The organism is Paracoccus sp. J55, assembly GCF_000513975.1.
Classification (GTDB): Bacteria; Pseudomonadota; Alphaproteobacteria; order Rhodobacterales; family Rhodobacteraceae; genus Paracoccus.
In genome coordinates, this window is record NZ_AZVA01000029.1 from 1 (window position 1) to 54,458 (window position 54,458).

The following is a 54,458-nucleotide window of genomic DNA, read 5'->3' on the forward strand; positions in this document are numbered from 1 at the left end:
CGAAGCCCAGGACCCAGGGCGCGATCACCGCCCAGAGGCCAAGGGCGACATTGGCCCATTCCTCAAGCCTGTGGAACGCGAAGAGCGCGGCCAGCGCGATCAGCGTCATCGCGGCCCCGACGAGCCAGGCGTTCCACGCCGCGGCGGTCTCGGCCGCGAAGCCGAGATACCAGGGCGACAGCAGAAGACCGAGACCGGCAACGACATTGGCGATGTCGAATGCCGTCCGGCGATCAAGAGACAGGGATTTCAGCATCGTTCACTCCTCCTTGTCGGTTGCTTGGTGATCCCGTCAATGGACCTTCCCCTGCGGGGGAAGGCTGGATGCGGCGGCGGCGGTTGTCGCCGCCGCGATGGCTCAGCCCTTGATGGCGATGCGCTTGACCTGCGACTGCGCCTTTTCCGTCTTGGGCAGGGTCACGGTCAGCACGCCGTTCCTGAAATGCGCATCGACCTCGTCCTCGCGGATCTCGGCGCCCAGCGGGATACGGCGCTCGAAACGGCCGTAAAAGCGTTCCGAGAATTGCCGGTCCTTATCCTCGACCTCCGAGCGTTTCTCGCCCTTCAGCGTCAGCACGCCGTCATCCAGCAGGACTTCGATGTCCTTCTCCTCAAGGCCCGGCACCTCGGCCGTCACCCTGATCTCCTTCTCGTTGTCGGAGATCTCGACGCTCGGCCAGCCGCCGCCAAAGGCAGGGACCGTGCCGACCGCGGGCAGGCTGAAGCCGCGGAAGACGTCGTCGAACAGCCGGTTCACCTCGCGATGCAGCGACAGGAAGGGATCGCGGTCGCCGTCGCGGAAGGCGGTGGGAAGCTGGTTGCCGCCATTGCGGTTCCAGGGGATCAGATCTCGGACATTCATGATTTTCCTCCTTCATGGCAACAGGTTGCCGGAGACGCCGGGCGCTGCCCGGCGGCCGGCAGGGATCGTGCGGTGACAGGGCCTCAGGCGGCCTGCTTGCCGGTCTCGACCTGCTGCGGCTGGGATTTGGGCAGGGCCTTGGCCGGGGCGATCTCGATCCGGCGCGGCTTCATCTCTTCGGGGATCTCGTGCCGCAGCTCGATCGTCAGCAGCCCGTTCAGCAGCTCGGCGCCGGTCACCTTCACATGATCGGCGAGTTGGAAGCGCCGGCGGAAGCTCCGCTCGGCAATGCCGCGATGCAGATACTCGCCCTTGTCCTCGCCAGCCTTGCGGCCGGTCACCGTCAGAACGGTCCGTTCCTGCGTGATGGCCAGCTCGTCGGGCGAGAAGCCCGCCACCGCCATGGTGATGCGATAATCGTCCTCGCCGGTCCTGGCGATGTCATAGGGCGGCCAGTTGTCGACCGTCCCGACCCGGCTTGCCGCTTCCAGCGCGTTCAGCATCCGGTCGAAACCGATGCTCGACCGGTAGAGAGGGGAAAAGTCGAAAGTGGTTCTCATAGCCACATCCTCCGTTGAGCAACATGGATACAAGTCTTTCACCGTGCGGTGCCATCGCATCCGCCCCGGCATGCCGGACCCGTCAGAGGCTTCCGGCGATCCACGATTTAGGGCGCGGAAATGGCGGTTCAAGGGGGTGAAAGCACCGCGAATGCGGCCTCTTTCGTGCGCCCGGAAAGCCCCTGTCTGGCTGATAAAAGGCACAGGAAAAGCGCGGGAGACTGTCCGCCGTCAAGCCGGCTAGCGCTGGCCTAAAAAAAGATGAATATCCCCTGCATCCCGTCCAATCGGAATCATGGGAAATGGATCGAGACATCTTCGCGCAGCGTTTCGGCGGTAGTGAGAGTCGGCGTTACAGCGAAGAAAGCAGGTGCCCCCGCGCATCCGCTATTTCTTGCGTTTTTTCGCAGGCACGCCGGTGGCGGCGTCTGCCGCCTCTTTCGCCAACCGTGCAGCCTTGAGGGATGCCGTCAGCTCGCTCCTCTTGCGGGCCTGTTCATCGACGATGAGCTTCGCCTCGGAAGTGGTGCGATCCATCGCCGTCAGGGGCGCAGGGTCGCGGAAAAGGTTTCTCGCCTTGGCCAACATACGGGTCTCCCGAAGGGGTTCAGCCCGGCCAGATGGCCAGGCTGTTCGACAGGATCAGGCGAGCGCCAGCCTGCTGGCCGATTCGCGACCATCGCGGCCCGACTCGATTTCGAAGGTCACGGCCTGACCATCCGCAACGCTGTTAAGCCCGGCCCGCTCGAGGGCCGAGATGTGCAGAAACACGTCCTTGCCGCCATGCTCGGGCGCGATGAAGCCGAAGCCCTTGGCGGCGTTGAACCATTTCACGGTGCCATTGGCCATCGTGATATCTCCTTGTGGATTTGTCGCTCGCGGAATGCAGCAACCCGGCCCGGTCAGTTCAGTTCAAAAGCAGACCGAAGCCGAAAGGAGACAGGATGCAGAGAGAATCAACGTAGCGCCCCCTGTATGCGCCTTCGCGCCGGATAAAGCAAAACATTCTTGCATCGCATTTGTCCGATGCCTGAATCAATGGAGCCAAACCTGGCTATTTTCCACTTGGCCAGACAAAAATTCCCGGAATCGCTCGAAAACCGATTGATCTGAGAATTTTCGACTGGAACCCGACCATGAGAATGGTGGGACATTATCTTCTGCCCCCATCTTCGGACGCACCTATAGCGTATACCTACTAAGCGCAGGGTTGCGCTTGTACGCCAAGGGCATCGGAATATCCGAGGCACTCGAAAGTCCCGGTAGCTTATCTTTCTTGCGATAGCTCTTGGCCGAGGCCCCACAGCCTGTTCAGGATCGACCAGCTGGCTTTCGGCTGGTCACTCTGCGGAGCATTTCCATTCCCGCACAGGCACCGCCATAGCAGGACCAACCCCGGTCTCAGATCGTCGCCATGCAAGCGGACAAGGGACGTGCGGATTGTGCGATCGAGGTTTCGGGCACGAAACCGGCAGCTTTTGCAGCAGCGATGAAAGCCCGTCGCGCCGATCCCACCGATACAAGGCAGTGCAGGGCGGCATCCAGCTGCTCCAGCGCATGGTGCTGGGCCGTATTGGAAACCGGCCACCTCCTGCGGAGCCAGTATCTCGCCTGCTCGATCGTGCTGAACTTCTGCACTTCGCCGGCAGACGAAATGACGAATGAAAGGGGCGTACCCCAGTGAATTTCCATAATGAAACTTTTCTGTCGGAACGGTCGGAATGGCGGGCAACGCATGCCCACCCTCCTCAAGGAAAAGCGGAGACGGCATGAAGCCGACCCCGCCTGTATTACCCTTCGGCGCTGCTCTCAGGAGAGAACGAGATTCGTTGCCGATTCCCGGCCATTGCGGTCACGCTCGATATCATAGGCGATCGCCTGGCCATCGTTCAGATGATGGATACCGGCGCGCTCGAGCGCGGAAATATGGATGAAGACATCCTTCGAGCCCGCTTCCGGGGCAATGAAGCCGAAGCCTTTATTGGAGTTGAACCATTTCACGGTGCCATTGGCCATCGTGCTGTTCCTTTCAAAAATACCGCTCACACAGCGCAGCGGCTCGGCAAAGCTGAAGATCGAAGCTGAGCCGCAAGGAACAGGGTCCGAAAACAAGAGATGCAGATCCTATATAGGTCATGCCGGCTGAGTTTACGAGGAAATTCCGGGGATCATGCGATCTCGGCCCATTACCCGTTGTTCGGCAAGGAAAGAATTTGCGACCCGCATCGGCGGAAAATTCCGAAAAGGCCGTTTTTACCGCAGACTCCAAACCTCAGCTTTCGCCCTGTTCCTTGCCGTCCAGTTCCCGGGCGTTCGTTTCCGCTATCGTCTCATGTAGCCGCGAATGGGCGGATTGCCATGCATCGAGCGCGCCCACGGCCTGGTCGAGCGCCTTTCTGTCCGGCCCATCGAATTGGGGAGCCGCCTCCTTGATCGCCCAGTAGAGCCGGCGCACCACCGGGGTCATCCGCTCCAGCCAGGCCAGGACATCCCTCAGGCTCTGCTCCTTGCCGCCGGGGTTGGAATAGACCCCGCCCTGGAGGCCCTGCAGTTCCAGCTCGCTCAAGCGGAGCTCGATATCGCTCAGCCGTTCCTTGATATCTCTGTCGCTGTTCTCGACCAATGAGACCATTTTCGCCCCCTCCCTTTATGCGGTCGCTCCTCTTGGGCCTGCCGGCCCATCGATCACGCCTGATCGGTCGTCGGATCGTCCATGCCGCTCGCAGCACGAACCGGCATGCCGCGCTCGTTCCCGTCCCTTTTCCGACGCCGGCGCACTCCTGCATCATGCTGCGGCTCGGGTCGTTTCTCGGGGGTGCTGGCGATGTCTGCGGAATCCACGGTCTGGGTCTCCCTGTTGCCGGACGAAAAAATTCGAACAGGCACGGCTGATATGGGGTGTCAGGGGGCTGCAGGCCATAGGAGACATGCGCCTATCGACCAACCTCCGGAAAGCCCGAGAAAGAAATCACGGTGACGACGAGGCGGTTCTGCAACGGCAGGATGAGGTCAGCGCAGTCGATGGCCGTTACGACGAGTTTTGCGTCGGTCGGCTTTTGCGATTCCTATTCAGGCGCGGGATCGGTTCTTTCCGCTGCCGCGTCGATCCGGTCGGCCCATTCGATCAGCAATCGCGCTGCGCCGAAATCTCCGTGCCTGTCGCGCTTCTGGGCGGCGAGAGCGAGGTGTTCCCGCAGATCCGTCGTCATGAGCAGGCCGGGCCGCTCGGTGGCCAGAAAGAGCATTTGCAGCAGGTGCTCTATGGCGGCTTCGTATTGATCCGGGCTTTCGATTGCCACCTTCCTGCCTTCCATCGGTTGCTGCCTGGCGACTCGTGTCAGGCGATTGCTGGTTGCCCCAAAGGACGAAGACCGGATACCCGTTTTGCAGCGGTATCGGCCGGCTTGACCGTCAGCATGGCTGGCGCGTGTCGCGTCACCAGTCCCGGAACCGCTCGAACAGCCCGGACGTGCAGGATCTGATCGGAATGAGCCGGGTTGTTCCGTCGTCATGGACGAGCTTCACCAGATCCCCATTCTGGAAATGGCGGATCCCCTCAAGATGCCACGGCGGCTGAGCAAAGATTTCGGTAGCTCCGGTGAGCGCGTCGGTCAGGGCAACACGTTTGGTCATGGAAACCTCGCTATCTGGACGAGCGAAAACGGCGGACCTGGATCCGCCGCTTCACCTTCCAGCTTTTGAATGCCGCATACCAGCGCAGATTTGGACCACGCCTTGGTGCGGCAATTTACCGGAAGATCGGGGGTCCGCAGGTTTCCGCCCGCTTCGCCTTTCGAATGGCAGCCGGCCGTCATCTGTGGTCAGCAGGCTTCCGCATGGGGTCGTCTTTCGGATCGTTGTCGCCCTGCTGCGGGGCTTCCGGCAGCTCGCCCTGCTGGCCCTGACGGGTGTCCCTCGGGTCCAGAGTGTCGTTCTTTGGGCCGGTGCCCACAATGGGGTCCTCCATGGCACCGCCCGGAGATCCCGCTCGGATGAACAAGACATGGGGTCGAAGGGGTGGAATTGCGCCCTCCGGATCGAAACTATCGTGCAAGCTGGTCATATGGCTGGAAAGAATGTTGCGCCGGTCTGGTGGCACCTAAAGCGCCGCCAGCGTCGTTACCGACCGTCGGGGTCCGCGCCCTCGAGATACGATGATGTCACGTCAGCTATTTCCTCCGCGCGTCCAGGACATGGGTAACGAGACTTTACAGATGCTGAACTGCGTCCGCTTCAAGGTTGACCTTCCGCGGATTCCCCGAGCAGCCGTCGTCGAGACGCACCTGCTGGCTTGACAACATCAGGTCTCACCTTCATTGTCTCAACATATCTTGAGGGGTTGATTCGATGGAAGAGCACCATGCCCTTGCCGTCTTCGCGGCGCTGTCGCAGGAAACCCGGCTGCGCATCGTCCGGCTGCTGGTCAAGGCCGGGCCGGAGGGCATGGCGGCCGGGGCCATCGGCGAGGCCCTGGGGGGTGCCAGCACCTCGCGGCTGTCGTTTCACCTGACCCATCTCGAACATGCCGGGCTGATCCGGTCCCGGCGCGAGGGGCGCTTCATCATCTACAGCGCCGTCTTTGCGACATTGGCCGGACTGATCGCATTCCTGATGCGCGATTGCTGCGACGGCCACCCCGAGATCTGCGCGCCGGTCGCGGCCGCGCTGTCCTGTTCCTGTGAACCCAGCAAGGATGCCCTGCATGGCTGACGCCTCGCCTCGTGTCTTCAACGTGCTGTTTCTCTGCACCGGCAACTCCGCCCGCTCGCTCATCGCCGAAAGCGTGCTGCGCAAGGAGGGCGGCGCGCGGTTCCGCGCCTTCTCGGCCGGCAGCCAGCCGAAGGGAGAGGTGCATCCGCGGACCCTGAAGATCCTGCAGAACTACCATTACCCGACCGAAGGGCTGCGCTCGAAAAGCTGGGACGAATTCGCCGCGCCCGATGCGCCGGTAATGGATTTCGTCTTCACCGTTTGCGACGACGCGGCGGGCGAGGCCTGTCCCTATTGGCCGGGCCAGCCGATGACAGCGCATTGGGGCCTTCCAGACCCGGCAGCCGCGACCGGCAGCGAGCTGCAGCGCGACATGGCCTTCATCGAGACGCTGCGCTACATGAAGGCGCGCATCCAAACCTTTGCCGCCCTGCCGATCGGCACCCTCGATCGCGCCAGCCTCGTCTCCAGGCTGCACGAGATCGGACGCTCCGAAGGCGCGGCCGGGGCGGGGGCCGACATGGATGTCGTGATCTATCACAACCCCGACTGCGGCACTTCGCGCAACGTGCTGGCGCTGATCCGCAATGCCGGGATCGAGCCGCATGTGGTGGAATACCTCAAGACGCCGCCCTCGCGCGCGATGCTGGAGCGGCTGATCGCCCGCATGGGCATCGCGCCGCGCGAGCTGCTGCGCCAGAAAGGCACGCCCTATGCCGAGCTTGGCCTGGACGACCCGGCGCTGACCGACGCCGCGCTGATCGAGGCGATGCTGGCGCATCCGGTGCTGATCAACCGCCCCATCGTGGTCAGCCCCAGGGGCGTGCGGCTTTGCCGGCCCTCGGAACAGGTGCTGGACCTGCTGCCGCCGCAGCGCGCCGCCTTCAGCAAGGAAGATGGCGAGCAAGTCGTGGATGCCCAGGGCAACCGCATCCGCCCGGCCTGAAAGGAGCAGGTGATGACCCCCGACAGCCCGGCCCGCCGGCTTTCCTTTCTCGACCGCTACCTGACCTTGTGGATCTTCGCGGCCATGGCGCTCGGCATCCTGCTGGGCACGCTGTTCTCCGGCCTGCCGGATGCGCTGAACGCCATGGCGGTGGGCTCGACCAACATCCCCATCGCCATCGGGCTGATCCTGATGATGTATCCGCCGCTGGCCAAGGTCCGCTACGAGGACCTGCCCAAGGTCTTTGCCGACAGGCGGGTGCTGGTGCTGTCGCTGGTGCAGAACTGGCTGATCGGGCCGGTGCTGATGTTCGCCTTAGCGGTGATCTTCCTGCGCGACCAGCCGGAATACATGACCGGGCTGATCCTGATCGGCCTGGCGCGCTGCATCGCCATGGTGCTGGTCTGGAACCAGCTGGCGCGCGGCGACGGGCAATATGTCGCCGGGCTGGTGGCCTTCAACTCGATCTTCCAGATCCTGTTCTTCTCGACCTATGCCTGGCTGTTCCTGACCGTGCTGCCGCCCTTGTTCGGGCTGGAGGGCAGCGTGATCGAGGTGGGTTTCCGGACGGTGACCGAGGCGGTTCTGATCTATCTCGGCATCCCCTTCGCCGCCGGCTTCCTGACCCGGCATGTGCTGATCCGGCGCAGGGGCGAGGAGTGGTATCGGGACGTCTTCCTGCCGAAGATCAGCCCGATCACGCTGGCCGCGCTGCTCTTCACCATCGTCGCGATGTTCAGCCTGAAGGGCGGCGATGTCGTGCGCCTACCGCTCGACACCGTCAGGATCGCCGTGCCGCTGGTGCTGTATTTCGCCATCCAGTTCCTGGTCAGCTTTGCCATGGGCCGGCTGATCGCCAGGGATTATCCGCGCAGCACCGCCATCGCCTTCACCGCCGCCGGCAATAACTTCGAGCTGGCCATTGCCGTCGCCATCGCCGCCTACGGCCTCGCCTCGCCCGTGGCCTTCGCCACCGTGATCGGCCCGCTGGTCGAGGTGCCGGTGCTGATCCTTCTGGTCAACGCCGCCCTGTGGCTGGGCCGCCGTTGGTTTCCCGAAGCAACCCCGCAAGAGGCCCGCGCATGATCCCCGACCTGCCGAACCTGTCGCCCGACTGCCTGCGCGCGCCCGCGATCCCGGACATCCCCCGCGCGACGCATCCGCCGCGCATCCTGCTGCTCTACGGCTCGCTGCGCGAACGCTCCTGCAGCCGCTTCGCCACGCTGGAGGCCGAGCGCCTGCTGCGGCATTTCGGCTGCGAGACGCGGGTGTTCCACGCCAACGGCCTGCCGCTGCCCGAGGATGCCGAACCGTCGCATCCCAAGGTGCAGGTGCTGCGCGACCTGTGCCTGTGGTCCGAGGGCCAGGTCTGGACCAGCCCGGAACGCCACGGCGCGATGACCGGGGTGATGAAGGCGCAGATCGACTGGATTCCGCTGTCGATGGGGGCGATCCGGCCGACGCAGGGCCGCACGCTGGCGGTGATGCAGGTCTCGGGCGGCTCGCAGAGCTTCAACGCGGTGAATCAGATGCGGGTGCTGGGCCGCTGGATGCGGATGCTGACGATCCCGAACCAGTCCTCGGTCGCCAGGGCATGGCAGGAGTTCGACGAGGCCGGGCGCATGCGGCCGTCGAGCTATTACGACCGCATCGTCGACGTGATGGAGGAGCTGGTGAAGTTCACCCTGCTGACCCGCGACCTCTCGGCCTTCCTGACCGACCGCTACAGCGAGCGCAAGGAAGCGGCCGCAAAGCTCGAGGAACGGGTAAACCTCAAGGCTGCGACATGAGGCCGGAGAGGCCCGATATCGGGTGGGAGCGATCGCGAGACGCACCCGGATCGCGCCGTGAAGGGCGACCGAACCGGGTCTGAACCGGGTCTGAACCGGGTAACCGTCTTGACATTCCATCGTCGTCGTCGGAATTTTCCGGCATGGGGTCTTGCGACGCCCCACGAGGCGCCAGCCGAAGTTCGCGTTCCATTCCGACGACTCACTCAATGGAGGGAACGCAGATGCCTGCTCCTGACACCATAACCTGCGACAAACTCGCCAAGCTGATCGGCACCGCACGATGCCCCGTCGTCCTCGACCTGCGCCGGGCGGATGCGAGAGACACCGAACCTCGTCTCATCCCCTCTGCCCGATGGCTGGCTGAGAATGAAATCGCCCCTGCAGCGCTTTCGGAGCTGGCCCGCAGCCTGGACGGTCCGGTGGTGGTCCTTTGCGCCGAGGGATACGGGCGCAGTCAGGGCGTCGCCGCCTGGCTGCGCCATGAAGGGGTCGCAGCCGAGTATCTGGAGGGAGGCATGGCGGCATGGCTCGCCGCCGGCCTGCCACTCGTCACGACCACGAAGATCACCGGCCATGATCCGCAGGGCCGCAGCCTGTGGGTGACACGGGCGCGGCCCAAGATCGATCGCATCGCCTGCCCCTGGCTGATCCGGCGCTTCATCGATCCACGGGCGGTGTTTCTGTTCGTCGCCCCGGCCGAGGTGCCCGCAGTGGCCGAGCGGTTCGGCGCCATGCCCTTCGATGTCGAAGGCGTGTTCTGGAGCCATCGCGGCGAGGATTGCACCTTCGACGCGCTGCTGAAGGAAACCCGGTTGAGCATCCCGGCGCTCGACCGGCTGGCGTTGATCGTGCGCGGCGCGGATACCGCCCGCCTGGACCTCGCCCCCGAAGCGGCGGGCCTGCTTGCGGCGTCCCTGGGCCTGTCGCGGATGTATTCCGACGATCTGGAGCAACTCGATGCCGGATTGCAGCTCTATGACGCCTTCTACCGTTGGGCGCGCGATGCCACGGACGAGATCCACAACTGGCCCGCCAACGCCAGGGGTCCGGGCCGGGGCGCGACATGAAACGGGGTGATGGATTTCCAACGCTGGGTCAGGCCACCGGGGTCTGGGCCAGGATCGCCGCGCTGAGTTTCGGCGGGCCGGCCGGCCAGATCGCGGTGATGCACCGGATACTGGTCGAGGAGCGGAAGTGGCTCGGAGATGCGCGATTCCTCCATACCCTGAACTTCTGCATGTTGCTGCCTGGACCCGAGGCGCAGCAGATGGCGACCTATATCGGCTGGCTGATGCACGGCGTGCGCGGCGCGCTGATCGCGGGGATGCTGTTCGTCCTGCCGGGCTTCATCGCCATGATGGTGCTGAGCTGGGTCTACGCGGTCTATGGCGACGTGCCGGTTGTGACCGCGCTGTTCTTCGGGCTGAAGGCCGCCGTGCTGGCGATCGTTCTGCAAGCGGTGTTCCGCATCGGCAAACGTGCCCTGAAGAACAAGGTCATGCTCGGCCTGGCCGCCGCGTCCTTCCTGGCCATCTTCCTGTTCGATGCACCCTTTCCGGTGATCGTGGCGCTGGCGGCAACCATCGGCTGGATGGGGACAAAGGCCGGGATTGCTGCCTTCCGGGGCGGCGGCGGACATGGCTCGACAGGTGGCGCACATGTCAGCGACGCCGACACGATCCTTGGCGAAGAGCTTGATCTTCCGCCCTCGGCGCGCAGAAACGCCTTTCGCGCGGGATGGGCGGCGGTCGCGCTCTGGCTGTTGCCGGTGCTGCTGCTGGTCGCCCTGGTACCGGGCAGCGTCTTTACCGACATCGCGCTCTATTTCTCGAAACTCGCGGTGCTGTCCTTCGGCGGGGCCTATGCCGTGCTGGCCTGGGTCGCGCAGGAGGCGGTCGGCAGCTATGGCTGGCTGCAGCCGGGCGAGATGCTCGACGGTCTCGGCATGGCCGAAACCATGCCGGGACCGCTGATCAAGGTGCTGCAATTCATCGGCTTCATGGGGGCAATGCGCGAGGCCGGATGGGCCATGCCGCTGCTGGCGGCAACGCTTGGGGGCATCCTGACGACATGGGTGACCTTCGCGCCCTGCTTCGCCTGGATTCTGCTCGGGGCACCGTTCATGGAAGGGCTGCGGGAAAACCGGGCGCTCGCGGCGGCGCTGGCTTCGGTCACGGCGGCGGTCGTGGGGGTAATCCTCAATCTCGCGATATGGTTCGCGATCCATGTGGTCTGGCGCGAGGTCGAGCCTTTCGACTGGGGGCCGGTCTCGACCAGCGTTCCGGTGCTGGAAACACTGGATGGCTGGGCGATGGCCCTTTCGGCGCTGGCGATCCTCGCGGTGTTCCGTCTGAAGCTCGGCATCGGCCGCGTGCTTGGTGGTGCGGCGCTGGTTGGCCTCGGCCTGCACCTGGCCGGGGCGATCTGACGGCGGATGGCGAGGCCGTTGCCCGAACCCTGAAGAAACCCGGCCATCCGCGATGCCAGGGTGGATGCAGGTCGCCCGCGGTCAGTTGATGGTGGTGCCTGCCCTGGTTCGCATCACCTGGGGAGGGTCGGGCGGCATGGTAACGGGCAACGTGACGCCGACTTGTAGCTCGGTAGCGAGTACAGCGGGTTGACCACACCTGGGAACAGTGGACGGAACTCCAGGGCCGATCACATGCGCCGGATCAGTTCCAACGGCAGCAATGGACTCTCGAGCAACATGCTGCGGGACAGCAAGTGGCAGGTTCGGCTGAGCCGGGCGATCTGCCCCCGGACAGGCAAGGTCGGCCCATTGCCGCCCGTCGGGTTCGCCCCATGCTGCGTGGCGGCATTCCTCTAAGTTGCCGTTCGTCTAGCACCGTAGGAGGAAACCGGTTATGATGGACGTGATGCGGGGCTTTCCTTCCGTTTGTAGCGATAGGCATTCAGTGCCAGGTTTGGCACGCGACGTCAGTCGATTTCGCGCCTGCCGAATAGTACATATCAAGGCGTTGCCAACTAGGTCATTGTCTAACATCGAAATAACAGCAAAGTCTTTTACGGGAAAATGAAGAAATGTCCGAGCGCGTCAGCGCAATGAGTGTCCCGCCGCTAGCAACCTGCGTCGCCTGTGGTAAGCGATACAGAGTATTGGTCCAGTTGACGGCTCGGACTGCAAGTTACAAATGTGCCTCGTGCTATGATGTCACCTGCGGGGAGATGCCAGAACTTAACAAGAAGATCATCTATCTTGATCAGCTAGCCATCAGCCAGATTTTCAAGATTAGGACGAACACCTACGAAATGAGTACCCCGCACTATGCCTTTTGGAAAGAGGCGGCAGACCTTCTTGAACAGTGTGTTCTGCTGCAGCAGCTACTGTGCCCGCAATCTGACATCCATCGAGACGAGTCGATGGTATTTCAAAGAGGGAATGAATTGTCTCTCGCCCACGAAATGCTCGGTGGTGACACGAGATTCCAGTCCACGTCGGATATTGAAAGGGAGCAAGTCTGGGCATATTTGGAGGCGTTTTTGTCCGGAAGCGAACCGGTGTTGGACCTCGCCGTGGATGAAATCCTTGATGGTCAAAGAAATAAGTGGCTTTCACGTTTCCATGTAACCGCCACGGTGGACTGGTCCAGCTTTGCCAAAGGAGTGCGAGACCATCGAGAGCTAGCCGCAGACAATCTGGCGCCTCTCTATGAACGCTGGCGCGCTGATCCCAACGCTTCATTCAAGAGCGTTCTGAAGACTGAACTAGAGGCTTTCGGAATCTCACGTATCAGCGCTTATTCGCATTTCACAGATCTAGCTCGGCGGGGTCTGGAGAACCGTGACATGGAATCTTTCATGAGCGGTGCACTCTCCGGGCCGGTTCGGGAATTTCGTGAAATCCGCGATTTCTTCCTGAATCTCGGTGTGAAGGTCGATCAGGCTGGGCGTCAAGTTGTAGATTTCTGGAATTGGCCAAAAAACAGTACTATCCCGCACCACAGGATACAAGCTTACCTGTTCGCCGCAATGGCCCGGAAAATATTGGCTGGGCAGAAGAAAAATCCAACGCGTGGTGCTACAAATGACATTCGGGCGATAGCCACCTATGCTCCTTACGTGGACGCCATGTTCGTGGATAGCGAGTTCGCCACGTTCCTATCAGAAAAGCCCCTTATGGATGACCTCACCTACCGCGCGAGAATATTTTCAATCCGTACGCAAAATGCGTTCTTGGACTACCTGCGCGAGCTGGTCAGGTCCGCAACCATGGAAATTGAGATGATCGCTGTGGCCCTCTATGGAGATGGTGCGCGAAGAGCCCCCGAAATGCGAACGGACGCAGGGTAACTTGACCGCTTTAAGTATATCAAACACGGGAAGGAGAAATTGATTGTTCGAAATTGATAGGATTAGATTTTATGCGTCAGTCACAAAGCACTCGTTCGTAAAACCCGGTGATTATAACTATATCCATGCCAGGTTCTGCAGGGCAACCGGACTGCATACCGAATTTTTCTGGCAGTCGGCCCAAGCCGTTGAGAAGTACCTGAAGGCAGCCATCGTTGCCAATGGAGCGACTTCACATGGATACTCTCATAAACTTGGAAAACTGCTAACAAATCTGAACGCCATCCTCGGTGATCTTGGCGTACATTCCCTTGAAAAGCCTGAGGAGCTGAACCCGGATCTGTGGACCGATCAACCGCTTCCCAAAATGATGGAAAAACTTGAGACCTTCGGTGATCCCGCTAATCGCTACGGTCTAACATCATATCAGAATGATGGATGGGACATTTTCGTTCTGGATAAGCTTGTTTGGGAACTGCGGCGTAGATCGGTGGGAATGAGTTGGGTAATCGGCACCGACTGGATGGATGAATCAATACCGGATCTGAATGGGAAGACGATTGGGTATGTGATTTCTAACAGGAAAGACTACCAACCACGGCCCATCACGATCCCTAAAGTCGACTTCAGCGTCATGGGGGTGAACTTCGAGGATGCTCTCTATTCTTGGAATCTTAACTTCAAGAGAAATTCGGAAGACATTTCCAAAAATCCACCACGATCAATTTCGGTGCGCCATGGTGGATTTGGCAACTCCATCTTGCCAATGTATCTGGATAGAGCCGAACTGCACGCCAAGTCCAGCAAAGAAGATGCAGCAGAAGTTGCATACCGGATTCAATGGATTCTTCAGAATATTCAATTCTCCAACGACATGCAAAACTGGATCAAAGGCATCTTGGAGAAGGTTGTACTGCACACATGAAACGACGCCCCGCTATGCCATGCTTGAACGGCCGCTTTGCCGTCGTCGTCGCCACCGCTATGCCGCACCGCCGCGTGTCGGCTCCCCGCCCAGTGCGGCGATCCTGACCTGCCCCTGAACTTTCATCCAGCCGCGACCGGAGCCCGGTTAGTGTTTACGCCAATTGGCGCAGGTTGAGCAATCGCCCGACGCGCGGAGCTTTCATCTCGCGCAGCGGGGCGGGCGATTGCGGCGGTCAGGGTCCGCGCGTAGTCAGCCGGGGTCTGGTAGTCCAAGGCCGAGTGCGGGCGTTCGGTGTTGTAGTCGGCAGCCCAGGCGGCGATCACGATACGGGCATGGGCCAAGTTGCGGAACATGGTCTCGTTGAGCAGCTCGTCCCGCATCCGCCCGTTGAAACTTTCCACAAATCCGTTTTGCATCGGCTTGCCCGGGGCGATGTAATGCCACTCAATGTCGCGATCGGCGGCAAAGGTTAAGATCGCGTTACTGGTCAGTTCGGTGCCGTTGTCAGAGACGATCATCCCGGGCTTTCCGCGGCGTTCGATCAGGGCGGCCAGTTCTCGTGCCACGCGCCGCCCCGAGATTGAGGTGTCCGGGATCGCCGCCAAACATTCCCGGGTCACGTCATCGACGATGTTCAGCACCCGGAATCTTCGCCCGCAATCGAACTGGTCATGGACGAAATCCAGCGACCAGCGTGCATTGGGCCGCGCCTCGACCAGGATAGGGGCCCGTGTTCCGACCGCCTTGCGCCGCGCCTTCCGCTTGCGCACCGTCAGCCCTTCTTCGCGGTAGAGCCGATAGATCCGATTGATCCCCGAGGGCTCGCCCTCGCGGCGCAGCAATACGAACAAGCGCCGGTAACCGAACCGCCGGCGCTCGTTGGCCAAGTCCCGCAACCGACCGCGTAACGCCGTATCCGGCGCGCGTCGGGATCGATAGCGGATCATCGTTCGATCCGCGCCGACGATGTGACAGGCCCGCCGTTCCGAGAGGCCATGCTCGGCCCGAAGATACGCAACGGCTTCACGCTTCACGGCGGGCCCTACCACTTTTTTGCAACCAGGTCCTTCATCGCCGCCAGATCCAGCATCTGCTCGGCCAGCAGCTTCTTCAGCTTGGCGTTCTCATCCTCGAGCCCCTTCAGCCGCTTCGCCTCCGACACCGTCATGCCGCCGAACTTGGCCTTCCAGTTGTAGAAGGTGCCTTCCGACATGCCGTGCTTNCGGCACAGGTCAGCGCACTTCGCGCCTGCCTCNTGCTCTGCCAGGATGCCGATGATCTGTTCGTCCGTGAATCTCGTTCGCTTCATTGTCCGTCCTCAAGTTGGGCCGGACTCTAATCGCATCTGGAGGAAAAATCCCGGGGCAGGTCACCCCGCCCCCGTAGACCAAAGCCTACGGCAAGGTCGCGACTGACGCCCATGCCCGATCAAATGAGGCACCGAGGCCGCGCTTGCCCCATTCGGACTGCTGAGGTCACGCAAAGGCGGCAAGGGTCCGTTTCAGCAGATCCGCGGCAGCTGTTCGCCCACAAGGCGGTCGACGATGCGGCGCCCGCCGAAGGAGGTCACCATCTGCACACGGGCCGTATGGGCGCCTCCCTCGGATGCGGCCACAGCGCGGCCGATGATTGCGGCGCCCTGCCCTTCGGGGCGGGAACGCATCGCGGTTAGCGCGGCCTCAGCCTCGGCCTCGGGCACGAACAGGACCATGGTTCCCTCATTGGCCAGATAGAGCGGATCAAGGCCAAGAATCTCGCAGACCCCGCGCACCTCGGGGCGCAGGGGCAGCGCATCTTCCCTGATCTCGATGCCGCATCCTGCCGCCAGCGCCATTTCATTCAGCGCCGCGGCAAGCCCTCCGCGGGTCGCATCGCGGGCGGCGCGGGTGCCGGGGGCGGCGGCCAGCACCGCCTCCATCAGATGCCCAAGCCCCTGACAGTCCGAGACCAGATCCGTCGACAGCGCCAGATCGCCGCGCGCCGCCAGAATGGCCGCGCCGTGATCGCCCAGCACGCCATTGACCAGCACGACATCGCCCGGCCTGATCCGCGCCGCAGCCAGATCGCGACCTGCCGGGATCACGCCGACGCCCGAGGTCGTGACGAACAGCCCATCCGCGGATCCGCGCCCGACGACCTTGGTGTCGCCGGTCACGATCTGCACCCTCGCCAGCGCCGCCTCGCGCGCCATCGAGGTGACCACGCGTTGCAACAGCGCGATCTCGCAGCCTTCCTCGATAATGAAAGCCGCCGACAGCCACAGCGGCCGCGCCCCGCCAACAGCCAGATCGTTCACCGTGCCGCAGACCGCCAGCTTGCCGATATCGCCGCCGGGAAATTCCAGCGGCGTGACCACGAAACTGTCGGTGGTGAAGGCCAGCCGCGCGCCGGGTTCACGCAGCGCATCCGCCGTCAGCCGCGCCTGATCCTCACCCGATCCGGCACCGAAGGCGGGGAAAAAGACGGCATCGATCAGATCACTCATCGCCTTGCCGCCACCGCCATGCGACAGGGTCACATGGCTGTCGCGCAGGGTTCCAAAAGCCATTGCGTTCATGTTCTGCCCGCCCTATTCCGCTGCAACCCGCGCACCGCCATATTGCCAATAGGCCGCACAGGCCCCTTCCGAGCTGACCATCAGCGCCCCCAGCGGCATCTCTGGCGTGCAGCCCTTGCCGAAATGCGGGCAGGCCGTAGGTTTGACCCGCCCCGTCATGACGGCGCCACAGGCGCAGCCCTCGGGTTCCGGCGCCGGGTTGCGCGCCACCGCATAGCCGATGCCGAATTTTTCCTCGGCGTCGAAGGCTGCGTATTTCGGGCGGATGCGCAATCCGCTGGCGTCGATCTCGCCGAGGCCACGCCATTCAAAGCTGGGGCGCCGTTCATAGACATCGGCAATGGCGGCCAGACTGACCGGATTGCCCTCATCGGGGACCACGCGGGCATATTGGTTTTCGACCTCGGCGCGCCCTTCGGCAATCTGGTCCAGCACCATCAGCACCGATTGCAGAAGATCGGTCGGCTCGAACCCTGCGACGACAAGCGGTTTCTGGAAATCCCGGGCAATGAAATCATAGGGATGCACCCCGATGACCATCGAGACATGACCCGGCCCGATGAACCCGTCCAGCACCATATGCGGATCCTTCAGCAGGGCGTGGATGGGTTCGGGCACGGTGATATGGTTGCAGAAGACGCTGAAATTGCCCAACCCTTCCCGCGCGGCCTGCTGGATGGCCAGCGCAGTCGAAGGAGTCGTCGTCTCGAAGCCCAGACCAAAGAACACCACGTCGCGTTCGGGGTATTTCCGGGCCAGAGCCAGGGCATCCAGCGGCGAATAGACCATGCGGATATCCGCCCCCGCCGCCCGCGCCTGCAACAGCGATTGCGACCGGCCCGGCACCCGCATCGCATCGCCAAAGGTGGTGAAGATGACGGCCGGACGCCTGGCGATCTGGATGGATTCGTCGATCCGCGCACGCGGCAGAACGCAGACCGGACAACCGGGGCCGTGGATGAATTCCACGCCCTCATGCACCAGCTTGTCCAGACCATAGCGAAAGATCGAATGGGTGTGGCCGCCGCAGATCTCCATGATATGCACCGGCTTTTCGCGGCTGGCGCCGATCTGGTCGGCGCGGCATGCAATCGCGGCCAGCAACGCGCGCGCTGCCTTGGGATCGCGGAATTCCGAGGCAAATTTCATCGTGCCATCTCCCGGTCGGCTTCGGCCATCTGTTCAAGCGCCTCTTGCGCCTCGCCCAGTTCATGCAACGCGGCCAGCGTGCGCGCCGCCTCGTCCTCGTCGATCAGGCTCATGGCGAAACCGACATGGATCAGCACCCATCGGCCGATCAACCCCTCAGGCAGCCCTTCGGCCACGCAGGCGATATTGACCTCGCGGCGCACACCCGAGATCTCGGCCACGGCCATCATCCGCGCAGGATCGGTCATGGCTGTGATGCGGCCCGGGATTCCCAGACACATGGCTATTCCTCCTCTTCCGGGGTGGCATGACGCTCGGCCGGATCCTTGACGCCATAGCGGTCCAGCTTGGCGCGCAGGCCCACCCGCGACACACCCAGTTCGGCCGCCGCGCGGCTTTTGTTCCAGCGGTGGCGGGTCAGCGTCTCGCGCAGGATGCGCATTTCGATCAGTTCGACCCGCTCTTTCAGGCTGCCGTCTCCGACAAGCACCGCTTGGGTCAGGCGGCCGGCGCCGTCTTCACCCGGCGGCCCCTGAAGGATCCGGCGAGAGATCAAATCGGCACCCAGAACGCTGTCTTGCGCAAGGATCAGCATCCGGGTGATCTCATTCGACAACTCGCGCAAATTGCCAAGCCAGTCATAGTTCTCCAGAAACTCCAGCGCGCGTCCGTCAAAACCATGCACCGGCTTGCCGTGGCGGGCAGCCAGTTCGGCCAGAATGTGCTGGGCCAGCATGGCGATATCGCTGCGTCGCGCGCGCAGGGGCGGCACCGCAATCTCGGCCACCGCCAAAGCGTAATAGAGGTCGGGACGGAATCGCCCTTCGGCCACCAGCGCCGCCAAATCCGTGCCGGCCCCGGCGATCAGGCGCAGGTTGCTGGTCAGCGTCTCTTGCCCGCCGACCGGCGTGAAGCCGCGCCCCGACAGGATCCGCAAAAGCACAAGCTGCAATTCGGGCGTGATGGTCTCGATCCCCGACAGATAAAGCGTCCCGCGATCCGCCTTTTGAATCAGGCCGATCCGGCTGGTTCCTCCAGCCACCGCCCCGCGCCGCGCGCCCAGCAGTTCGATCATGACCAGTTCATCGGGCATTCCGGTCAGATCCAGCGCGTAAAAGGGCCGGTCAGCCCTGAGTGAGGCCAGATGCATCGCCTGCGCAAGCTGTTCCTTGCCCGTGCCCTGCTCGCCCGTCAGCAGCACCGGGACATCGAAGGCCGCACATTGCCGAGCCGCGTCAACGGTGCCGTTCATCGGCGAGTTGGGCGCACGCAGCACGCTGTCGAAGCCCTGCTCCTGACGCAGCGCCCGCCGCCGCTTTTCCAGCCGGCTCTCGGAGGTCGAGGCAAGACGGCGCATTTCCAGCGCCAGACGTTCATTCTCGCGCGCGAGATGGAAAAGTTGCGCCGCATTGCGCACCGCCATCAGCAACTGGTCGGGATGCCATGGCTTGGCGATAAACTGATGGATGCCGGCGAGATTGATCGCATCGACGATGGCCGACGGATCGGTATAGCCAGTTATCAGAAGCCGCACCGTTTCCGGCCAGCGCTCGCGCAGCCCGGTCAGGAACTCCACCCCGGTCTGGCCGGGCATCCGCTGGTCGCAGACCACCACCTGCACCCATTCCTCTTCCATCAGCCGGGCGGCGGCGGCGGCGTCCGGGGCGGTCAGGATTTCGAACTCATCCTCAAGCGCCATGCGCATCGCCGAAAGCGAATGCGGCTCGTCATCCACCAGCAGGACAAAGGGGCGCGGCGTGGGCATGGCTCAGGCCTTTGTCGCCAGACCGGCGCGCAGCCAGTCGATCCAGGCCTGCATCCCCTCGCCGGTGCGGGCCGAAAGGCGCAGGATGTCTATGCCGGGGTTCACCCGCCGCAGATTGGCCTCATAGACCTCGGGATCGGCATCGCAATGGGGGGCAAGGTCGATCTTGTTCAGGATGGCAAGCCTTGCGGCCGTAAACATATCCGGGTATTTCAAGGGCTTGTCTTCACCCTCGGTCACCGACAGGATCGCGACCTTGGCATCCTCGCCCAGATCAAAAGCCGCGGGGCAGACCAGATTGCCGACATTTTCGATGAACAGCAGCGAGGCCGGTTCCAGCCGCAGCGCATCCATCGCACCGCCCACCATCTGCGCATCCAGATGGCAGCCCTTGCCGGTATTGACCTGCACCGCCCGCGCGCCGGTGGCGCGGATCCGGTCGGCATCGTTCTCGGTCTGCTGGTCGCCCTCGATCACCGCCAGCGGTTGGCCTTCCAGCATCGAGATGGTCCGGCACAGCAACGTGGTCTTGCCCGAACCGGGCGATGAGACAAGGTTGACCGCAAAGGCTCGCAGCGCCGAAAGCACCCGCCGGTTGCCCGCAGCCAACCCGTCATTGCGGGCCAGAAGCGAGGTCTCGACCTCGATCAGCCGCTGCTGGGTCAGGCCCGGCACCGACAGACCCGCCGCGCCCGCGCCGTAGTCGTGATGGTGACCATGGCCCGGCGCATGGTCGTGATGATGATGGTGGTGGTGATCGCCGGAACCATGGTCATGCGCGTGACCATTCGCGGCATGGCTGTGCCCGTGGCCATGGCTGTGATCCTGCGCGTGCTCATGGGCCAGGCCCAGCCGGTGTGCCTCGTCATGGCTGATCTCGCGCCCGTCCACCGTCACCGTGCTGCCGCAACCGCAAATCCCACACATCAGATCACCTCCATATCCCTGATCCGCATTTCGTCCCCCGTCTCGGGCATCAGCCTGCCACCGCCACAGAGGGGGCAGGGCGACAGGCGGTCGTCCAATTCCACCTGTTCGGCACAGTCGAAACACATTGCCCGGCCCGGCAGGTCGATCATTTCCAGGGCCGCGCCCTCGGCCGGGCTGCCGCGCATGACCACGTCAAAGGCAAAGCTCAGCGCGGCCTTTTCCACCCCGGCAAAGCGCCCGACTTCCAGCCGCATCCGGGTCACGCGGGAAAAACCGTGGCTGCGGGCCTGATCCTCGACAATGCCGCGGATCCCTTCGCAAAGCGACATCTCATGCATGGGGTCCGGCCTCCAGATGCAGAGGGATACAGGGATCAAGGATCATGGCAAGCAAAGGCGCCCGATCCGCCTTGTGCGGCGGAAGTGTCGCAAGGCTGGCCGCCAGCAGCCCGCCCGGCATCAGCAGGTGATCGGTGGGTGTGCGGCGCGAAAAGCGGGTCACGATGCCGCCGGCCGCGCGCAGTTCAAGCGCGCAGAGACCACGCGAACAGGGCACCAGCGCCGCCCCTTGTGCCATCCGGCGGGGCGGCGGGAAAGCCCCGCGCGACAGGGCGTCGAGATCGACCAGCCGGGCCAGCAGATGCACCAGAGGCCCGTGACCATATGCGCCCCGCACCGCCATCAGCAGCGGATGTCCGGCATGGCGTGTGGCAAGGCTGTTCTCGACAGGGCCGTGGCCGAACGGATCCGTCATCGCCGGCAGATCGCTGACCGCCTCGCCCGGCGCGAAATGCCCCTGAACCGCCGCGACAAGGCGCGCAAACGGCGCGGGGCCCGCGCTCCATGCGGCCAGATCACCGGGTCCGGGCAGGCCATCCTGCCCGAAAAGCGCCACCCGCAGCGCGCGCCCCCCCGCCTGCCAGCCCTGCGGCAACGCCAGGGGCGCAAGCCCAAGCTGCGGCGGCAGATGCAGGCACAGCCTGGCCAGATGGTCGCGGATCATGTCGCGGCGCAGATCGTCCAGGGGCGGCAGCGGCAGCCCAAGCGCCAGCGCCATAGCCCATTCCTGCACGGACCGGCACAGGCCGAACAGGGCAGGTAGCATCTGCCTGACCTCATCCACCCTGCGCCCCGTCATCAGCGCATCCACCGCCAGCCCCGCCTGCGTCCCCTGCGCAAGGGCAAGCCCTCCGTCGCGGGGCAAAAGGCGAAAGCTGACGGCGGCAGAGATCATTCCACGCCCCCGGATATCTCCGGATCGTCGCCCTCTGCCGGAGCAGCGGCCAGCCCGCCGGTCAGCAGCGCCCGGCGCGTGGGGCGCGGATCGGGGATCGGTGCATCCGATGCCGGTCCGGCCTCGGATGCGGCCTCGGGCGGCGGCGCAAGCTCGGCCTCGCGGGCGGCGCGAATCTCGGCGGCGCGGTCGGTCCCGTCGCGGTTTTCGGGTTTGAACAGCTCGACCATCACCGCGCGCGCGACATCGACGGCCTGCAACTGGCTGGTGAAATCTGCCATCGGCGAGAACAGCGAACAGGCCTTGTAAGGGCCGGTCATCTCACGGCTGTTATGGATGAATTCATATTCGCCCGAGGGAAAGGCGACCACCTCTTTCTCGCCCGCCTTCAGGGCCGACCAGTCCTGATCCTCGCCCGGCAGCCAGATCAGGTTCATGAACCAGGGCGCGATCAGCACCCCCAGAAAGCCGCCCTGCCAGGGACGAAAGGCCAGCGCCTCGACATGCAGCGCCTGATTGATGATCGGCACGTCGCGCATCTTTGCGTTGAAGACCTCGCGGAAGTCGGCGACCAGCCGGGCGCAGCGCCGCTCGATCTCGGCCGCGATCCGCATCTCGTCAGAGCCGGGATCCTCGCGCACGATGAACTGTTCCTTCGGCGCGTCGCAGCCGGGACATTTCCAGTCGGCGGGCAAGGCCGCGAACGGCGTGCCGGGCAGAACCTGCCGGTATTCATCCCCCTCGGCCGGGTCATAGCTGGTCCAGCAGATCTTGCATTCCATGATCGCCTGCGGGCTGATCCGGTCATTGGCGCCCAGATAAGACCCCTCGAACCCGCCCCGTGCGGTCTCGACGCTCATCGGATCGCCCCCAGCACTTCACGAATGCGGCCCGCGCTGTCCGCCAGATCCTCGGCCGCGGCCAGCACCACCTCGGGCATGGCGGTCACCTCGAAGGTATCGAGGATCAGCACATCCATCGAGTTGAAGAACTGCACCCGCCACAGACGATCCTGCGCGGTCGCGGTGATGCGGCAATTGCCATAGCCGCGCGACAGGATGGTCACCGACCCCTCGCCCAGAGCCTGATCGAGCCAGAGCAGATCCTCTTCGGTATGCGGAAGCAGGGTCAGGTTCACCACATGCAGATCACCGGGGCTGCGCCATGACAGGGATTTGTCCATCAGTTCAGCCAGCAAGGCAGGGGCGTTCACCACCCCCGGCGCGCGCGGGGCCAGGGCCCCGATCGCCGGGCGCTGCGCATGGAACGCCCGCGTCAGGGCAAGCTGCGGCACAGGCGCGACCTCGACCCGGTCGATCCCCTCGGCCTTCAGCACCCAGACCCCGGCAAAGACGCTTTCCTGCACGGCCACCGCCGGCACGCCGCGCACGCGCAGCGACACCTCGCCCTGACCCAGCGTTTCCGCCATCAGCGCCCGGTTGGCCGCATCCAGCGCGGACAGATCGAACGACACCGGCGCCGCCCCCTGGGCCACACGATCGCAGGCCGCGGCGATTTCGGCCAGCATCGCCAGCGCGGGCGCCAGAGGCGCGACATTCCCGACCTCGGGCAGATGCATGTCATAGGTGCGCATCCCGGAAGGCAGCGGCAGCCATTCCAAGCCCTCGCCATCGTCAGGCTGCGATCCGGGGCCGAAACCAACAGGGGGCAGGTGAAAATTCTGGGCCATTGTCTTTGCCTTTCAACCCGGGAGGGAGAGGATGTGGCGGGTGCGGGCGATGTAATCGTTCCAGTCGCGGATCTTCTCGATCGAGCCAAGATAAGAGGCATCGCGGAAGAACAGAAAACCCGGCGTTTTCAGCGCCCTGTGGGTTTCGCGGACCGTTGCTTCGATGGCGTCATCCACCACGGCGCAATCAAAGGCGTTCTGAAAGGCCATGCGCAGTTCCGGCAGGATCACCGCCGCGTCCACCGTCTCCAGATTGCGGGCGGGGTCGCCCGGAACGAACAGGCAATGCAGACCGGGGCGGGCTGTAAACTCTGCGACGTCATGCAGCGAATGCAGGCGTGGCCAGCCGAATTCGGCCTCCAGCCGCGCCAGCAGCGGGTGCAGGGCGCCCCCGCCGGGGCTGTGCAGAATGTCGTGGGAATGGTCATGCATGGGTCAACCCGTTTTGCGGCCTGCGGCCAGCGCCGCCTGAAGATGGGACGGAAGCGCCGGGGTGCGACCCTCGAGATCGGCAAAGGCGCCCGAAGCGTCGCCCCCCGCCATGACCGCCCGCAACCCCTGCAATGCCGCCGCGATCCGTGCGGCGCGGTCAGCGTCGATCACCTCATGCGCCGTGCCGAGGAAGGTCAGCACCCAGTCGCCGGCTTGCGCATCGGCGGTCAGGCTGAGGTCGATCAGATCGCCGCCCTCGCTTTGCCCGGCGATGCCGTCGACCTGCGCCAGCCGCATCGGGATGCCCATGCACATCAGCCGGCCCCCGGGAAAAAGCGCGCATCGCCCTCGCGGCAGGCATCAGAGGCGGCGGGGCGGCCCGTCTCATAGGCCTCGCGCCGGATCGCCGGATCCGCAAGCTGGCCCGAGGTCGCACCCTCGCCGGCCTGAACGCCCCATTCGGCCAGCTTCGCCAGCGCAATCCCGATGGCAGGGTCGATCTGCGCGGCCACTTCGGGGCGGAGCCCTCCTCCGTAATCCTCCAGTTCGACCGGCTGGCAGCCGATCAGCATCAGCTGCGCCGGGCAACGCCCCAGCAGCTGGGCGGTGGCGATCACCTCTTGAAAGCCGGTCTGGTGCAGGCTCATTTTTTTGGCGCCCAGAAAGGCCGGAACCTCTGCCCCTTCGACCAGTTTCAGTGTGCCGGGAGGCAGGCCGTAATCCACCGCGTCAAAGACGATCAGCGCGTCAGCCTCTTCAAGGAAGGGCAGCAGATAAAGCCCCTGCGTGCCGCCATCAAGCAGCCTCACCCGTTCGGGCAAGGCATGGCGCGCGGCCATCTCTTCGACGCAGCGCACCCCGAAGCCCTCATCGGCCCAAAGCACATTGCCGATCCCCAGAACAAGGATATTTGCAGGCGCTTCCGCTGGCATCTGCCCCCTCCCCGAAGCATTGCTGGCAGGCGGTGCGGTCATGTGCCCCACCCCTATGAGCCGAAAGTATAGCCACCAGTTCCGAAAGCAGAGACAAAAAGTCGCAACCCTCGAAATTCCTTGCAAGATGATGATATAAAAATGAAATCCCACCAATGCGGGCGGGATTTCTGGATATGGTGCGGCAAGTGACCTGCCGACTTGTCCTGAAACCGGAAACGATCCTTCCAGTTGCCGCCAGCCGCGTTCAGTCGGGGCGATCATCCTTGAAGGTGCGGTGCCCCGAGATCATCGTCGAGACCATCGACTGGCGCGACATGATGTCTTCGCGGATCGCCACATAGATATGGATGATCATGAAGATCACGATCCACCACATGCCGATATGGTGCAGCGTGTGCAGGCGCTGGGTGTTCTGAACAAGGTCCTGAACCCAGCCGAAGACGGCATGGAACATGCTGTCCTTGCCCGCCCCTTCGGCATAAAGCGCAAATCCGGTGACGATCATGAAAGTCAGACCGACCGTCATGAACAGAAACATCGCAAGCTGCGCCAACGGGTTGTGGCCGACATATTTCTCTGGCTCTTTTTCCAGAAAGAAATACCAGCGCAGCTCGAACAGCAGCTCTGCCCAGAACCGGCGCGAGAAGATCGGCACATAGAAAAGCTGCTTTGCATGGTGATTGCCGATCAGCGCCCAGTAGAGACGGCCGAAAAAGCCGACCGTCAGGATCATCGCGGCCGCGAAATGGGCAAAGCGGATATAGCCGAAGACGAACTGGTCATAGGCTTCGGCGATCTGCATCGAAGGCGGCGGGCTGCCGATAAGCCAGCCGGTCACGCACAAGACCATGATGCAGGCCGCGTTGATCCAGTGCCAGATGCGAACCGGCGCCTCATAGACATAGACCGAGGTTTGCCGGGTAACCTGATGGGGGGCGCCCAGAGGGCGGCCCTCGAAGATATGGTCATCGCCGGGATGGATGTCGCTCATGGCATCACCCGGCGGCCATCAGGGCAAGGCCCGCCACAGCGATCCCGGTGCCGGTTGCCGCCTGCACCATTCTGGCCGCCGTGGCGTTCGAGATCGTGCGGGCGATGAAAATGCCGACGATATGCAGCGCCGCCGTCGAGATCAGGAAGCCGATCATATAAGCTGCGGCATTGCCGTGGGCCTCGGTCGCGTGGGCATGACCGTGGCATATGGCGAAAAGGGCGATCGCTGCCAGCGAGGCGAAGGTGATCTGGTCAGATTGCCCGCGGCGCGAGAACGCCGTCAGAAGACCGAAGGCCACGACCGACAGCACGATCCAGCTTTCCACCATCGGAATCGGAATCCCTGCCCACGAAATCAACGCCCCCACGGCCATCGCGCCCATGAAGGTCGCCGCCCCCAGCCAGAAGCGATGCGGCAGCACGAAGCCCGACCAAAGCCCCACAGCCAGCATCGCCAGCAGGTGGTCCGGCCCAAAGATTGGATGCGAGAGTCCGGCCATGAAGCCCGAGGTCTCTCCCACCCCGGTATGGGCCAGAACGGGTGAGCCCATGAGTGCGGCCAGCGCGGCCAGCATCAGTTTTTTCATTGGATCGTCCCTTTCTCAGCGAATTTTGACGGCGGCAAGCTCGTCACCATCCGGTGACATGACATGGGTAGAGCAGGCCAGGCAGGGGTCGAAACTGTGCAGCGTCCGCAGGATTTCGACCGGCTCATCCGGGCGCTCCATGGGCGTGTTCATCAGGCTGGCCTCGAAGGCACCGATATTGCCCTGGCTGTCGCGGGGCGAGCCATTCCAGGTGGTCGGCACCACGCATTGGTAATTCTCGATCCGGCCGTCCTTGATGCGGATCCAGTGGCCAAGCGCGCCGCGCGGTGCCTCGGTCATGCCGACGCCCTTGGCCTCTTTCGGCCAGGTCGAAGGATCCCATTTCTCGACATTGGCGGTGCTTTGATCGCCATTCTTGATGTTCCGCACCATCTTGTCGAAGAAATGCCGTTGCAGGCGCCCGCAATATTCCGATTCAAGCGCCCGCGCCGCCGTGCGGCCCAGAGTCGAGAACAGCGCCTCGAAGGGCAAATCCATGGTTCTCAACAGGCCATCGACCTGATTTTTGATGTCCTCATGCCCCTTGGCGTAGCCGATGATATAGCGCGCAAGCGGGCCGACCTCCATCGCGTGACCTCGCCAGCGCGGCGCCTTGATCCAGGAATATTTCGCGGATTCATCCAGCTGTTCGATGCGGGTTTTCGTGCCCTTGTGGTTCGGCCCCAGCTCGAATTTCGGATTGGTTTCACCATCCCAGGGATGCAGGCCGCGGCCCGGCTCGCCATAGGAATACCAGGAATGGTCGACGAATTCCTGCACCTGCTCGGGGTCGCGCGGATCGACGTCATGCACCACGTTGAGATTGCCGTTGATGATCGCGCCGCGCGGCAAATGCAGTTGCTCGGGCGAAAAGTCATTCGGGTTCTCGGGAATGTCGCCATAGGCCATGACCGCCTGCGACGACAGCCCGCCCCCGTAAAGCCAGCTTTTGTAAAAGCCGCCGATGGCGATCACATCGGGAATATAGACGTTCTTGTTGAACTCGTCGCACAGATCGATGATCGAGGAGACGAGGTTCAGCCGCTCCATATTGATCGCGCCGACAGATCCGGTGCCGTCGATATTGATCGGGCATGGCACCCCGCCCACCAGCCAGTTCGGATGCGGGTTCTTGCCGCCAAAGATCGTGTGAACCTTGACAATTTCCTTTTGTAGATCAAGTGCTTCCAGATAGTGCGTCGTCGCCATCAGATCGGCTTCGGGCGGCAAAAGATAGGCCGGATTGTCCCAATAGCCGTTCTTGAACAGCCCCAGTTGCCCGGATTCGACGAATTTCTTCAGCCGGTTCTGCACATCGCGGAAATAGCCCGGCGATGACATCGGATGTGAGGGCGAGACCATCTGCTGCAATTCACTGGTCGCCTTGGGGTCGGCGCGCAGGGCATTGACCGGGTTCACCCAGTCCAGCGCATGCAGATGATAGAAATGCACGACATGATCGTGGATCTCCAGCGCCAGCTGCATCATGTTACGGATCGAATTGGCATTGTCGGGGATCATGATCCCAAGCGCATCTTCGACCGCGCGTACCGAGGTCAGCGCATGTGTGCCGGTGCAGACGCCGCAGATCCGTTCGACAAAGGCCCAGGCGTCACGCGGATCGCGCCCTTTCAGGATGACCTCCAGCCCGCGCCACATCGTGCCGGTCGAGACCGCATTGCGGATGACACCCTGATCATCCACGTTGACCTCGCAGCGCATATGCCCTTCGATCCGGGTGACCGGGTCCACCACGATGCGGCGCCCGGAATTGTCGAGGGTAAAGCCATTCGGCGTATTGATCGTCATGGCCTAGGCCTCCACCTTGTCCTGGGTCTTTTTCTGCGCCCGTTTCAGCGCCGAAATCGCGGCATGGACCGCAACGGCCCCACCGACCGCACCCGCCGCGATACCACCCAGCTTGTCGGCATTGGCCTCGACCCCGAAGGCCTTGATATTGGTCAGCCGGTCATAGAACGAACCCTGATCCCAGAACCCGTCTTCCGAGCAGCCGATGCAGCCATGGCCCGACTGGATCGGGAACGAAACGCCCTCGTTCCAGCGCACGGTCGAGCAGGCGTTATAGGTGGTCGGGCCCTTGCACCCCATCTTGTAAAGGCAATAGCCCTTCTTGGCGTTTTCGTCGTCCCAATGCTCGACGAACTGGCCGGCATCGAAATGCGGGCGGCGATAGCATTTGTCGTGGATGCGCTGGCTGTAGAACATCTTTGGCCGGCCCTGGCGGTCAAGCTCGGGCATGCGGTCGAAGGTCAGCATATAGGTGATGACGCCGGTCATCACCTCGGCGATGGGCGGGCAGCCCGGCACCTTGATGATCGGCTTGTCCAGAATGACCTTGTGGACCGGCGTCGCCCGCGTCGGGTTCGGCGCGGCGGCCTGAACGCAGCCATAGGACGCGCAGGCCCCCCAAGAAATGATCGCCTTGGCGTCCCTGGCCGCATGGCGCAGCTTTTCGACAAATGGCTTGCCGCCGGTGATGCAATACATCCCGTCTTCGTTCAGCGGCGGGTTACCCTCGACGGCAAGGATATACTGGCCCTTGTATTTCTGGATGGTGTCCTCGAAGGCGGCCTCGGCGGCATGGCCGGCGGCGGCCATCAGCGTATCGTCGTAATCAAGGCTGATCATCGACAGCACGACATCCTTGGCCAGCGGATGGGCCGAGCGGATGAAACTTTCCGAACAGCAGGTGCATTCCAGACCATGCACCCAGATCACCGGTGTGCGGGGCTTGGTTTCCATCGCATGGGCGATTTTGGGCACGAAAGCCGGGCCGAGGCCAAGCGCCGCCGCTGTCAGCGAGCAATATTTCATGAAACTGCGGCGGGTGATCCCCTGCCGGCGCATGACATCGTAGAATGTCTCGATTTGCGACAAGACGTCCTCCTCCTCTCAGCCTGGCGGCCCGGCAGCGCGGACCTTCGCGTGGTCTTTCAAGGCATGCCAAGGCAGGGGGGCGCAGGGCAATGACAGAATGTCGCAGATGGAGAAACAAATTTTATGGCGTCTTTTCAATCGGCTGCCGAAAATCCCGCGTCGCCCGGATGGTCAGGGTTCAGCCAGAGGACGCGCCCGCCGGTTACAAGCTTTTCGCCGCAGCCATGTGCTGCGCCGCAGCAACCAGCGCCTGACCGAAAGCAAGCCCGCCGTCATTGGCGGGGATCTGGCGATGCAGCAGGACCGGCAGACCGTCCAGCGCCGCCAGACATTCGCGCAACAGGAATGCGTTCTGTAACACACCGCCCGACAGGGCCACCGCCCGCGCCCGGTCGCCCTGAACCAGCGCGCGGGCCGGCGCACAGAAGGCACGCGCCAGCCCGGCATGAAAGGCCCCCGCCATATCGCCCCGATCGCGCCCGGCCGCCAGATCGGCCGCGGCGGCGCGCAACATCGGCGCGGGGTCGATGATCCCATCCCGGCATTCAAAGGGATAGGGCGCAGCAGGGCGCGCCATGGCCTCCAGCCGCATCGCGGCCTCGCCCTCGTAGCTCTGCGCCCCGGCAAAGCCCGCCAGCGCCGCAAAGGCATCGAACAGCCGCCCGGCCGAGGATGATCGCGGCGCATTCACCCCCGCACCGACCGCCTGCCGCAAAAGGGCGCGGGGCGCGTCGGGGAACAGCCGGTCCGCCACGGCGGAAAGCCCCGCCTGATCCAGACGGGCCAGCCCATTGCGCCAGGGCTCCCGGCTGGCGCGGTCGCCGCCCGGTAGGGGGGCGGGGGCCAGATGGGCGAGGCGCTCGAACCCGGTGTAATCGCCCAGCAACAGCTCTCCGCCCCAGATCGTGCCATCCGGTCCAAGGCCAAGGCCGTCCATCACGATCCCGGCCACCCTGCCCCCGTCCAGCGGCCACAGATTATCGCCAAGACACGAGGCCAGATGCGCGTGATGATGCCAGACCCGGATCAGCGGCAGGCCTGCGCCTTCGGCGGTGATCGTCGCGCGATAGCCCGGATGCGGGTCACAGGCGGCCAGTTCGGGGGCATGGTCGAACAGGGCCGCCAGATCGCACAGCGTGCGGTCGTATTCCAGCGCGGTCTCGGCATCGTCCAGATCGCCCAGATGCTGCGACACCATCGCCTGACCGTTCTTGGTCAGGCAGATCGCCGCCTTCATCTGACCACCAAAGGCCAGCACCCGAGGCGCTCCGTCAAACCCCGGCGGCAGGGGCAGCGTGCCCGGCACCCGCCCACGGGCGCGGCGGATCACCATTGGCGGATCGGCGCGCTCGACCCCGTCATCCAGCCGCCGCGCAATCTCGCGGTTGTGCATCAGGAAACCATCGGCAAAGCGCGCCAGCGCCTTGCGCGCCTCGTCATTGCCGGTGACCTGCGGGGCGCCCGAAAGATTGCCCGAGGTCATCACCAGCATCCCCCCGAACGCGGCAATCAGCAGGTGATGCAGCGGCGTATAGGGCAGCATGACGCCAAGCGCGCGCATCCCCGGCGCCACATCCTCGGGCAATGTGCCCCGGGCGGGCACCAGCACCACCGGCGCCGCCGGGTCGCGCAACAATCGCCAGCAAGCCTCGGATGGCGTCGCATGGGCGCGGATCATCGCCGCGGTCCCCATCAGGGCAAAGGGCTTCGACGGCCGCCTTTTGCGCGCCCGCAACAGCGCAACGGCCCTGGCATCGGCCGCATCGCAGGCAAGGTGAAAGCCGCCCAGCCCCTTGACCGCGACGACCTGCCCCGCCTTCAGCGCCGCCACCGCCAATGCGACAGGATCGCCCGCGACCTCTTTTCCCCCGGCCTCATACCACAGGTTTGGGCCGCAGGCCGGGCAGGCGATGGGCTGCGCGTGAAAGCGGCGGTCGGCGGGATCGGCATATTCGGCGGCGCAATCGGGGCAAAGATCAAAGCCCGCCATCGTGGTTCGCGCCCGGTCATAGGGCAGTTCGCGCAGGATCGTATAGCGCGGCCCGCAATGGGTGCAGTTGGTAAAGGCATAGCCCTGCCGCCTACCGGGCGCTAAGATCTCGGCCCGGCATTCCGGGCAGGTCGCGGCATCGGGCGTGACCCGCGTTTCGGCGCCTGTGCCCGCGCTGGCCGCGATGGAAAACCCCTCGGGCATCGCGGCAAAAACCTGTGGCACGGCCTCGATCGCGTCGATTCTGGCCAGAGGCGGCCTATCCGCGCGCAAGGCCGCGATGAAATCGCCGCAATCCTGCGCGACCAGACGGATCAGGACCCCTTCGGCATCGTTCAGAACTTCGCCGCGCAACCCCGCCGCCCGTGCCAGCCGCCAGACAAAGGGCCGGAAGCCGACCCCCTGCACCTGCCCGCGCACCCGGATGGCGAAGCCCTGTTCCATGGTCGGCAAAGTCATGTCCGGCGGGCACTCCTTCCTCAATGCACGGTGCAGACCATGCAGGGGTCAAAGCTGCGCACCACATGCTGCACGCCAAGCGGGGTCGTCTCGCCCGGCTGGACCACAAGCCCCTCAAGCGCCGCCTCGACCGGACCGGGCACGCCGCCGGCATCGCGCGGGCTGAAGTTCCAGGTGGTCGGAGCGACGATCTGATACGAGGCGATCCGCCCGCCTTCGATCCTCAGCCAATGGCCAAGCGCGCCGCGCGCGGCTTCGACCAGCCCTTCGCCGATCCCATCGCTGATTTTCAGGGGGCCGGCCATGAAGCGGGCCTCGGGCACGATCCCGCGCGCCAGATCCTCCATCAGAACCTGACTGCGCGCCAGTTCCAGCAGACGCCCCGCCACCCGCGCCAGCACCCCGCCGCCGCCATCGCGGACCAGATCCAGCGCCAGCGGATGGCCGTCGATCACCTGCCGGGCCAGCGCGCCGGTTTCCATGGTGCGTCCGGCCAGTCTGGGGGCCTTGCACCAGCTATAGGCGGTGTCGCGCATATCCTCGTCGGGATCGGTCACACCCTGGGCCGGATGCGCCGCAGGCCCCAGCATCCAGCTATGCGACAAATCCTCGCTGATCGCCGCGATGTCGAGAGGCTGCGCCCCGCCATCCCAGATGCCGGGGGCAAAGCCGTGGCCGCCCTCCAGCGGATAGGCGCCAAAGGACAGATAGCGCCCCGAGCCGCGCCCCAGATCCGCCAGATCCAGATCGGCGGCGATGCGCAGGAACAGGCCGGCATCGCCCCCTTGCCATCCCATCAGCGCCGGGACCGAGGAAAGGGCCGCGAAATCCTCGACCGCTGCCCCAAAGACCGTATCCTCCAGATAGCGGCGAAAGGCCGTCAGGCTGGCCAGAATACGCAGCCGGTCGCGTTCGGACGGGGCGCGCGTCACGCCGCCGGGCTGGATCGCCAGGGTATGCGGCCATTTCCCGGCCATCAGCCCAAGGATATGCATCAACCCCGCCCGCGCCTCGACCGCGCGTTTCAGGGCCGATCCCTCCATCGCCGTGAACCGGGCCACCGCCCGATCATACCAGCCCCGCGCCTGATATTGGGGTCTGGTGAAATCGGGCATGAAGAACAGGCTGAAATGCGTCAGATGGTCCGAGACATTCTCGACCGCGTGGATCAGCGCGGCCATCCGCTCTCCTTGCGGTTCGGGGACCTCGCCCACCGCCATGGCCAGCGCCCGCGCCGCCGCCGCCGACTGGCTGATCGAGCAGATGCCGCAAATCCGCGGCACGATGGTCAGCGCATCGCGCGGATCCTTGCCGGGCAGCATACGCTCGAACCCGCGATAAAGCGGCGAGTTGATCCGCGCCGCGCTGACTCGCCCCTCTGCGATGTCCAGCCGGATCTCCAGATCGCCCTCGACCCGGTTGAACGGGCCGACGATCAACTGCCCCTGCCCCGTTTCGCCCCCTGCCCCGCTCATCGGGGTTTTCTCAGCGTCGGCGGGGTGACGATACGATCGGCCACGGCATTCTTCGCGATCCGCTCGGGCGTGGCGGCCTTGGACAGCGATGCCAGCGCCATGAACCAGGCCTTGGGCATATCGGTCGGCAGGCCAACCGGAATGCCGGCGATCTTGGGCGTGGCGGTGAACAGGTGGCGCGGCTCTTCAAATTCCGGCGCGGTGCAGTTGATGCAGGGATATCCGCCGCGTGTGCAACTGCCCTGACCATTCCAGGGCCGGATATTGCAATCGCCCACCGCCTGTGTGCCGATACAGCCCAGATGCTCCATCATGCAGCCCATTTCCGACAATGCGCGCGCGCTGGCCTTGTACTCGTAGAACTCGTTCTTCGGGCAGGCATGATGGACCAGATGATCGGCATAGAACCGGGGCCGGCCAAGCGCATCCAGATCCGAGGCCCCCAGCCGGCCCGCCGCCAGCATCAGAAGCGTCTCGGTCACCCAATCGGGATGGGTCGGGCAGCCGGCGATATTGATGACCGGCAGACCGGCACGGGCGCGGAACGTGGCCGGCAGGGCGCCGCCGGGATGGGCACCGTCATATTGCACCCCCACCGCATCCGAGGGGTTGCCCCCTGCCGTGGTCACGCCGCCATAGGTCGCACAGGTGCCCACCGCCACCACATGGGCCGCCAGCGGCGCCAGGTCCCGCATCCAGTCCAGTAACGGACGCCCGGTGCCCGACAGGATTTGATAGCGTCCGGTGCCACGCGGCCCGCGTGCAATCGCGCCCTCGACGCAGAGAATGTCCAGCGGCACCTCGCCCGAAACAAGGCTGGCCAGAATCCCGCGCACCTCGGCACCGCTTTCAAGGCTCAGCGCCGGATGCCACAGAAAGGTCAGCCCCGCCCCGGCAAGCAGGTCAAAGACATTCGGCCCCTCGGCACATAGCAGCGACATGGTGCAGCCACCGCAACCGGCGCTTTGCAGCCACAGAATGTTCATGCGCCCTCTCCTGCCAGCGGCAGCTCCAGCCGAAACAGCGCCCCACCACCAGAGGCGGGGCTGTAACTCAGCCTGCCGCCATGATCCTCGGCGATCTTGAGGCTGATCGACAGGCCAAGTCCGGTGCCTTTTCCCACGGGTTTCGTGGTAAAGAACGGGTCAAAGATCATTGCGGCCGTTGCCTCGTCGATGCCCGGCCCGTTGTCGTGGATTTCCAGCACGCCACGGCCTTCCTCGCGCATGATCCGCAAGGCGATCTGCGGGGCTGCGGTTTCCGAAACCGCATCCAGCGCGTTCTGCACCAGATTCATCACCACCTGCTGAATATGGCCCGTATGCCCCAGAACCATCACCGGCCCTTCGGCATTGATCTCGGGCACGGTGCTGTGGCCTGCCCCGCGCATGATCCAGAAGGCGGCGGTGCGGGCGGTCTCGACCAGATCGAAGGCCGCCATCTCTCCGCCCCCATCCGAGGACAGTCGGCGCAGATCCTCGACGATATCGCGCACCCTTTCGGCCCCCTCGCGCGCGCCCTGCACCGCCTCGCGCAGGTTGCGCAACTCGCGGTCCAGCCGCAATTCTTCCCGCAGGCGGACCAGTTCATCCCTGTCGGCCCCGGCCTGAACCCGGTCGAAATAGGTCTCGAACTTGGCGGCATAGCGTTCCAGCGCATGGGCATTGGCATAGACAAAGCTGATCGGATTGTTCAGCTCATGCGCCACCCCGGCCAGCAAACGCCCCAATGAAGCCAGCTTCTCGCCATGGACCAGCTGCGCCTGAGCGGCCTTCATCTCGGCATGGCTGCGTTCAAGCTGGGCATAGGCGCGGCGCAATTCCCCCACCGGACGCCCCGTCAGCACCAGCCCCTCGATCCGGCCGCGATCATCGAGGCGCGGCGACAGGACCGCCTCGACCGGGGCCGGCTCGCGCGAACTCACAAGCGAAAGCTCCATCCGCCCCGGCGCCCGCGTGCGCGCAATCTCCGCAATCAGGGCCGAAAGACCCGCGCGATCCTCTTCGCGCACCAGATCCGCCACGCTCCGGCCGACCAGGGCCGCGACAGGCAGCCCGGTGCAGACACAGGTCGAGGCATTGACCTCATCCACCCGCCCGTCGCGATCCAGCACGATCAGCACATCGGAAACCGAGGTGATGACCGAGGACAGGAACTGGCGCAGCGCCTCAAGCTCGCGGTTCTGGGCCTCAAGCCGCTCCTGATGTTCGATCAGCTCGGCATAGGTGCGATCCACCGCAATCAGCACATCGGACCAGGCCGCATCCGTCAGCGCAGCACCCGCCCTGTCGTCCTTTGCGTCCATTGCCCGTGGCATTTGCAATCCTCTCCTCACCCTTGCGCATCTTTCCATCCTGCATGTCAAGCCTGATAGTATGCCAAGCCTATGCTGCACCCGGGCGGGGGGCTAGAAGTGGGCGGGAGACATCACCTACATCTGGACGCGCGAGGGCTGGGTTTATCTGGCCGTCATCATCGACCTGTTCTCGAGGCGCGTGATTGGCTGGGCCATCAGCAACCGGATGAAGCAGGATCTGGCGATCAGGGCGCTGAACATGGCTGTTGCCCTGCGACGACCGCCACCCGGCTGTATTCACCACACGGATCGCGGCGCGCAATACTGCGCCCATGACTACCAGAAGCTTCTACGCAAAAACTGGTTCAAGGCATCAATGAGCGGCAAAGGCAATTGCTATGATAACTCGACCGTCGAAAGTTTCTTCAAGTCCCTGAAGGCCGAACTGGTCTGGAGACGCAACTGGCAAACCCGCCGCGACCCGGTGTCGTGGCAATCAATGCATGCAGAAAATGACGCCTCGTGATTGACGCATCGCAGGAGCCCGCCTAAGTATGTTTGTGACCGATCACTAACTAACGAGGTGCCCCGTGCGCAAGTCAGCGGAGCTTCGCAAGGCCGAGATCGTGGCCACCGTGCTCGACCTCGCCGACAGGATCGGGCCGGACCGGGTGACGACAGGAGCGGTCGCGTCGCAGATCGGCGTCACGCAGGCTGCGCTGTTCCGGCACTTCCCGACCAAGGTCGCGCTGTGGCAAGCGGTGGCCGAGCATGTGGCCGAGGGGCTGGCGACGGCCTGGGACGATGCATTGCGCCTCGGAGACACGCCGATTGTCAGGTTGCGTGCGCTGATTTCCGCGCAGTTCACGCAGATCCACGCGACCCCCGCGCTGCCGATGCTGCTGTTCTCGCGTGAGTTGAACGTCACCAACGCCGAGCTGCGCGCCACCTTTCACGGCAGGCTCACGACCTTCCACGGCCTTCTGGCGACCGAGGTCAGAGCCGGTCAGAAAGCCGGCGTGTTACGTGGCGACATTGCCGCAGAGGATGCGGCAGTGCTGTTGACCTCGCTGGTGCAGGGCGTGGCGATCCGCTGGTCGCTCGGCGACCGCGATTTCGACTTGCGTGCCGAGGGGCTGCGCCTGTTCGACGCGCAGTGCGGGCTTTTGGCTGCTGAAGGAGAATAGACGATGCGGCGCTTCTGGCTGTCGGGTGTTCTTCTGGCGGCGGCCGTCGCTGCCGGCTTTCTGTTCTTCACCGAACGCCCGCTGACGGTGGCGGCCGTTCAGCCCGAACATGATGTAGCCCTTCGCATCTACGGGCTGGGCACTGTCGAGGCGCGGATCCTCAGCCGCGTCGGCTTCGAGGTGGGCGCCGCCCTGACCTCGCTGGCCGCCGATGCCGGGGACAGCGTGGCGAAGGGGCAGGAACTGGCCATCCTTCACTCTGCCGAACAGGAAGCGCGCGTTGCCCGCGCCGGCGCAGCGGTGACAGCCAACGAGGCCAATCTTGCCAAGGCCACCGCAGCCGTGATGCGCGCCCATGCCGTTCTGGCCGAGCGTGAGGCAGCGAACCGCCGCCAGCAAGGGTTGGTGCAGCGTGATATCGCCTCGGTCCAGCGCGCCGAGGAAGCGCAACGTGACGAGGATGTGGCCCGCGCCGATCTGGCCGTGGCCGAGGCAGATGTGGCGGTGATCCGGGCACAGAGCCTTGATGCGGCGGCGGCGCTGCGGCAGGAGGAAGCCCTTCTCGCCCACCACCGGCTGGTCGCGCCCTATGATGCGCTGATCGTCGCGCGCCATGCGGAGCCGGGCACGGTAGTGAAAGCCGGCGATGCGATCTTCACCCTGATCGACCCGGCCACCGTCTGGATCCAGGCCTATGTCGACGAGGAGCGCGCCGGCCAGCTTGCCCCCGGCCAGCCCGGCACGATCCGGCTGCGCTCGCAGCCTTCGGCCGAGTTCCACGGCACCATCATCCGCATCGGCCTCGAAAGCGACCGGGTGAACGAGGAGCGCCGCGTCTGGCTGACCTGCGCCGACTGCCCCGCCGAGATGTTTCTTGGCGAACAGGCCGAAGTGCGCATCCTGACTGGCACACGCGCGAGCGCACTGATGGTGCCCGAGGTCGCCATCACCGGCTTCGACGGCCATCGCGGCACGGTCTGGACGGTGCAAGACGGTCGTCTCGCACGGATAGGGCTGACCTTCGGCGCCCGCGATGATCGCGGCCGCGTCGAGGTCGCGGGCGGCCTACCCGAAGGAGCCGCCATCGTCACCAGCCCGCCCAGGGGCGCCGCAGAGGGCCGGCGCGCCCACCTTAGCGAGGCGCCATGAACCTCGCGCTCAAAGATATCCGCCACGGCCTGTTCCGGTTCGTGCTGACCTGTTTCGGGCTGGGGCTATTGATGACGGTCGTGCTGGCGATGATCGGTATCTATAACGGCCTCGTCTCGGACGCGCTGGCGGTGGTAAAGGCACCGACCGCAGATGTCTGGGTTGTGGAGGCTGGTACCAAGGGACCGTTCGCGGAAGCCTCCAGCATTCCGGTCGACACGCGCGATGCAGTGGCACGGATGCCCGGCGTGGCCGAGGCCGGCGCGGTGAACTACCAGAACGTCGAAGCGCCTCATGCCGGGCACACGCTGAGACTCTACGTCGTCGGCTACGAGCCGGGGCGTCCGGGCGGGCCGCAGGCGATCGCCGAGGGGCGCGGCATCGGCGCCAGCCATTTCGAGCTGGTGGCCGACCGCAAGACCGGCCTGCTGCCCGGCGAGACGATCCGGCTCGGGCGCAACCGCTTTACCGTGGTCGGGCTTGTGGAAGGCGCGATGAACTCGGGCGGGGATCCGGCGGTCTATGTGACGCTGGCCGACGCGATGGCGCTTCAGACTGAACTCAACCCCGCCGCCCAGCGGGTGCAGGCCGCGCGCGGCGCCGTTTCAGTCAAATCCGCATCCGTCGCCGCCGTCATCGCCCGCGTGGCGCCGGGCGCCGATGTCGATCTGCTGACCGCGACCGTGCGCCAGTGGAAGCACCTCGCCGCCATGACCCAGGCCGAGCAGGAGCAGTTGCTGCTCGCCTCGGTGGTCGACAAGGCGCGCCGCCAGATCGGGCTGTTCCTCGGCATCCTGCTGTCCGTCAGCGCCGTGGTAATCGCCCTCATCATCTACACGATGACCATGGAGAAGCTGAAGCAGATCGCCACGCTGAAGCTGATCGGCGCGCCCGACCGCACCATCATTGCGCTGATCGTGCAGCAGGCGCTGATCCTCGGCGCCTCGGGCTGGGGGATCGGCCTGATACTGATCCTTGCGGTGAAGGACTATTTTCCCCGCCGCGTGGTGCTGGAGCCGTTCAACGTCATGGTCCTTGCCGGCATCATCGCCGCGGTCTGCCTTCTATCCTCCGCGCTCGGCGTGCGGGCGGCGATGAAGGTCGACCCGGCCACCGCGCTAGGGAGCTGACATGGCGCTCGGCGACATCCTCATCGAGGTCTCGGGCGTGGCCAAGCATTTCGGCGAGGGCTCAACCCGCGTCGATGCCCTGCGCGCGGTCGATCTGACCGTGCGCGCCGGCGAGGTTGTCGCGCTGCTCGGCCCGTCCGGGTCGGGCAAGACGACGCTGCTCAACATCATCGGCTGCATCCTCGCCCCATCGGCGGGACGGGTGGTGCTTGATGGCGAGCCGGTGTTCGACGGCAGATGGCTGCGGCGCGACCTGAGGCGCCTCAGGCTCGACAAGATCGGCTTCATCTTCCAGGCGCACAACCTCCTGCCCTTCCTCACCGCGGAGGAGAACGTCGCGGTCGTGCTGGACCTTGCCGGCTGGTCCGCCGACAAGGGCCGGGCACGGGCGCGCGAGCTGCTCACCTATCTGGAAGTCGGCCACCGGGCGACGGTCAAGCCGGCGCTGCTTTCGGGCGGCGAGGCGCAGCGCGTGGCGATCGCCCGCGCGCTCGCCAACCGCCCCCGCATCATCCTGGCCGACGAACCCACCGCCGCGCTCGACGGCGCGCGGGCCGGGCTGGTGATGGACCTGTTGCGCAGGCTTGCCGTCGAGCAGGAGGCCTGCATCGTCACCGTCACCCATGACGAAAAGATCTTCGACCGTTTCGACCGCCTGATCCACCTGCGCGACGGCCGCCTCGCCGACGCCTGACCCCGGAGCTATCCATGCCCGCAAGACCCCGCACCCTGGCTATCGCCGCCGCCGTCGCAGTGATCTTCGGCCTGCTCACCCTCGTCTCGGGCGGCAGGGCGCTCTTCGGCGGCGTCGACATGGGCGCGGTGGTGCCCTTCGTGCTGTGGTTCAATTTCGGCGCGGGGTTTGCCTATGTTCTGGCCGGCATCGGCCTGTGGCGCGGCGCGGGCTGGGCGCCGGTGCTGTCGCTCGCCATCGCCGTGGCGACTGCGGCCGTCTTCGCCGCCTTCCTGTGGCATGTCGGCTCGGGCGGCGCCTGGGAAGCGCGCACCATGGGCGCGATGATCCTGCGCAGCGCCATCTGGATTACCATCGCGGCCTTCGCATCGCGGTGCCATAAGCCATCCGATTGATCCATTCACCCAGCCAGCGATGGCGGCTGCCAGCAGCCATCTCGCCAGCCAGGAACCCGACATGAGACGATTTCCAACCATTGATCTGTCATTGACCCTTTCGCTCGTCACCGTGCTCGGCATGGCAATGGCGGCGGCCGGCAGGTGGCTGCCCAGCGGAGCTTTCGACGCTCTGGAGCTGCCGGGGCTAGTGCTAGTCTATCTGGCTGGCGGCCTGCCCACCGGCTGGCGCGCGCTGTCGGAACTGTGGCGCGCGCGCGTGCTTGACATCGACCTGTTGATGATCGTCGCGGCAATCGCCGCCGCAATCGTCGGCGCCCCGTTCGAGGGTGCGGTGCTGCTGACGCTGTTCAGCATCTCGACCACGCTGGAGGAACGCGCGCTTGGCCGCGCCCGCCGCGCCATCGAGGCGCTGATGGCGCTGCGCCCCGAGACCGCCTTGCGCAAGTCCACCAACGGCGCTGTGGAGGAAGTTCCCGCCGAGGTGCTGGCCGTCGGCGATGTGGTGGTGCTGCGCCCCGGCGCCCGGGTGCCCAGTGATGGCGTGGTCGTCACCGGGCGCGGCGGCATCGACGAGGCCAATATCACCGGCGAATCCATGCCCGTGTCAAAAGAGGCCGGTGCGCAGGTTTTCGAGGCCACGATCAATCTGGACGGCGTGCTGGAGGTCGAGGTCACGCGCAGCGTCAGCGACAGCACCATCGCCCGCATGATCCGCCTGGTGACCGAGGCGCAGGCCGCCCGCGCACCCTCAGAGCGGTTCAGCGAATGGTTCGGCCAGCGCTACACGGTCGCGGTGCTGGCGGGTGCGGTGATCGCCTTTGCCACGTTCTGGTGGCTGGGCGGCGACTGGGAACTGGCGCTTTACCGCGCCGCCACGCTGCTGGTCGCCGCCAGCCCCTGCGCCATCGTCATTTCCGTCCCCGCCGCGATCCTGTCGGCCCTGTCGGCGGCGGCGCGCGGCGGAGTTCTGTTCAAGGGCGGCGGCGCGCTGGAGACGCTGGCCGAGGTCGATATCTTCGCCTTCGACAAGACCGGCACCCTGACCACCGGCCGCGCCGAGGTGACGGAAATCGTCGCGCTGGATGGCGACGAGGCCGGGTTCCTGTCGCTGCTGGCGGGGCTGGAGGCGCATTCCGAGCATCATATCGCCGCCGCGATCCGCCGCGAGGCCGACACCCGCGGACTTGATCCGGCGCGCATTGCCGACGTGAACGCAAGGCCGGGCATCGGCATCGAGGGCTGCGATGCCTCTGGCCCGGTCTGGGCGGGCAACCCCTATCTTGCCAGGGACATGGGGGCCGCGACGGATCACCCCGCGTTGCAGGCGCTGGCGGATGGCGCCAATTCGGTCGTCTATCTGGGCCGCGGCGCCACCGTGCTGGGCGCCGTCAGCGTGGCGGATGAGGCGCGGGCCAGTTCCGCCGGGGCGATTGCGGCCCTGCGCGACAGTGGCATCCGCCGCATCGTCATGATGACCGGCGACCGCCGCCCGGTCGCCCTGCGCATCGGCGCCGAGCTTGGCCTTGCCCCCGACGAGATCCACGCCGAAATGCTGCCCGAGGACAAGGTTCGCGCGGTGGGCGATCTGGCCCCAACCGGCTGCGTCGCCTTTGTCGGCGACGGGGTGAACGACGCCGCGGCGCTGGCCCGCGCCGATGTCGGCATCGCCATGGGCGTGGCCGGGTCCGAGGTGGCGCTTCAGGCCGCCGATGTGGCGCTACTCTCCGAGGATATGGAGCGGCTGGCCGATGCGCAGCGCCTGTCGCGCCGAACCTCAAGGGTGATCCGCCAGAACCTGACCTTCGCCATCGGCGCCATGGTGGTTCTGGTCATCGGCGGGCTGTTCTTCGACCTGCCCTTGCCGCTGGTGGTGATCGGCCATGAAGGCGGCACGGTGCTGGTGGTGCTGAACGGGCTGCGGCTGCTGTCGGACCCGATCCGCCGGCCCAAGGCACCGGCGAGCCGACAGGCATTGCCGGGTGTGGCGCTGCCGGCCTGACTCGAAAGGGGCGTCACTCCCTGAAAGCGCGCTGATGGGGGAAATCACCCCCTTGCAGATACGCCTCCTCTTCGGGCGTCGGGTTGCGGCCCAAGATGGCGTTGCGGTGCGGGTGGCGGCCAAAGCGGGCGATGACGCGGCGCACCTTGCCGGCCTGATCGACCAACGAGGCATAGAGCGGTTGCAACGTTGCCGGCGCGCGGGCGGCGATGTCGTTGCGCAGGGCAATCAGCCGGTTGATGCGGGCCAGATGGTCCGGCCCCTCGGCATGGCCCAGGGGCTGGGTGAAGCCGATCTGGAACCACGGCAGGCCAAGGGCCGCCCAGTCTCCGTTGTCCAACCCCGCCAGCGCCTGCGCCAGAGCCGCCGGATCTTGCGCATATGCAAGCGCGCTCCCCCGCCACAGCGAGCGCGGGAACTGGTCCAGCACCACGATCAGCGCCAGCCGGCCCTCTTGCGTCCCGGCCCAGTGATCGAGGTCCCCCGCCGCGCCGCGTTCGGTCAGCGGGCCAAAGCGCGCCGCAATCGCACCATCCGCGCCGCCATGCATCCGCCAGCGCCAGTGCTCGGCATGGCGGTCGGGGTCAATGTCCAGCGCGCGGCCCTCGGGGAACCAGAAATCCAGAACCTCGCCGATCTGTCTGGCATCATTGCTATCGGCCATGTCATCCCCCCATTGAAAACGCCCCCGCGCCATGGGCACGGGAGCGGATTTGCCGATGAAGCACAAGCGCGCTCTATGCCGTCGCGGGCACCGTTGCCGGCACAGGTCGGCGCCCGCCGGGCCCGCGCGGGACGCGCAGCAGGCGCATAGCGTTGGCGATCACCACCAGTACCGAAAGCTGATGGATCAGCATGCCCTCGGCCATATGCACATCGCCGTTGAACACGCCCGCCTGCAGCCCGGCCACAGTCAGCAGCGCGATGGCCAAGTTCTGGCGCATATTGCGCAGCGTCGCGCGGGAAATCGCCATGGCCTCGGGCAGTTTCTCCAGATCGTCGGCCATCAGCGCAATGTCGGCGGTCTCGATCGCCACGTCCGAGCCCACGGCCCCCATGGCAACGCTGGTGTCGGCGGCAGCCAGCGCCGGCGCGTCGTTGATGCCGTCGCCGATCATGGCGACATGGCGGCCCTCGGCCTGAAAGTGGCGGATCAGCTCCAGCTTGTCCTCGGGCAGCAGCCCGGCATGAACCTCGTCGATGCCGATTTCGGCGGCGATGGCGTGGGCGGCCTGCGGCTGGTCGCCGGTCAGCATGGCGATGCGCCCCACCCCGATATCGCGCAGCCGGGCGATGGCGCTCTGGGCCGAAAGCCGGGGCTGGTCGGACAGCCCGAAGATGCCCGCGATGCGCCCGTCCAGCGCCACGATGATCGGCGTGCAGCCGCGGCCCAGAACCCCGGCCAGCGCGGCCTCGGCCTCGGCGTAGAAACCGATGCCCAGCCGGTCGAACAGCCGCCGGTTGCCGGCCGCGACCTGCCGCCCCTCGTGGTGGACCACCAGACCCATGCCAGCCACTTCCTCGACCGTCTCGGGCGCGGGAATCTCGCCCTCGGCACGGCCGGCCTCGATAATCGGGCGGCCCAGCGGGTGGTCCGAGCCGGATTCGGCGATCGCCGTCCAGTGCAGCAATTCGGCACGATCGATGCCGCCAAGAGGCACGATCTCGACCAGGCTGGGGCGGCCCTCGGTCAGGGTGCCGGTCTTGTCCAGCGCCAGCATGTCGATGCGGCCGGCGCTTTCCAGATGCTGCCCGCCCTTGATGAGGATGCCCGAGCGCGCCGCCCGCCCGATGCCGGCGACGATGGAGACCGGCGTCGAGATCACCAGGGCGCCCGGACAGGCCACCACCAGAAGGGTCAGCGCGAGGCGAATATCCTGCGTCACCGCCCAGGCACCCAGCGCCAGCATCATGATGCCGGGCGTATACCATTGGGCGAAACGCTCGATCATGCGCTGGCTGGGGGCGCGTTCCTCCTGCGCCTCTTCGACGCGGCGGATGATCCGGGCCAGCGTGGTATCGGCGCCGATGCCGGTGGCGCGGATCCGCAGCACGCCATTTTCCGCGATGGTGCCGGCATGGACGTGGGAGCCGGGGGCTTTCTCGGCCGGGATCGGCTCGCCGGTGATGGCGGCCTCGGACACGGCGGCGTTACCGTCGATCACCTCGCCATCGACGGGGATGCGGTTTCCGGCGCGCACCAGCACGACCTCATTCGGCTGGACGGCACTGGCGGCAATCTCGACCGGCTGGCCGTCGCGGATCACGGTAGCGACCTCGGGCGCGGCCTTCAGCAGATCGGCCAGTGCGCCACGGGTCTGGCGCAGGGTGCGGGCCTCAAGCCAGGCGCCGAAGCTGAACAGGAACGTAACGGCGGCGGATTCCCAATATTCGCCGATGAACAGCGCGCCGATAGCCGCAACGGTCACCAGCAACTCGATCGAGAAATGGCGGATGCGCAGCGCCTGCACGGCGCGCCAAGCGATGTCGGAGCCGGCGACAAAGGCCGCCGTCACCATCGATGCCGCCCAAAGCCCGCGCAGGCCGAACCCGTAAAGGGCGATCAGGCCAAACACGATCAAGGAGCCGCTGATGATCGTCAGCCATTTGCGCTGGCTGGCCGGCTTGCGAAGGGTTGTCAGGATGGGGGTCAACATGCGGGGCCTCATGATGTGAAGGCCCGGCAGCGCGGGCAGGCACGGCCGGGCTGGCAGGGATGGGTCAGAATGCGGCGGGGCGGGCCTCGTAGCCGGTGGATTTCACCACCGAGACAAGGGCCTCGACCGGGGCGGATGCGGGGTCATGCTCGACCTCGATGCGGCCGGTGTTGAAGTGCACCTTGGCGGCGGTCACGCCAGGAGTTGCCGCCAGCGCCTTTTCGATTTTGGTGACGCAGGAGGGGCAGGAAAATTCGTCGCTGCGCAGGATGGTCTTGGTCATGGCTGGTTCCTTTCATGTCGCCGCCCGGTGGGCGGTCATTGCTTGTGAACTCAAGATATGCTGTCCTTTCAGGATCAGGATTGGCAACTCAGGCAAAGATTCATTGCATGAATGCACAGGCGCAGGATTGGGACGATCTGCGGTTGTTTCTGGCCGTGGCACGGGCGGGGTCGCTCTCGGGGGCGGCGCGCAGCCTTGGCGTTACCCATTCCACCGTCTTCCGCCGCATCGGCGCGTTCGAGGCGCGGCTGGGGGTGCGCCTGTTCGACCGGCTGCCCGGCGGTTACGCGCTGACCCAGGCCGGCGAGGAGATGCGCGATTCCGTCATCCGCATCGAGGAAGAAATCACCGCGCTGGCGCTGAAGGTTACCGGACAGGACCAGCGGCCCACTGGGACGATCCGCATCACCACGACCGACCTGCTGGCGGTGGGGGTGCTGCCCCGCCATGTCGCCGCCTTCCGCGCCGAATGGTCCGAGATCGAGATCGAGGTAATCGTTGCGGATACGGTGCTGGACCTGACCCGGCGCGAGGCGGACGTGGCCCTGCGCATCGGCAATCCGGGACAGGAAACACTGATCGGGCGGCGGGTCGGGCGGTTGGCCTTTGCCGCCTATGGTGCGGCGGACCGGCCGCCGGGCGATCCTGCCAAGGGTGACTGGATCGGCTACGGGTCTGCGCATGGCCCGCTCAGCCGCAATCTGACCCGCTGGTGGCCGGATGCGCGACAGGTTTACCGGACAAACTCGATCATCGCCGCCCATGCCGGTGCGAAGGCGGGGATCGGACTTGCTGCCTTGCCTTGCGTGATTGCCGATTGCGACCCCAGCCTGATCCGCGCCGCCGCGCTGCCCGAGGATTTCATGCTGGACCTGTGGTTGCTGATTCACGAGGATCTGCGCCAAACCGCGCGCATCCGCCTGTTTCTGGACTTCATGGCGACGGCCCTGGCGGCCGATGCCGACCTGCTGGAGGGGCGCTGCCCGTGCAAGACAAGGCCGGCGCAGGCGTAACGCCCGCGCCGGCCCATGCCTGCGCCCGTGGCGTCAGTCGATCATCTGCCAGCCCGGATGCTCGAAATGCTCGCCATATGCGTTCAACGCCTGAACGATCGTCACCGCGCCAGTCTCGACCTCGCCGGCCTCCAATGCCGAGATGCCGGTCATCACCTCACCAAGGACGATATGGAACTGCTCGTCCACCTCGGGTTCCAGCACACAGTTCTCGACCATGAAATCGACCTGCTTCTGGACATCGGCAGCGACCCCATTCGCGGCATCGGCCGGCAGGGTGCCGTTGTGGATCGCGTCCAGGTTCGCGGCCATGGTTCCGTGAATCGCGGTCATGCCGGTGATCATGTTCTGATCGCCCTGCCATTTGGCGCCATCGTTCAGCGTGATCTCGATAGCCCCCGCGCCATGGCTGTCATGATCATGGGATTGCGCGGCTGCAATGCCAGCTGACCCCAGCGCAAGGGCGAGAGCAACAGCGACGGCGGTGAAAGATTTTACAGTCCTCATAGTGATCTCCTGTATCTGCCAAGTGGTTCTGGCCGCAGCGGGCATCGACAGACGCCGCCGGGCTTGGGATAGACATAGGCTGTCCGTTTTCGCACGAGAATTGACGAAAACTGCAAAGACCCATTGCACGAATGGACAGACCTCAGGCACGAACCAGACCCTCGCGGCCTGCCGCCGATACCATCGGGCTGTCGAACAGCGCCCCGACGGCATGGGTCCGGATGCCGCCTGCCTCGCGCATCAGAAACAGCGCATCGAGGTCGAGACGCGCGGCGAGTTCGCCGCCAGCTTGCGGACCCAGCACCATCAGCGCGCTAGCCCAGGCATCGGCCTCCGCACAGGTTCCGGCGACGACCGTAACCGAGGCCGGTGACGAGCGCAGCGGGCCGCCTGTCGCGGGGTCCATGGTGTGTGACAGGCGCTGGCCCCGAACGGTCACATGATGCCGGTAGTCGCCCGACGTGGCGACGGCAGCATCCATCAGCGTCAGGATGGAGCGGGGCGCGCGGCGTTCGGGATCCGGCGTCTCGACGGCGACCGTCCAGGGCATGCTATCGGGCCGTAGTCCGGATGCACGCATTTCGCCGTCGATGCCGACGAGGAAAGCCGTGATGCCGAAGCCTTGCAACGTCCCTGCCAGCTTGTCCACGCCGAACCCCTTGGCGATCCCGTTCAGGTCCAGCGTGATCGGCGTGTGTTTCCGGACTAGCCCGGCCGCGCGGTCGATCTCCAGCACCTCATGCGCGGGCCAGCGCGCAGCAGCCATCACCGCGCGGATGGCCCCGGCGCTGACCGCCTCGGGTCCAAACCCCCAGGCCCGCACCGCATCGCCCATGCCGATGTCAAAAGCACCGCCCGATAGAGCGCCGATCCTTACCCCAAGATCGAGCACTTCGGCCAACCCAGCGGGAACGGCCACCCAGACATTTTCGGACGTCCGGTTCAGGCGCATCAGGTCACTGTCGGGTTTCCATGTCGACATGGCGGCATCGACCTCCGCCACGGCCGCCTGCAAGGCCGCCTGCACCGGGGCGGGGTCCAGCCCGGCATCGGCATGGAAAAGCGCCGACCAGCGTGTCCCCATGGTCGGGCCATTCAGCGCGTGGCGGATCGGGTCAGTAGACGTCTTCGGCATAGCGTCCCTCCGTTTTCAGCGTGAGCGGGGTGAGGCCGACCGGCGCGAGAATGTCCGTCAGCGCCTCGGCCACGCCCGCCGCCATGTCGCGCCCGCCGCAGACCATGATGCGCGCCCCGTCCCGGATCAGCCGGATCAGTTCAACGCTCTCAGCGCGCAGCACGTCCTGCACATAGCGCGGCTTCGCTCCCCGCGAGATGGCGGTGGTCAACTGGGCAAGACGGCCATCGGCCTGCCAGGCGGCCAGATCCTCACGATAGAGGAAATCGCTGTCGGGGTGGCGCATCCCGAAAACGAGATGAACCGGCCGCTTCCCACTGTTGCCCCGGATGAACCCTGCAAGCGGGCCGATCCCCGTGCCGGCGCCGATCAGGATCAGCGGCGGCTTTCCTCCTTCGTTATGGAAAGCAGGATTGTGCTGGACGAAGGCGTGGATCGCCTGATCGGGCTCCAGTGCCAGAAGCTGCCCGGAGCAGAGGCCGCCGGGATGCTTGCGCACCACGATCTCGACGAAGCCGTCGCGCCATCCGGACGCCAGCGAGTAGAAGCGCGGGAGGTCCGCACCCTCGGGCAGGACGCCGAGGAGATCACCGGCCTGAAACCGGCCAACGCCCCGACCTGTGAGCCGTTGCAGGAGCGTCGTCTCGGGCAGGGAAAAGCGCAGGATCGCGGTTGGCGCCTGCACGTCTATCCCGTAATCGCGGCGCGAGACCAGGACAAGCCGCTCCGTCACCGGCGGGGTTGGCACATGTTCGAGCGTAAGCTCGATCCCCAGCGCCGCCCCCAGGGCGCGGCCCCAGCGGGCGAAATCCTGCGGCGACTGGCGATCGACCGCGTCGAAGGGTATCAATTGCGCCCAACCTTTGGCAGCAGCCAGCCGCACGACTTCATCGGCGAACGCGCAGAACGCGGGGAAGCTGCGATCACCGAAACCAAGCACTGCAAGCGGGGCCTCAGGGACGGATTCCAGCGCCGCGAGGCGTTCGATGAACCCCTTCGCCGTGGCGGGAGCCTGTCCCTCGCCCCAGGTGGCGGCGAGAATGACGAACCGTTCGGCCTGCGGATAGCGCGCCGGCTCGAAACCGGACATTGGCGCGACATGAACATGCTGGCCCGCTGCGGTCAGCGCATGTTGGAGCGTCGCAGCGAAACCCCAGGTGCTGCCGCCCTCCGAGCCCACCAGCAAGATGGTCCCAGCGCCTTTTGCAGGATGATTGCCACGGAGACGCGGCCTTGACCGCCGCCCCGCGAACCAGAGCACAAGACCACTCACCCCCATTGCCGGCACGCCGAGCGCCATCACACCCAGCACGAGGCCGAGAGATGCGGCCCCCTGTCCGGTATGCAGCATGTAGATAGTTTCAGATATCCGTTCCCACATCGTCAGCTCGGCCCAGGCCAGAAGCTCGCCCGTCCCCTGATCAAGATAGCCGGTGCCGCGATCCGTCTTCAGGGTGAAAGCGTCCGTGGCGTCGCCCGGATAGGGAAAGCTCAGTTCGCGCAACGCAGTGACAGGAATCACGGAGAGCGGCTCCATCGCAGCAAGGGAGACCCCGGTGCTGCCGCTGACCTCGGTCGGAAAGGCCGGCGGCGCAGCTCCATCCGGCAGAAGATCGAAGGTCGAGGCGGCCATCCACAGTGCGGTCGCCGAGGACAGGATCAGCCCCGCGACCGCCACGCGGGAGATCCCGGTATGGATGCGGCTCGATGCCGGCCCGCGCAAAGGGGCGAACCAGCGCCGCCAGCCACCCATGCGCCGCGCGACCAGCATCGCGCCAGAGACCGACAGGACCAGCATCGCCGCCGCACCGGCGGCCATGACGATACGGCCGGCATCGCCAAGAAACAGCGAGCGGTGAAGGCTGGTCAGCCAGCGTTCGACCGGGTTCGGATCGGCGCTGGCGATGCCCTTGCCGGTCGCGGGGTCGATCACCGCCGCGCCGGGCGTGCCGTCGTCGAACCAGAACGCAGTAATCCGACCCGAGGGCGCACGCCGGATCTGCTCCACCCCCGGATAGGCAGTCCGGATGCGTTCTGCGAGATCGGCAACGGTCAGGCCGGCCTCGGCCTGCGGCGTGGAAAACCGCTCGGCCACGGGAAAGACCGAGAGCGCCGCCCCGCTGATCGCGAGGACCATGACGAGAGCAAGGGCCAGCAGACCCGGCCAGCGATGCAGCATGCGGATCATGGCGCCGTCTCACATGTCGTAGCGGAGGCTGGCGAGATAGCGGCGGCCGGGCACGGGCCGCCCTGCCCCTGCCGCCGTCAGCGGCACGGCCACCTCGTTCGGACTGTCGCGCATGTCCTCGACGGCGGCATCGACATGCAGCGTATAGCCGGCATCGAACAGCGCATCGGCAAGATCGAGGGTGATTTCCAGCGACCGGCCCGCGCCGACACTGGCGCCGGTGATGCCGTCGATCTGCGCCAGGTCGCCGCCGCTGGCGCGATACCAGTCGCTGAGATGCTCGTAATATTTCGACTTGCCGCCGGCCATCCACAGGGTTCCGGCATATGCCCCCTGCGCATCGGTAACGTAGAGAACCAGATAGGCACCATCGCCGCCGTAAGTGTTCAGCGTGGTGGTGAGGGTGACCGGCCGGGCCATGGCGAGGCCGGGGGCCACCAGGGCGGAAGTCAGCGCAAGGGCTGCGAGGATGGATTTCATGTCTCTGCTCTCTTCTGCCTGATTTGTCAGTTCACCCGCACCACGGGCGGGGTGCCGTTCTGGAACAGCGGATTGGCGGGCGGGGCCGAGGGGGCGACAGGGGTTGCACCGCCGCGATCCCGCTTGCGGTCCTGCTCGCCGTCCCGGTGGCGCAGCTTGACGACCTGCAACGTCGCGGGATCCAGCTTGGCCTTGATGCGGCGGCCCTGGGCATCGCGTCCCTTGACCTCCCAGCAGCCGTCATCGGCCTCGATCTTCTCGACATGCCAGCCGAGGCCGGCGGCGGCCTGCATCACCGCCTCGCGCGGCTGCCAGGCGCCGCGAGGCACATGGCAGTCGTCGCCCGCCAACGCCCCCGCCGCGGGCAATACCGCGAGAGCGGTTATGGCAATCAACAGAGTCTTCATGGTTCGAATGTCCTTTCCGATCATCTCGGGGGCATTTTCCCGGCTATGGCCGTGGCGAACGCCTGCGTGGGAAAGGCTCCGCCGCGATGACGGGGCGGAGCCTTGCGGCGATCAGTTGCGCTTTGCGGGCCTGGTGCCGTCGCTCCAGCGCTTGACCTTGCCGTCGATCACCTCGAGCGTTCCGGGATCGACGGTCATCTTCAGGCTGTTGCCGCCCTGGTCGATGACGTTCAGTTCGTAGCAGCCGTCGTCGAGTTCCATTTTCGAGATGGTCCAGCCGAACTCGTCGGTCACCTGGATAAGGGCTTCCCAGGACTGCATGTTCTCGGTCGGCACGTTGCATTTCTCGTCGGCGAGCGCGACCCCGGCGGGGATCGCGAGGGCGAATGCGGTGGCGGTCAGGATAGTTTTCATGGCTATGCTCCTCAGCCTTGGTTGCCTGATGAAACCAATCTGGAGGGCGCGGCTGACGTGATCCTGATCGCCGCGAAAAACCTGCGTCAGCTTTCCGTCAGCCTGCCCCGACGAACCGCAACGGTCGCGCAAAACAAACCGGCCCCGCCAGACAGGCGGGGCCGCAACAACAGTGGGAATGCGTAGCGATCAGGTCATGTCATTTGCGCCAGGGGCGCGCTTTCGGCCCGTGACCATGGCACGGGGCAGGTTCTCCCGATGGCGCCATGAGGTGAGCGCCACACCTCCGACATGCAGGGCCACGAGGACCAACGCCAGGTTGGCCAGCGTTTCATGCACCTCCTTCAAGGCCTTGTCCCCCCTGACTTCCCGGCCGCCATGCTCGCCCACAACCGTCACGGCACGGGCTTCCTCGATCGACTGTTCGAGCAGCCAGCCGCTCAGCGCGGTGCCGGAAAGCGTAACCATAAGTGCCACGATCATCGCGGCGCCGGCCGGGTTGTGCCCGAGATGGCGCCGCTCCCGCCCGCGCAGCATGTCTCCGAGATAGACCAGCGTCGCGGCAGGGCCACGCATGAATTGCGCGAAGCGGGCATGGTGACTGCCGACAAAACCCCAGATCAGGCGAAGCACAAGCAATGCCGCCACTGCATAGCCGGCCGCCTCGTGAAGCGGCTGCACCTCGTCCGCCGCGAGCCATGCCACTGCAAAGGCGGCAACCAGGCCCCAATGAAAGCTGCGCACCACCGGATCCCAGACCCGCACCATGCGCGTGGTATCGGCAACGTCCGAAATACCGCCGTCCCTTTTCGCCTCAATCATGTTTGCGTCCCCTGCCCTCACGGAAGTGCCGTTCACCTCCGTCCTCGTATTCGACCTCGATCACCTGAAGCGTGCCGGGATCGACCGTCACCTCGATGCGGCGTCCTTCCCGGTCCGTGCCTTTTATCTCGTAGCAGCCGTCGTCGATCTTGATGCGCCGCACCACCCATCCGTTTTCTTCCGCGAGCCGCACCACCGCGCTTCTTGGCTGCCAGTCTGCCAGCGGCACGGCACAGTCGTCGCCGGCAAGTGCAGCCCCGGACGGAAGGGCCGCGAGAAAGGTCAGAATTGTCAGCGATCTCTTCATGGACCACACTCCGTATAACGGCCATCGGATGACATTCTGCGTCGCGAACCTGACGGGATGCTGAAGCCTGGGGCGTCCCGCCATCAGCTTTGCGTCAGCCCGGATCGCCATAATGGCCAGAGGTAAATGAGTAGGAAGATCATGCGAATCCTGCTGATCGAGGACGACACCGTTCTGGGCGCCGCCGTGCGGGACCAGATCGCCGCGGGTGGCCAGTCGGTGGACTGGGTCACGCGCCTGGATGCGGCCGGCGATGCGATGGCCGGCGCCGGCTATGATCTGGTATTGCTGGACCTCATGCTGCCCGACGGACGCGGCATCACCTTCCTTCGGTCGCTGCGCGCCGGCGGCGACGTGACGCCGGTGATCATCCTGACCGCGCTGGACCAGATCTCGGACCGGATCGAAGGCTTGAACGCCGGTGCCGACGACTATCTGGTGAAGCCCTTCGATCTGGCCGAGCTTTCCGCGCGCATCGGCTCGGTCGCGCGGCGCTATAGCGGCAATCCCAACCCGATCATCGTCCACGGCGCGCTTGCCGTCGACCTTGCCTCGCGCAGCATCCGCCGCGACGGCCGGCCGGTGCAACTGACGGCGCGCGAATGGGCGCTGTTCGAGGCGTTCCTCACCCGCCCAGGGCAGCTTCTGTCCAAGGCACAACTTGAGGAAAAGCTTTATGCCTTCGATACCGAGGTGGAAAGCAACACCATCGAGGTCCATGTCAGCCGGCTGCGCAAGAAGCTGGGCGCCGAGGTGATCGAGACCGAGCGCGGATTGGGCTACCGGCTGGGTTCGCCATGACCATGCCACGCAGCCTTCAGATGCGGTTGGGGGTGTCTCTGGGCATCCTTCTGACGCTTCTGTGGATCGCCGCCGCCGCCACCACGGCGGTCATGCTGCGGCACGAGATGGACAGGATCTTCGACTCGTCACTACAGGAGGCGGCGCAGCGCCTATTGCCGCTGGCCGCTGTCGAGATCGTCGGACGTGAGGAGGAAGGTGTGACGCAACACCTTGCCGACCTGCGCGACCACGACGAATTCCTCACCTATATCGTGCGGGATGACATGGGGAGAATCCTTCTGCAATCGCATGAGGCCGACCCCTCCATCTTCCCGGAATGGGATGGGCCGGGCTTTCACACGACCGCAACCCATCGCCTGTATGGCGAGGACGCCCTGCAAGGCACGATCCGTCTCACGGTCGCCGAGCCGCTTGCTCATCGCGCGACGGCGGCACGCGATGTCTGGGCGGGCCTGGGACTGCCGCTGCTGGTGTTCATCCCTGCCGCTCTGCTGGCGATCGTATTGACCGTCCGCTCGGGCCTGGCCCCGCTGCGCCGCTACCGCGACCGGCTGGCCGAGCGTTCACCGCGCGACCTTGCCCCCGTCGCCTGCAACGATCTCCCCGTCGAGGTCGCCCCGGTGGGGCTGGCGGTCAATGTGCTGCTGGCGCAACTCAAGTCCACATTCGAGGCCGAACGCACCTTCGCCGCCAACGCCGCGCATGAATTGCGAACACCGCTGGCAGGCGCAATCGCGCAGGCCCAGCGGATACAGGTGGAAACGAAAGATACCGGCGCCGGCCACAGGGCCGCCGAGATCGAGGCCTCGCTGAAGCGGCTGGCCCGGATCGCCGAGCGGCTGCTGCAACTGGCTCGGGCGGAGGGCGGGCGGTTGCGGCTCGATCACCTATCCGATCTTCGTATCACCGCCCGCCTGGTCGTGGACGATATCGAGAGGACCGCACCGAACCGGATCGCACTCGCTCTGCCGGAGCACCCGGTGATGTCCGACCTCGACCCCGATGCGTTTGGCATCATCTGCCGCAACCTGGTCGAGAACGCCCTGCGGCACGGCGCATCTGACGAGCCGATCGAGGTAAGCCTCGGTGAGGATGGCACGTTCCGCGTCGCCAATGACGGCCTTGTTGTGCCGACAGAAGCACTTGGCCGGCTGGCCCGCCGTTTTGAGAGGGGGACAGCCGGAACGGAAGGCAGCGGGCTTGGCCTTGCCATCGTCGCCAGCATTGCGGACCGGATTTCGTCAAAGCTCACCTTGCAGTCGCCGAGACCGGGAAGCTCGTCTGGCTTTGAAGCGGCGGTGGTTTTGCCGACAGCTTCAAAGCAACCAATACCGCCCAGCCAGGCGAGCGCAGTCTTTCGTTGAGCCGATAGCCGGCCAGCAGAT

General features: G+C 65.2%; 59 protein-coding genes and 2 pseudogenes. 19 read left to right on the top strand and 42 right to left on the bottom strand.

Going from position 1 to position 54,458, the window contains the following annotated elements:
- From PARJ55_RS0116150 to PARJ55_RS0116195, 10 genes are all read right to left on the bottom strand, one after another.
- The coding region (locus PARJ55_RS0116150) for an SPW repeat protein (RefSeq protein ID WP_028713988.1) at nucleotides 1-256 on the bottom strand (256 nt) is incomplete at its 3' end.
- A gap of 102 nt (nucleotides 257-358) precedes the next feature.
- Entirely contained in the window at nucleotides 359-862 is a 504-nt protein-coding gene (locus PARJ55_RS0116155; protein ID WP_028713316.1) for an Hsp20/alpha crystallin family protein, read from the bottom strand.
- A gap of 83 nt (nucleotides 863-945) precedes the next feature.
- Nucleotides 946-1,422 carry an Hsp20 family protein gene (locus tag PARJ55_RS0116160; protein ID WP_028713989.1) on the bottom strand — a complete coding sequence of 159 codons (477 nt, stop codon included), beginning with the start codon at nucleotides 1,420-1,422 and terminating at the stop codon, nucleotides 946-948.
- A gap of 387 nt (nucleotides 1,423-1,809) precedes the next feature.
- On the bottom strand, nucleotides 1,810-2,010 hold the full coding sequence (locus PARJ55_RS0116165; RefSeq protein ID WP_011749412.1) for a hypothetical protein: 201 nt from the start codon (nucleotides 2,008-2,010) through the stop codon (nucleotides 1,810-1,812).
- Nucleotides 2,011-2,064: 54 nt separating this feature from the next.
- Nucleotides 2,065-2,271: a cold-shock protein gene (locus PARJ55_RS0116170; protein WP_011749411.1), complete on the bottom strand. Its 207-nt coding sequence runs from the start codon at nucleotides 2,269-2,271 to the stop codon at nucleotides 2,065-2,067.
- A 552-nt stretch (nucleotides 2,272-2,823) separates the two neighbouring features.
- A complete protein-coding gene (locus PARJ55_RS0116175; protein ID WP_010400435.1) occupies nucleotides 2,824-3,114 on the bottom strand; it encodes a DUF982 domain-containing protein in 291 nt (96 codons plus the stop codon).
- Between the two features lie 117 nt (nucleotides 3,115-3,231).
- Nucleotides 3,232-3,438 carry a cold-shock protein gene (locus tag PARJ55_RS0116180; protein ID WP_028713990.1) on the bottom strand — a complete coding sequence of 69 codons (207 nt, stop codon included), beginning with the start codon at nucleotides 3,436-3,438 and terminating at the stop codon, nucleotides 3,232-3,234.
- A gap of 256 nt (nucleotides 3,439-3,694) precedes the next feature.
- Entirely contained in the window at nucleotides 3,695-4,054 is a 360-nt protein-coding gene (locus PARJ55_RS0116185) for a hypothetical protein (protein ID WP_010400439.1), read from the bottom strand.
- A 433-nt stretch (nucleotides 4,055-4,487) separates the two neighbouring features.
- Nucleotides 4,488-4,736: a hypothetical protein gene (locus tag PARJ55_RS0116190; RefSeq protein WP_017998452.1), complete on the bottom strand. Its 249-nt coding sequence runs from the start codon at nucleotides 4,734-4,736 to the stop codon at nucleotides 4,488-4,490.
- A 121-nt stretch (nucleotides 4,737-4,857) separates the two neighbouring features.
- Nucleotides 4,858-5,055: a hypothetical protein gene (locus PARJ55_RS0116195; RefSeq protein ID WP_010400443.1), complete on the bottom strand. Its 198-nt coding sequence runs from the start codon at nucleotides 5,053-5,055 to the stop codon at nucleotides 4,858-4,860.
- Nucleotides 5,056-5,769: 714 nt separating this feature from the next.
- Here PARJ55_RS0116195 and PARJ55_RS0116205 point away from each other — a divergent pair.
- The 9 genes and pseudogenes from PARJ55_RS0116205 (at nucleotide 5,770) to PARJ55_RS24060 (ending at nucleotide 14,107) form a co-directional block, all read left to right on the top strand.
- Complete coding sequence (locus PARJ55_RS0116205; RefSeq protein ID WP_028713991.1) at nucleotides 5,770-6,132, top strand: helix-turn-helix transcriptional regulator; 363 nt, start codon at nucleotides 5,770-5,772, stop codon at nucleotides 6,130-6,132.
- A pseudogene (locus tag PARJ55_RS24595) lies at nucleotides 6,125-6,622 on the top strand (arsenate reductase ArsC); the annotation flags it as partial. The gene PARJ55_RS0116205 and the pseudogene PARJ55_RS24595, both read left to right, overlap by 8 nt.
- A gap of 30 nt (nucleotides 6,623-6,652) precedes the next feature.
- Nucleotides 6,653-7,078 (top strand): arsenate reductase (glutaredoxin), encoded by a 426-nt coding sequence (gene arsC, locus PARJ55_RS24600; RefSeq protein WP_028714029.1) that lies wholly within the window; start codon nucleotides 6,653-6,655, stop codon nucleotides 7,076-7,078.
- A 12-nt stretch (nucleotides 7,079-7,090) separates the two neighbouring features.
- Nucleotides 7,091-8,164 carry an ACR3 family arsenite efflux transporter gene (gene arsB, locus PARJ55_RS0116220; RefSeq protein ID WP_028713992.1) on the top strand — a complete coding sequence of 358 codons (1,074 nt, stop codon included), beginning with the start codon at nucleotides 7,091-7,093 and terminating at the stop codon, nucleotides 8,162-8,164.
- Complete coding sequence (arsH, locus tag PARJ55_RS0116225; protein WP_028713993.1) at nucleotides 8,161-8,868, top strand: arsenical resistance protein ArsH; 708 nt, start codon at nucleotides 8,161-8,163, stop codon at nucleotides 8,866-8,868. The genes arsB and arsH overlap by 4 nt, the downstream gene beginning before the upstream one ends.
- 224 nt (nucleotides 8,869-9,092) lie before the next feature.
- Nucleotides 9,093-9,938 carry a chromate resistance protein ChrB domain-containing protein gene (locus PARJ55_RS0116230; RefSeq protein ID WP_028713994.1) on the top strand — a complete coding sequence of 282 codons (846 nt, stop codon included), beginning with the start codon at nucleotides 9,093-9,095 and terminating at the stop codon, nucleotides 9,936-9,938.
- Nucleotides 9,935-11,299, top strand: coding sequence for a chromate efflux transporter (gene chrA / locus PARJ55_RS0116235; protein WP_028713995.1), 1,365 nt, complete (start codon nucleotides 9,935-9,937; stop codon nucleotides 11,297-11,299). Before PARJ55_RS0116230 ends, chrA begins: the two co-directional genes overlap by 4 nt.
- 614 nt (nucleotides 11,300-11,913) lie before the next feature.
- On the top strand, nucleotides 11,914-13,182 hold the full coding sequence (locus PARJ55_RS24055; protein WP_156929511.1) for a hypothetical protein: 1,269 nt from the start codon (nucleotides 11,914-11,916) through the stop codon (nucleotides 13,180-13,182).
- Between the two features lie 43 nt (nucleotides 13,183-13,225).
- The gene (locus PARJ55_RS24060) at nucleotides 13,226-14,107 is read left to right on the top strand and encodes a HEPN domain-containing protein (RefSeq protein WP_156929512.1); all 882 of its coding nucleotides are present in this window, start codon (nucleotides 13,226-13,228) and stop codon (nucleotides 14,105-14,107) included.
- A 122-nt stretch (nucleotides 14,108-14,229) separates the two neighbouring features.
- Here PARJ55_RS24060 and PARJ55_RS0116245 read toward each other — a convergent pair.
- The 21 genes from PARJ55_RS0116245 to PARJ55_RS0116350 form a co-directional block, all read right to left on the bottom strand.
- A protein-coding gene (locus PARJ55_RS0116245) for an IS3 family transposase (RefSeq protein WP_156929513.1) occupies nucleotides 14,230-15,419 on the bottom strand; the annotation gives its coding sequence in 2 pieces (ribosomal slippage) (nucleotides 14,230-15,167 and nucleotides 15,167-15,419; 1,191 coding nt in all).
- A 192-nt stretch (nucleotides 15,420-15,611) separates the two neighbouring features.
- Nucleotides 15,612-16,667: a hydrogenase expression/formation protein HypE gene (hypE, locus tag PARJ55_RS0116255; RefSeq protein WP_028713998.1), complete on the bottom strand. Its 1,056-nt coding sequence runs from the start codon at nucleotides 16,665-16,667 to the stop codon at nucleotides 15,612-15,614.
- Between the two features lie 12 nt (nucleotides 16,668-16,679).
- Nucleotides 16,680-17,816, bottom strand: coding sequence for a hydrogenase formation protein HypD (hypD, locus tag PARJ55_RS0116260; RefSeq protein WP_028713999.1), 1,137 nt, complete (start codon nucleotides 17,814-17,816; stop codon nucleotides 16,680-16,682).
- On the bottom strand, nucleotides 17,813-18,097 hold the full coding sequence (gene hypC, locus PARJ55_RS0116265; RefSeq protein ID WP_028714000.1) for a HypC/HybG/HupF family hydrogenase formation chaperone: 285 nt from the start codon (nucleotides 18,095-18,097) through the stop codon (nucleotides 17,813-17,815). Before hypC ends, hypD begins: the two co-directional genes overlap by 4 nt.
- A 2-nt stretch (nucleotides 18,098-18,099) precedes the next feature.
- Entirely contained in the window at nucleotides 18,100-19,581 is a 1,482-nt protein-coding gene (locus tag PARJ55_RS0116270) for a sigma-54 dependent transcriptional regulator (RefSeq protein WP_028714001.1), read from the bottom strand.
- A 3-nt stretch (nucleotides 19,582-19,584) separates the two neighbouring features.
- A complete protein-coding gene (gene hypB / locus PARJ55_RS0116275; protein WP_028714002.1) occupies nucleotides 19,585-20,508 on the bottom strand; it encodes a hydrogenase nickel incorporation protein HypB in 924 nt (307 codons plus the stop codon).
- Nucleotides 20,508-20,849, bottom strand: a complete 342-nt coding sequence (hypA, locus tag PARJ55_RS0116280; RefSeq protein ID WP_028714003.1) for a hydrogenase maturation nickel metallochaperone HypA — start codon at nucleotides 20,847-20,849, stop codon at nucleotides 20,508-20,510. The genes hypB and hypA overlap by 1 nt, the downstream gene beginning before the upstream one ends.
- The gene (locus PARJ55_RS0116285; RefSeq protein WP_051416312.1) at nucleotides 20,842-21,744 is read right to left on the bottom strand and encodes a hypothetical protein; all 903 of its coding nucleotides are present in this window, start codon (nucleotides 21,742-21,744) and stop codon (nucleotides 20,842-20,844) included. The genes hypA and PARJ55_RS0116285 overlap by 8 nt, the downstream gene beginning before the upstream one ends.
- Complete coding sequence (gene hybE / locus PARJ55_RS0116290) at nucleotides 21,741-22,604, bottom strand: [NiFe]-hydrogenase assembly chaperone HybE (RefSeq protein ID WP_028714005.1); 864 nt, start codon at nucleotides 22,602-22,604, stop codon at nucleotides 21,741-21,743. The genes PARJ55_RS0116285 and hybE overlap by 4 nt, the downstream gene beginning before the upstream one ends.
- The gene (locus PARJ55_RS0116295) at nucleotides 22,601-23,434 is read right to left on the bottom strand and encodes a hydrogenase expression/formation protein (RefSeq protein ID WP_028714006.1); all 834 of its coding nucleotides are present in this window, start codon (nucleotides 23,432-23,434) and stop codon (nucleotides 22,601-22,603) included. Before PARJ55_RS0116295 ends, hybE begins: the two co-directional genes overlap by 4 nt.
- Nucleotides 23,435-23,446: 12 nt before the next feature.
- Nucleotides 23,447-23,866, bottom strand: a complete 420-nt coding sequence (locus tag PARJ55_RS0116300) for a hydrogenase accessory protein (protein WP_051416313.1) — start codon at nucleotides 23,864-23,866, stop codon at nucleotides 23,447-23,449.
- Nucleotides 23,867-23,869: 3 nt separating this feature from the next.
- Nucleotides 23,870-24,181, bottom strand: coding sequence for a HypC/HybG/HupF family hydrogenase formation chaperone (locus PARJ55_RS0116305; RefSeq protein WP_011749370.1), 312 nt, complete (start codon nucleotides 24,179-24,181; stop codon nucleotides 23,870-23,872).
- On the bottom strand, nucleotides 24,181-24,798 hold the full coding sequence (locus PARJ55_RS0116310) for a HyaD/HybD family hydrogenase maturation endopeptidase (RefSeq protein ID WP_028714008.1): 618 nt from the start codon (nucleotides 24,796-24,798) through the stop codon (nucleotides 24,181-24,183). The genes PARJ55_RS0116305 and PARJ55_RS0116310 overlap by 1 nt, the downstream gene beginning before the upstream one ends.
- A gap of 247 nt (nucleotides 24,799-25,045) precedes the next feature.
- Nucleotides 25,046-25,792 (bottom strand): Ni/Fe-hydrogenase, b-type cytochrome subunit, encoded by a 747-nt coding sequence (cybH, locus tag PARJ55_RS0116315; protein ID WP_028714009.1) that lies wholly within the window; start codon nucleotides 25,790-25,792, stop codon nucleotides 25,046-25,048.
- A gap of 4 nt (nucleotides 25,793-25,796) precedes the next feature.
- Nucleotides 25,797-26,381, bottom strand: a complete 585-nt coding sequence (locus PARJ55_RS0116320; RefSeq protein WP_028714010.1) for a HupE/UreJ family protein — start codon at nucleotides 26,379-26,381, stop codon at nucleotides 25,797-25,799.
- Between the two features lie 15 nt (nucleotides 26,382-26,396).
- Nucleotides 26,397-28,190 (bottom strand): nickel-dependent hydrogenase large subunit, encoded by a 1,794-nt coding sequence (locus PARJ55_RS0116325; protein ID WP_028714011.1) that lies wholly within the window; start codon nucleotides 28,188-28,190, stop codon nucleotides 26,397-26,399.
- Nucleotides 28,191-28,193: 3 nt separating this feature from the next.
- A complete protein-coding gene (locus tag PARJ55_RS0116330) occupies nucleotides 28,194-29,279 on the bottom strand; it encodes a hydrogenase small subunit (RefSeq protein WP_028714012.1) in 1,086 nt (361 codons plus the stop codon).
- A 202-nt stretch (nucleotides 29,280-29,481) separates the two neighbouring features.
- The gene (gene hypF / locus PARJ55_RS0116335) at nucleotides 29,482-31,728 is read right to left on the bottom strand and encodes a carbamoyltransferase HypF (RefSeq protein ID WP_371257431.1); all 2,247 of its coding nucleotides are present in this window, start codon (nucleotides 31,726-31,728) and stop codon (nucleotides 29,482-29,484) included.
- Nucleotides 31,729-31,748: 20 nt separating this feature from the next.
- The gene (locus tag PARJ55_RS0116340) at nucleotides 31,749-33,203 is read right to left on the bottom strand and encodes a nickel-dependent hydrogenase large subunit (protein ID WP_028714014.1); all 1,455 of its coding nucleotides are present in this window, start codon (nucleotides 33,201-33,203) and stop codon (nucleotides 31,749-31,751) included.
- The gene (locus PARJ55_RS0116345; protein WP_028714015.1) at nucleotides 33,200-34,189 is read right to left on the bottom strand and encodes a HupU protein; all 990 of its coding nucleotides are present in this window, start codon (nucleotides 34,187-34,189) and stop codon (nucleotides 33,200-33,202) included. The genes PARJ55_RS0116340 and PARJ55_RS0116345 overlap by 4 nt, the downstream gene beginning before the upstream one ends.
- Entirely contained in the window at nucleotides 34,186-35,520 is a 1,335-nt protein-coding gene (locus PARJ55_RS0116350) for an ATP-binding protein (protein ID WP_028714016.1), read from the bottom strand. Before PARJ55_RS0116350 ends, PARJ55_RS0116345 begins: the two co-directional genes overlap by 4 nt.
- Before the next feature lie 94 nt (nucleotides 35,521-35,614).
- Between PARJ55_RS0116350 and PARJ55_RS22330 the strand changes: the two are divergent.
- The 7 genes and pseudogenes from PARJ55_RS22330 to PARJ55_RS22335 all read left to right on the top strand — a co-directional run.
- Nucleotides 35,615-35,977: pseudogene (locus PARJ55_RS22330) on the top strand (IS3 family transposase); the annotation flags it as partial.
- A 112-nt stretch (nucleotides 35,978-36,089) separates the two neighbouring features.
- Nucleotides 36,090-36,686 carry a TetR/AcrR family transcriptional regulator gene (locus PARJ55_RS0116365; RefSeq protein ID WP_028710801.1) on the top strand — a complete coding sequence of 199 codons (597 nt, stop codon included), beginning with the start codon at nucleotides 36,090-36,092 and terminating at the stop codon, nucleotides 36,684-36,686.
- A gap of 3 nt (nucleotides 36,687-36,689) precedes the next feature.
- On the top strand, nucleotides 36,690-37,835 hold the full coding sequence (locus PARJ55_RS0116370) for an efflux RND transporter periplasmic adaptor subunit (RefSeq protein WP_028714017.1): 1,146 nt from the start codon (nucleotides 36,690-36,692) through the stop codon (nucleotides 37,833-37,835).
- Nucleotides 37,832-38,965, top strand: a complete 1,134-nt coding sequence (locus PARJ55_RS0116375) for an ABC transporter permease (protein WP_028714018.1) — start codon at nucleotides 37,832-37,834, stop codon at nucleotides 38,963-38,965. Before PARJ55_RS0116370 ends, PARJ55_RS0116375 begins: the two co-directional genes overlap by 4 nt.
- Nucleotide 38,966: 1 nt before the next feature.
- Nucleotides 38,967-39,659, top strand: coding sequence for an ABC transporter ATP-binding protein (locus PARJ55_RS0116380; protein ID WP_028714019.1), 693 nt, complete (start codon nucleotides 38,967-38,969; stop codon nucleotides 39,657-39,659).
- A gap of 14 nt (nucleotides 39,660-39,673) precedes the next feature.
- The gene (locus PARJ55_RS0116385; protein WP_028714020.1) at nucleotides 39,674-40,054 is read left to right on the top strand and encodes a hypothetical protein; all 381 of its coding nucleotides are present in this window, start codon (nucleotides 39,674-39,676) and stop codon (nucleotides 40,052-40,054) included.
- Between the two features lie 61 nt (nucleotides 40,055-40,115).
- Nucleotides 40,116-42,056: a cation-translocating P-type ATPase gene (locus tag PARJ55_RS22335; protein WP_051416314.1), complete on the top strand. Its 1,941-nt coding sequence runs from the start codon at nucleotides 40,116-40,118 to the stop codon at nucleotides 42,054-42,056.
- A 13-nt stretch (nucleotides 42,057-42,069) separates the two neighbouring features.
- On the opposite strand, the gene PARJ55_RS0116395 is transcribed toward PARJ55_RS22335, so the two are convergent.
- The 3 genes from PARJ55_RS0116395 to PARJ55_RS0116405 all read right to left on the bottom strand — a co-directional run bounded on the left by PARJ55_RS0116395 (nucleotide 42,070) and on the right by PARJ55_RS0116405 (nucleotide 44,996).
- Complete coding sequence (locus PARJ55_RS0116395; RefSeq protein WP_028714021.1) at nucleotides 42,070-42,720, bottom strand: DUF924 family protein; 651 nt, start codon at nucleotides 42,718-42,720, stop codon at nucleotides 42,070-42,072.
- Nucleotides 42,721-42,793: 73 nt separating this feature from the next.
- Entirely contained in the window at nucleotides 42,794-44,713 is a 1,920-nt protein-coding gene (locus PARJ55_RS0116400; protein ID WP_028714022.1) for a cation-translocating P-type ATPase, read from the bottom strand.
- A 64-nt stretch (nucleotides 44,714-44,777) separates the two neighbouring features.
- The gene (locus tag PARJ55_RS0116405; RefSeq protein ID WP_028714023.1) at nucleotides 44,778-44,996 is read right to left on the bottom strand and encodes a heavy-metal-associated domain-containing protein; all 219 of its coding nucleotides are present in this window, start codon (nucleotides 44,994-44,996) and stop codon (nucleotides 44,778-44,780) included.
- 107 nt (nucleotides 44,997-45,103) lie between these two features.
- Here PARJ55_RS0116405 and PARJ55_RS0116410 point away from each other — a divergent pair, with 107 nt between their 5' ends.
- A complete protein-coding gene (locus PARJ55_RS0116410; RefSeq protein WP_028714024.1) occupies nucleotides 45,104-46,009 on the top strand; it encodes a LysR family transcriptional regulator in 906 nt (301 codons plus the stop codon).
- Nucleotides 46,010-46,042: 33 nt separating this feature from the next.
- On the opposite strand, the gene PARJ55_RS0116415 is transcribed toward PARJ55_RS0116410, so the two are convergent.
- The 8 genes from PARJ55_RS0116415 to PARJ55_RS0116450 form a co-directional block, all read right to left on the bottom strand.
- Complete coding sequence (locus PARJ55_RS0116415; protein ID WP_028714025.1) at nucleotides 46,043-46,516, bottom strand: hypothetical protein; 474 nt, start codon at nucleotides 46,514-46,516, stop codon at nucleotides 46,043-46,045.
- Between the two features lie 142 nt (nucleotides 46,517-46,658).
- Nucleotides 46,659-47,651: an FAD:protein FMN transferase gene (locus PARJ55_RS0116420; RefSeq protein WP_028714026.1), complete on the bottom strand. Its 993-nt coding sequence runs from the start codon at nucleotides 47,649-47,651 to the stop codon at nucleotides 46,659-46,661.
- Complete coding sequence (locus tag PARJ55_RS0116425) at nucleotides 47,632-49,839, bottom strand: PepSY domain-containing protein (RefSeq protein ID WP_028714027.1); 2,208 nt, start codon at nucleotides 49,837-49,839, stop codon at nucleotides 47,632-47,634. Before PARJ55_RS0116425 ends, PARJ55_RS0116420 begins: the two co-directional genes overlap by 20 nt.
- 9 nt (nucleotides 49,840-49,848) lie before the next feature.
- Nucleotides 49,849-50,319 (bottom strand): DUF2271 domain-containing protein, encoded by a 471-nt coding sequence (locus tag PARJ55_RS0116430; protein ID WP_028710788.1) that lies wholly within the window; start codon nucleotides 50,317-50,319, stop codon nucleotides 49,849-49,851.
- Between the two features lie 26 nt (nucleotides 50,320-50,345).
- Nucleotides 50,346-50,726 carry a PepSY domain-containing protein gene (locus PARJ55_RS0116435; protein WP_028710787.1) on the bottom strand — a complete coding sequence of 127 codons (381 nt, stop codon included), beginning with the start codon at nucleotides 50,724-50,726 and terminating at the stop codon, nucleotides 50,346-50,348.
- Nucleotides 50,727-50,837: 111 nt separating this feature from the next.
- Nucleotides 50,838-51,140, bottom strand: coding sequence for a PepSY domain-containing protein (locus PARJ55_RS0116440; RefSeq protein WP_028710786.1), 303 nt, complete (start codon nucleotides 51,138-51,140; stop codon nucleotides 50,838-50,840).
- Between the two features lie 189 nt (nucleotides 51,141-51,329).
- Nucleotides 51,330-51,962: a cytochrome b/b6 domain-containing protein gene (locus tag PARJ55_RS0116445; protein ID WP_036714342.1), complete on the bottom strand. Its 633-nt coding sequence runs from the start codon at nucleotides 51,960-51,962 to the stop codon at nucleotides 51,330-51,332.
- Nucleotides 51,955-52,269, bottom strand: coding sequence for a PepSY domain-containing protein (locus tag PARJ55_RS0116450; protein ID WP_028710784.1), 315 nt, complete (start codon nucleotides 52,267-52,269; stop codon nucleotides 51,955-51,957). Before PARJ55_RS0116450 ends, PARJ55_RS0116445 begins: the two co-directional genes overlap by 8 nt.
- A gap of 141 nt (nucleotides 52,270-52,410) precedes the next feature.
- On the opposite strand from PARJ55_RS0116450, the gene PARJ55_RS0116455 reads away from it, so the two are divergent.
- Nucleotides 52,411-53,070, top strand: coding sequence for a response regulator transcription factor (locus PARJ55_RS0116455; RefSeq protein ID WP_028710783.1), 660 nt, complete (start codon nucleotides 52,411-52,413; stop codon nucleotides 53,068-53,070).
- Entirely contained in the window at nucleotides 53,067-54,437 is a 1,371-nt protein-coding gene (locus PARJ55_RS0116460; protein ID WP_028710782.1) for an ATP-binding protein, read from the top strand. Before PARJ55_RS0116455 ends, PARJ55_RS0116460 begins: the two co-directional genes overlap by 4 nt.
- The last annotated feature ends 21 nt before the right edge of the window (nucleotides 54,438-54,458 follow it).

Coding starts and splice junctions, on each gene's coding strand:
- hypB (WP_028714002.1), bottom strand. CDS start 20,508: ATGTGTGGGATTTGCGGTTGCGGCAGCACGGTGACGGTGGACGGGCGC.
- arsC (WP_028714029.1), top strand. CDS start 6,653: ATGGATGTCGTGATCTATCACAACCCCGACTGCGGCACTTCGCGCAAC.
- hybE (WP_028714005.1), bottom strand. CDS start 22,604: ATGAGCGTCGAGACCGCACGGGGCGGGTTCGAGGGGTCTTATCTGGGC.
- cybH (WP_028714009.1), bottom strand. CDS start 25,792: ATGAGCGACATCCATCCCGGCGATGACCATATCTTCGAGGGCCGCCCT.
- hypC (WP_028714000.1), bottom strand. CDS start 18,097: ATGTGTCTGGGAATCCCGGGCCGCATCACAGCCATGACCGATCCTGCG.
- PARJ55_RS0116375 (WP_028714018.1), top strand. CDS start 37,832: ATGAACCTCGCGCTCAAAGATATCCGCCACGGCCTGTTCCGGTTCGTG.
- PARJ55_RS0116300 (WP_051416313.1), bottom strand. CDS start 23,866: ATGCATGACCATTCCCACGACATTCTGCACAGCCCCGGCGGGGGCGCC.
- PARJ55_RS0116195 (WP_010400443.1), bottom strand. CDS start 5,055: ATGACCAAACGTGTTGCCCTGACCGACGCGCTCACCGGAGCTACCGAA.
- PARJ55_RS0116380 (WP_028714019.1), top strand. CDS start 38,967: ATGGCGCTCGGCGACATCCTCATCGAGGTCTCGGGCGTGGCCAAGCAT.
- PARJ55_RS0116230 (WP_028713994.1), top strand. CDS start 9,093: ATGCCTGCTCCTGACACCATAACCTGCGACAAACTCGCCAAGCTGATC.
- PARJ55_RS0116445 (WP_036714342.1), bottom strand. CDS start 51,962: ATGATTGAGGCGAAAAGGGACGGCGGTATTTCGGACGTTGCCGATACC.
- PARJ55_RS0116270 (WP_028714001.1), bottom strand. CDS start 19,581: ATGCCCACGCCGCGCCCCTTTGTCCTGCTGGTGGATGACGAGCCGCAT.
- PARJ55_RS0116305 (WP_011749370.1), bottom strand. CDS start 24,181: ATGTGCATGGGCATCCCGATGCGGCTGGCGCAGGTCGACGGCATCGCC.
- PARJ55_RS0116395 (WP_028714021.1), bottom strand. CDS start 42,720: ATGGCCGATAGCAATGATGCCAGACAGATCGGCGAGGTTCTGGATTTC.
- PARJ55_RS0116205 (WP_028713991.1), top strand. CDS start 5,770: ATGGAAGAGCACCATGCCCTTGCCGTCTTCGCGGCGCTGTCGCAGGAA.
- PARJ55_RS0116405 (WP_028714023.1), bottom strand. CDS start 44,996: ATGACCAAGACCATCCTGCGCAGCGACGAATTTTCCTGCCCCTCCTGC.
- PARJ55_RS24055 (WP_156929511.1), top strand. CDS start 11,914: ATGTCCGAGCGCGTCAGCGCAATGAGTGTCCCGCCGCTAGCAACCTGC.
- PARJ55_RS0116310 (WP_028714008.1), bottom strand. CDS start 24,798: ATGCCAGCGGAAGCGCCTGCAAATATCCTTGTTCTGGGGATCGGCAAT.
- PARJ55_RS0116165 (WP_011749412.1), bottom strand. CDS start 2,010: ATGTTGGCCAAGGCGAGAAACCTTTTCCGCGACCCTGCGCCCCTGACG.
- arsB (WP_028713992.1), top strand. CDS start 7,091: ATGACCCCCGACAGCCCGGCCCGCCGGCTTTCCTTTCTCGACCGCTAC.
- arsH (WP_028713993.1), top strand. CDS start 8,161: ATGATCCCCGACCTGCCGAACCTGTCGCCCGACTGCCTGCGCGCGCCC.
- PARJ55_RS0116190 (WP_017998452.1), bottom strand. CDS start 4,736: ATGGAAGGCAGGAAGGTGGCAATCGAAAGCCCGGATCAATACGAAGCC.
- PARJ55_RS0116460 (WP_028710782.1), top strand. CDS start 53,067: ATGACCATGCCACGCAGCCTTCAGATGCGGTTGGGGGTGTCTCTGGGC.
- PARJ55_RS0116425 (WP_028714027.1), bottom strand. CDS start 49,839: ATGATCCGCATGCTGCATCGCTGGCCGGGTCTGCTGGCCCTTGCTCTC.
- PARJ55_RS0116180 (WP_028713990.1), bottom strand. CDS start 3,438: ATGGCCAATGGCACCGTGAAATGGTTCAACTCCAATAAAGGCTTCGGC.
- PARJ55_RS0116340 (WP_028714014.1), bottom strand. CDS start 33,203: ATGAGCGGGGCAGGGGGCGAAACGGGGCAGGGGCAGTTGATCGTCGGC.
- PARJ55_RS0116450 (WP_028710784.1), bottom strand. CDS start 52,269: ATGAAGAGATCGCTGACAATTCTGACCTTTCTCGCGGCCCTTCCGTCC.
- chrA (WP_028713995.1), top strand. CDS start 9,935: ATGAAACGGGGTGATGGATTTCCAACGCTGGGTCAGGCCACCGGGGTC.
- PARJ55_RS0116370 (WP_028714017.1), top strand. CDS start 36,690: ATGCGGCGCTTCTGGCTGTCGGGTGTTCTTCTGGCGGCGGCCGTCGCT.
- PARJ55_RS0116435 (WP_028710787.1), bottom strand. CDS start 50,726: ATGAAGACTCTGTTGATTGCCATAACCGCTCTCGCGGTATTGCCCGCG.
- PARJ55_RS22335 (WP_051416314.1), top strand. CDS start 40,116: ATGAGACGATTTCCAACCATTGATCTGTCATTGACCCTTTCGCTCGTC.
- PARJ55_RS0116440 (WP_028710786.1), bottom strand. CDS start 51,140: ATGAAAACTATCCTGACCGCCACCGCATTCGCCCTCGCGATCCCCGCC.
- PARJ55_RS0116430 (WP_028710788.1), bottom strand. CDS start 50,319: ATGAAATCCATCCTCGCAGCCCTTGCGCTGACTTCCGCCCTGGTGGCC.
- PARJ55_RS0116285 (WP_051416312.1), bottom strand. CDS start 21,744: ATGATCTCTGCCGCCGTCAGCTTTCGCCTTTTGCCCCGCGACGGAGGG.
- PARJ55_RS0116415 (WP_028714025.1), bottom strand. CDS start 46,516: ATGAGGACTGTAAAATCTTTCACCGCCGTCGCTGTTGCTCTCGCCCTT.
- PARJ55_RS0116325 (WP_028714011.1), bottom strand. CDS start 28,190: ATGACGATCAATACGCCGAATGGCTTTACCCTCGACAATTCCGGGCGC.
- PARJ55_RS0116160 (WP_028713989.1), bottom strand. CDS start 1,422: ATGAGAACCACTTTCGACTTTTCCCCTCTCTACCGGTCGAGCATCGGT.
- hypF (WP_371257431.1), bottom strand. CDS start 31,728: ATGACTTTGCCGACCATGGAACAGGGCTTCGCCATCCGGGTGCGCGGG.
- hypD (WP_028713999.1), bottom strand. CDS start 17,816: ATGAAATTTGCCTCGGAATTCCGCGATCCCAAGGCAGCGCGCGCGTTG.
- PARJ55_RS0116350 (WP_028714016.1), bottom strand. CDS start 35,520: ATGCCACGGGCAATGGACGCAAAGGACGACAGGGCGGGTGCTGCGCTG.
- PARJ55_RS0116345 (WP_028714015.1), bottom strand. CDS start 34,189: ATGAACATTCTGTGGCTGCAAAGCGCCGGTTGCGGTGGCTGCACCATG.
- PARJ55_RS0116170 (WP_011749411.1), bottom strand. CDS start 2,271: ATGGCCAATGGCACCGTGAAATGGTTCAACGCCGCCAAGGGCTTCGGC.
- PARJ55_RS0116410 (WP_028714024.1), top strand. CDS start 45,104: ATGAATGCACAGGCGCAGGATTGGGACGATCTGCGGTTGTTTCTGGCC.
- PARJ55_RS0116420 (WP_028714026.1), bottom strand. CDS start 47,651: ATGCCGAAGACGTCTACTGACCCGATCCGCCACGCGCTGAATGGCCCG.
- hypA (WP_028714003.1), bottom strand. CDS start 20,849: ATGCATGAGATGTCGCTTTGCGAAGGGATCCGCGGCATTGTCGAGGAT.
- PARJ55_RS0116295 (WP_028714006.1), bottom strand. CDS start 23,434: ATGGCCCAGAATTTTCACCTGCCCCCTGTTGGTTTCGGCCCCGGATCG.
- PARJ55_RS0116455 (WP_028710783.1), top strand. CDS start 52,411: ATGCGAATCCTGCTGATCGAGGACGACACCGTTCTGGGCGCCGCCGTG.
- PARJ55_RS0116385 (WP_028714020.1), top strand. CDS start 39,674: ATGCCCGCAAGACCCCGCACCCTGGCTATCGCCGCCGCCGTCGCAGTG.
- PARJ55_RS0116185 (WP_010400439.1), bottom strand. CDS start 4,054: ATGGTCTCATTGGTCGAGAACAGCGACAGAGATATCAAGGAACGGCTG.
- PARJ55_RS0116320 (WP_028714010.1), bottom strand. CDS start 26,381: ATGAAAAAACTGATGCTGGCCGCGCTGGCCGCACTCATGGGCTCACCC.
- PARJ55_RS0116155 (WP_028713316.1), bottom strand. CDS start 862: ATGAATGTCCGAGATCTGATCCCCTGGAACCGCAATGGCGGCAACCAG.
- PARJ55_RS0116175 (WP_010400435.1), bottom strand. CDS start 3,114: ATGGAAATTCACTGGGGTACGCCCCTTTCATTCGTCATTTCGTCTGCC.
- PARJ55_RS0116400 (WP_028714022.1), bottom strand. CDS start 44,713: ATGTTGACCCCCATCCTGACAACCCTTCGCAAGCCGGCCAGCCAGCGC.
- hypE (WP_028713998.1), bottom strand. CDS start 16,667: ATGAACGCAATGGCTTTTGGAACCCTGCGCGACAGCCATGTGACCCTG.